The sequence below is a fragment of the Microbispora sp. CL1-1 genome (genome assembly GCF_012034195.1).
Classification (GTDB): domain Bacteria; phylum Actinomycetota; class Actinomycetes; order Streptosporangiales; family Streptosporangiaceae; genus Microbispora.
The window spans coordinates 1-45,108 of the sequence record NZ_JAATEK010000056.1; the positions used below are offsets into that span (position 1 = coordinate 1).

Sequence of the window (45,108 nt, forward strand, 5' to 3'; positions counted from 1 at the left end):
GCGCGGCGTTCGCGCCAGCGCCGTTCGTGCCAGCGGCGTCCGCACCGGCGGCAGCCGCACGATCGGCAACCCCACAGGCGGCACGCGCGTCAGATCCCGCGCTGTCGGCGGTCCAACGCGCGGCGTTCGCGCCAGCGCCGATCGTGCCAGCGGCATTCGCGCCCGCGGCGTCGGGGCCTGGGACGTCCACGCCGTCCGTGGTCTCGGTGCTGGGCGCGTCGGCGCGCTGCCGGGGCCCGAAGTTGATGATCGGGAAGGGCTCGCGGGCGGACGAGCCGTCGGACGACCACAGCGGCGAATTGGCGATCAGACGGTCCCACCACTCACCGTCGCCAGGGCCATTCGAATGACGATGGTGCTCAGGATCGATGTCGAACAGATCCATCACACCTCCTCACTCGATTCGAAATCCTGTTTGAATTATCTCTTACTCTCCTCACTCTTAGCAACCGGACGACCCGGTTCAGTTGGGGCCACAGACTTGCGGCGCAGCGGGCGTGGGAGAGCCCGGATGCGATGAGGACGGGGTAGAGCAGCCGGGATCGGCGGGGTCGCGCTGAGCACGCTCACCGCACCGCCGCACACTTACCGCAGCGGCCCGCACTCCCGCCCCGCGCTCACTGCGGCGCCTCGTAATCGCCACACCGCCCGCATTCCCGCCCCGCACCGACCGCACCGCCGCGTCGCCGCACTGTCCCGCGCCGACTACGACGCCGCGAGCTGAGCCCTGCGCACTCTCCGGAGCGCCCTGCTGCGGCATGACGAGCGGCGGCGCGCGTACGCGGAGCTTTGTGAACGCCACCGCGCTGCGGGAGAGAGAACGGCTACAGCGGTCGGCTATAGCCGGTCTTGGCGGGGCAGCACCACCTCGCGGGCCAGGAGGAGCAGGGCCGCCGCGAGCGGGATGCCGAGCAGGGCCCCGACGATGCCGAGGAGCGCCCCGCCGAGCAAAGCCCCGACGATGGTCGCCACGGGCGGCACGTCGACGGACGACTTGAACACCTTCGGGGAGATCCAGTAGTTCTCGACCTGCTGGTAGACGACGAAGAAGACCACGCAGGCGATGCCGACCTGTACGGAGGAGAGGAAGCCCACCCCGGAGGCCACGACCGCGCCGATGACCGCGCCGACCAGCGGGATCAGGTCGGTGACCGCGACGAAGATGGCCAGGGCGAGCGCGTACGGCACGTTCAGCATGGCCAGGAACAGGTAGGTCACCACACCGGCGATCAGCGAGATGATCAGGTTGCCCGCGACGTAGCCGCCGATCTGGTTGATGATCTCGTCCCCGAGCAGGCGGACCCGAGTGCGGCGTGAGCGGGGCACGAACCGGTAGGCCGTCTCCTTCATGGAGTTGAGCGACCCGAGGAAGTAGAGCGTGAGCACGAGCACGGTGAAGGCGCTGAACAGCGCGCTGATCACGACGCTCGCCACGCCGAGGAGGCCGCCGAACATCTGGGTGGCCAGCCCGCCGCCCGCGACGTACTGCTGGATCTTGTCGAGGATCTGGTAGCGCTCGTCCACCGAGCGGATGAGCGGGTGGTTCTGGAGCTGCTGCACGTAGTCGGGCAGGTGCCGGGCGAACCCGGTGGTCTGTTCGGTGAGGGGCGGCACGACCGCGAGCCCGAAGACCACGAAGAACGCGATGACCGACCCGAACACGATCGTGATCGCGAGGCGGCGGGACAGGTTGCTTCGCTGGAGCGCCTCGACCGCGGGATTGAGTCCGATGGCCAGGAACAGCGAGACCACGATCAGCACGATCGCCGAGCCCGCGCCGGCGATCGCCTGCACCAGGAGCCATGCGGTGAGCACGCCGAGCGCGCCGGTCAGGCCGAACATGAACGGGTTGCTGCGCAGCGGACGTCCCGGGAGGCCGAACGGCCGGTCGGACGCCACGGCACCGGCGGCACCGGCGGCACCGGCGGCGCCGGCGGCGCCGGCGACATCGGCGGCATCGGCGGCACGGCCGACAACATCAGCACGGTCGGCGAAATCAGCACCGTCGGCACGATCGGCATGATCGGTGCGGTCGACGCCGGTCGGCTCCGGCGCCGGATCGGGCGTCATTTCCCCCTGGCCGGGGAGCGAGGGGAACACACTGGAGATGCCGCTTCCTGGGGACAGACCGCTGTCGGACACGCCTCTCCTGCTGCCCTATGAAGGTCACTTGACACGGATTTATCCGGACAAGTCCCGCAGATGGCGCTCGATCGCTCCGTTGACCTCGGCGCCCAGCAGCACGATCAGCGAAATACGGCCAGAGCGTGAGTACGGCCGCGACCGCGCCGTACGTCCAGCCGAAGCGGCCAAAGCGGCCGAAGCGGCCGAAGCGGCCGAAGCCGGTCACGAAGATCGACAGACCGGCCGAGACCAGCACCAGGGCGGGCATGGCGAGCCCCAGGCCCCAGGCGACCGACCGCCACTGCGACTCGCGACGACTGCCGGGGACATGCCGCTAGAGCAGCGCCGGCCCCACCCCGATGAACAGGACGAGCGCCGCCCAGCGCGCCACAGAGACGGCGGCCCTGGCCACCCGGCCGCGGCCGAGGTGTTCCAGCACGACCGGGAACGCGGCGACGAGCGCGAGCAACACCGGCACTCCGGCGATCGCCGCGAGCGTGTAGAGCAGCGCCGGCAGGCGGGTGCCGATCGGGCCGTGGCTCTCCCTGCCTCCGAGCACCGCGTTCAGGCACCGCATGAGCGCCTGGACGGCCCTCGACGATGCCCACAGCAGGGCGACCAGCAGGTGGGCGACGGCCGCACCCGCCCGGCGATCGTCTTCCAGTGTTCCGCCGGCACTCTCATGACGCGAGGCGCCGATGCGACGCCCGGGCGGCCCACAGCAGCGCGGCGCCCGCGAAGTAGACGGCGAACCACACGGCGAAGCGGGCGGGGAGCATCGGCGCGGGCAGGCCCTGCGAGCCGGTGAGCGCCACACCGAGCAGGCCCGCGACGACCAGACCGGCTCCCGCCAGGGTCGCGGCCGACGTCGAGGCCCCCGCCCTCCCGGCGCTCGACGCCGGCAAAGCACCCCCGCGCCTCTCAACCGCGTGCCGTTCGAACCGGGCGAACACGGCGACGAGCACCGCGAGGGTCGCCGTCAGGAAAGCGATCCAGGGCACGCGCAGCAGCAGCCAGGCGGCCGATCCGGGAGGCGGCTGCGGCAGCAGGCCGGTGACATAGAGCGCGAGCACGGCGATCACGACGGCCGTCATGTGCCAGAGGAACACCGTCATGATCACGGAGTTGGCCGCGACGACGGCCGCCCACGGGCGCGTACGGCGCAGCAGGCGACCACCATGCTCGTGCAGGAGCAGTGCGACCCCCGTCTGCGCGACCGCGAGGGCGAGCAGCGCGAGCGTCGGCGGCGAGGTGTTCTGCAGGCGGGCGCCGGGGTCGGTCACCATGCTGACCGCGTACGGCCCCGGGACGGTGAGCAGCACCAGCGCCGCCAGGCCGCCCACGATCATGGGTACGGCCACGCGGGGCCGGGCGGACAGGGCTCCCTCCCGCCAGGCGATGCCGAGCTGGTAGACCGCCGCCCAGGCCAGCAGATAGTTGGCCGCGCCGAACACGCCGGGACCGCCGAGCAACCGGGCCGCGTCGCCGAACGCCACCGCCACCGCGAGAACCACGGGCACCGCGAGGCCCGCCCTGCGGTGCAGCGCGAGCAGGATCGGGGTGAGCAGGACGACCGTGACGTACGCGATGAGGAACCACAACGGCAGGCAGGCGAGCCAGACCGCCATGCCCACGGTGGCGGGGTCGGCGCCGAGGAGGAGCGCGAGCAGGGCCGCGCCGCCCAGCGTGAGCAGGAACGCCGTCGTCGGGCGGATCAGCCGGTCGGTGCGGGACAGGAACCATCCGATCGCGTCGCCGCCCCGCCGCCGGCAGGAGTCGAGCGAGGCGGCTCCCGCGAAGCCACCCACCAGGAAGAACACCGGCATGACCTGGAACAGCCAGGTGAGCGGCCTGGCCCAGGGGACGTACGCGAGGACCGTGTCGCCGCCGATGCGGTCGCGGTAGGTCACCACCACGGCAAGCCAGTGCCCGAGCACCACCAGCGCGATGGCGACGGCGCGCAGCAGGTCGATGTGACGGTCGCGGCCGGGCGGCGTGCGCTCCGCCGCACGTCGCAGGGGCGCGGACATCTAGTCGCTCTGGTGCTGCGGCTCGCTGATCTCCTTGACCACCGGCGTGAGCAGGTCGGCGCCGAGCTGGTGCATCTGGAGGAGCAGGTCGTCGACCGTCACCATGCCGACCACGCTCCCCTCGGCGGCCACCGGCAGCCTGCGGAAGGAGTGGCGGCGGAACACGTCGAAGGCCACCTCGACCTCGTCGTCCGCCTCCGCCATGACCACCTGCTCCGACATCACCTCGCCCACCGGCGTGTCCCCGCCCCTGTCCTGGGCGAGCACGCGTACGGCGAGGTCGCGGTCGGTCACCACGCCGGCGATGCCGGGCCCCTCCGACACCACGACGCAGCCGACGCCCGAGTAGTCCATGTGCCGCGCGACGTCCCGCACCGGCGTGATCGGCGGGACGACGACCACCGGCGTGGACATGACATCTTTGATCTTCATGCCGGCTCTCCCCTTCATACGGAAGTCCGCCCCGCTTAGTGACCTAATGCCCTATTTATCCCTCCAAGTCCGAATAAACGTGTAGGTGGAGGTGAACCATATGATCACGCTGAGCATCATCAAGGCAGACACAGGCGGGTTCGTCGGCCATTCCGCCGTCCATCCCCGGCTGATGGCCGAAGCACGGCGGGAGATCGAGCGGGCGAAGTCGTCCGGGCTCCTCATCGACGGCCACGCGGAAAGCTGCGGCGACGACATCTCGCTCATCCTGACCCACACGTACGGCCAGGAGGCGGGGCTGATCCACTCCTTCGCCTGGGACACCTTCCAGGCGACGACCCACCTCGCCAAGGAGCTCGGCCTGTACGGCGCCGGCCAGGACCTGCTGTCGGACGCCTTCTCCGGCAACCTGCGCGGCATGGGCCCGGGCTACGCGGAGCTGGAGTTCGAGGAGCGGCCGTCGGAACCGGTGCTGTGCTTCCTGGCGGACAAGACCGAGCCGGGCGCGTGGAACCTCCCGCTGTACAAGATGTTCGCCGACCCGTCCAACACCCCCGGGCTGGTGATCGACGAGAAGATGCACGCCGGGTTCGCGTTCGAGGTGTACGACCTGCGCGAGGACCGGCGCATCGTCTTCGACTGCCCGGCGGACCTGTACGACATGCTGATGTACATCGGCGCCCCGGCGCGCTACGTGATCCACAGCGTCCGTTCGAAGACGCTCGGCATGACCGCTGCGGCGACCAGCACCCAGCGGCTGTCCCTGATCGCCGGCAAGTACGTCGGCAAGGACGATCCCGTGATGATCGTGCGCTGCCAGTCGGGCCTGCCGGCCGTGGGCGAGGCGCTGGAGCCGTTCGCCTTCGCCCACTCGGTGGCGGGGTGCATGCGCGGCTCGCACCACGCGCCGCTGATGCCGGTGGCCACCGGGCAGGCGCACCCGTCGCGGTTCGACGGCCCGCCGCGGGTGGTCGCGCTCGGGTTCCAGATCAAGGACGGCAGGCTGATCGGCCCGCGTGACATGTTCGCCGACCCGGCGTTCGACGGAGCCCGGCGGCAGGCGAACGAGATCATGGACTACCTGCGCCGCCATGGGCCGTTCGAGCCGCACCGGCTGCCGCTGGAGGACCTGGAGTACACGACGATGACCTCTCTCACCAGGCGCCTGGCCCACCGCTGGACGCCGATCACGACCGAGGTCGCGACCCCGGTCGGATCCCGGCAGTGAAAAGGCCGGCGCCATGAAAGCCTCGGTCGGCGACCGTCTCATCGTCGAGAGCATCCACCGGGGGAAGGCGGGCCGCATCGGGATCGTGGTGGCGCTCTACCACACCGACGGCTCGCCCCCCCTACCTGGTGAGATGGCTCGACGAGGAGCGGGAGACGCCGTGCTTCTACCCGGGACCGGACGCCCGGATCGAGCACCACGCGGAGCGGACGCCGGAAAGCCCTTAATCCTCCTCCGCGGCCCGCCGCAGGCACTCGACGACGTCCTCGTCGCTCGCCTGGGTGAAGTCCTCGTACCACGCGCCGATCGCGTAGAAGTGCTCCGGCGTCTCCAGGCAGACGACCTCGTCGGCGTCCCCGCGCATGCTCGCGATCGTCTCGGGGGCGCCCACCGGCACCGCGAGCACCACCCGGGAGGCCCCGTGCGCGCGGGCCACCTGACAGGCGGCGCGGGCCGTCCCGCCGGTCGCGATCCCGTCGTCCACCACGATCACCGTACGGCCTGCCAGGTCCACCGGCTTGCGGTCGCCCCGGAAGCGGCGGGCGCGCCGCTCCAGCTCGGCCCGTTCGCGCCGCTCCACCTCGGCCATCTCGTCGCGGGTGATGTTGGCGAGCCGTACGACGTCGGGGTTCAGCACCCGCACCCCGCCCTCGCCGATCGCGCCGAAGCCCAGCTCCGGCTGGTAGGGCACGCCCAGCTTGCGTACGACGATCACGTCCAGCGGGGCGCCGAGGGCCTTGGCGACCTCGTACGCCACGATCACGCCTCCCCTGGGCAGGCCGACGACGACCGCGTCCTCCATCCCGGGAAGTTTCCGTAACCGCTCACCCAGGCGCCGCCCGGCGTCATGACGATCGACGAACACGACATTCCCCCTGATTGTCGCCGCTGTCTTTCACCGTCGGCCACCTCCGCCGCTCGCGGTAGGGCCGAAGGACCCGGGGAAGACTTGAGGCATGTCCCAACCCGGAGAGATCGACGAGCTCAAAGCCAGACTCGACGCGACCGAACGGCAGGTGAGCACGCTCGCCGAGGCCGTACGGGTGCTCGCGGGCGGCCTGGAGGGCGGGCCGCTCGAGGATCCCGCGCAGTCCAGGCCCGAGCACGCCGCCCGGCTCGCCCACGAACTCCTGCTCGCGGCAGGACTGATCCGGCCCGAGGAGAGGGAAGGCCCATAGACTGTCGCCGTGACCTCGACCGACCGGGCCCTCGACGGAAACATTCCGCCTCAGAGGCTGACCGTGGCCGAGATCGCCCATCTGGCGGGAGTGTCCGCACCGACCGTGTCGCGGGTGCTCAACGGGCATGCGGGAGTCGCCCTGGCCACCCGGCAACGGGTGGAGGCGGTGTTACGGGAGCACGGATACCGGCGCCGTGACAGCGAGCCCGCGGCGATCATCGAGCTCGTCTTCCACGCCCTGGAGAGCCTGTGGGCGCTGGAGATCATCCAGGGCGTCGAGCAGGTCGCCAGGGAGCACGAGCTGGCCGTGGTGCTGACCGAGATGCAGGGCCGGCTCACCCCGGGCAGGGCGTGGACCGAACAGGTGCTGGCCCGCCGCCCCACCGGCGTCGTGGCGGTCTTCTCCGAGCTCACGGTGCAGCAGCAGTCGCAGCTCGCCACCCGCTCGATCCCTCTCGTCGTGCTCGACCCGACCGGCGAGCCGCTGCACGAGACCCCGTCGGTCGGCGCGACCAACTGGACCGGCGGGATGGCCGCGACCCGCCACCTGCTCGACCTCGGCCACCGCCGCATCGCGATGCTGAGCGGGCCGACGCAGTGGCCGTGCTGCCGGGCGCGGCTCGACGGCTACCGCGCCGCGATGGACGCGGCGGGCGTGCCCGTGGACCCCGCCCTCGTGCGGACCAGCACTCTTTATGTGGAGGGCGGCCTGCGCGACGGGACCGAGCTGCTGCGCCTGCCCGATCCCCCGACCGCCGTCTTCTGCTCCAACGACCTGCAGGCGCTCGGCATGTACGAGGCCGCCAGGCGGGCGGGGGTGCGCATCCCCGACGATCTGAGCGTGGTCGGGTTCGACGACCTGTCGTTCACCCAGTGGGCCGGGCCGCCCATGACGACCGTACGGCAGCCGCTCGTGCAGATGGGGGCGGCCGCCGCGCGGATGGTCCTGGCCCTCTCGGAGGGCGAGCGGCTCGAACAGCACCGGGTCGAGCTCGCCACCACCCTCGTCGTGCGGGACAGCACCGCACCACCGCGCCCAGGCGTGTAAGGCCGATGCGGGTAAGGCGATGGGCGGCCGACGCCGCACTCGGCGTGATCTTCGCCGTGGTGCTGGCCTTCTGGGCCGTCCGGATCGCCGACAGCTGGGGCGGCGGCTACTGGCGGTTCGACTGCGCCGCCGGTGCCGTGGTGTGCGCGATCGCCCTGGCCCGCCGGTTCGACCCGGCCCGGACGGCCGTGGCCGGTCTGGCCGTCGCCGCGACCGCCGTCCTGGCCGCGAGGTTCGCCGATCTGCCCAGTGAACCAGGTCCCGCGATGGCCCTCGGCCTGGCGGTGCTGGTCGGCACGGCGGTCAAAACGCTGCCGGTCCGTACGGCCTGTGCCGTGGCGGGCGGCGGGCTGGCCGTGGCCGCCGGGAGCCTGGTGACGGCGCACACGCTCGCCGCCGGGGTGCCCTCGGTCACCCTGATGAACGTCCTGGCCTGGGCCGCCGCCGTCGTGGCCGGGCTGTGCCCGCGGCTGCTCGACGCCCGCAGGCGGGCCGTGGCCGAGGGGGTGCGCCGGGCGGAACGGCTGCGGCTCGCCCGTGAGCTGCACGATGTCGTCGCCCATCACGTCACCGGCATCGTGCTGCAGGCCCAGGCCGCCCGGCTGGTCTCGCGGAAGAGCCCGGAGAAGGCGGGCGATGCGCTGGCCGACATCGAGGCCGCCGGGTCCGACGCGCTGGCCGCGATGCGCCGCGTCGTCGGCCTGCTGCGCGATCCGGACGAGCCGGCGGAAACGACCATGCCCGGCCGGCCGGGCGAGCTGGGCGAGCTGGTCGAGCGCTTCGAGGCGGGCGGCCGCACGGTGCGGCTGCGGCTGCCGGACGAGGAGGAGACGGCGGCGTGGCCGCCCGAGGTGGCCGCCACGGTCTATCGGGTCGTGCAGGAGTCGCTGACCAACATCTCCCGCCACGCCCCGCAGGCCCGCTCGGTCACGGTCGAGGTGGAACGCGACCGCGAGACGCTCACCGTCGAGGTCGCCGACGACTCGCCGCAGTGCCCCTCGCGGCACCACCAGCGCGGCGGATATGGCCTCAGCGGATATGGCCTCATCGGTATGCGTGAACGGGTCGAGGCGCTCGGCGGCACGCTGCGCGCCGGGCCGCGTCCCGGGTCCGGGTGGTCGGTGCTCGCCACGCTGCCCGTGCCCGTGTCCCCGCCCCGGCCCCGGCCTGCACGGGAGCGGGCCCGCTGATGACGATCAGGGTGCTGGTGGCCGACGACCAGGCGATGGTCCGCGGCGGCCTGCGGCTGATCCTGGAGGACCAGCCCGACATCGAGGTGGTGGCCGAGGCGGCCGACGGCGCGGAGGCCGTGGAGGCGGCCCGGCGGCTGCGGCCCGACGTCTGCCTGGTGGACGTGCGGATGCCCAAGCTCGACGGCATCGAGGTGACCCGGGCGCTGGCCGGGCCGGGCGTGCCCGACCCGCTGCGGGTGGTCGTGGTCACCACGTTCGACCTGGACGAGTACGTCTACGGCGCGTTGCGGGCGGGCGCGACCGGCTTCGTGCTGAAGGACTGCGGCCCCACCCTGCTCGTGGAGGCCGTGCGGGCCGCCCACCAGGGGGACGCGCTGGTCTCCCCTTCGGTCACCCTGCGGCTGCTGCGCCACCTGACGGCCCGGATGCCTGCCCCCGGCGGGGCGGACCACCCGCTCTCCAACCGGGAGCTCGAGGTCGTCAGGGCCGTGGCCCGGGGCCGTACGAACCAGGAGATCGCGGCCGAGCTGTTCATCTCACTGAGCACGGTCAAGGGCCATGTGGCCGGCATCCAGGCCAAGCTCGGCCTGCGCAACCGGGTCGAGATCGCGGCCTGGGCCTGGGAGAACCGCATCGCAGGCTCCTAATCCTCCGGTTTTGTCGCGTTTTGTCCCGTTTTGCCGGGGCAGAAGGGAGGCAGCCGAACACAAGGAGGGTGGCAGCATGGCCGTCAGCGGCATCATCTCCGCCATAATCATCGGACTCATCATCGGCGCTCTCGGCCGGCTGGTCGTGCCCGGGCGCCAGGCCATTCCCATCTGGATGACCATGATCATCGGTATCATCGCCGCTCTCATCGGCTCGGCGATCGCCAGGGGCCTGGGAGTCGCCAACACTCCCGGGATCGACTGGATCGAACTGATCATCCAGGTGGCCCTCGCCGCCGTCGGCGTCATGGCCGCCGTGGCGCTGTACCGCCGCAAAAGCGTCGGGTAGTTAGTCGGATAGTCAGCAGTCGATGGCCCCGGCATGGCCGGGGCCATCGACATGCCCGTACTGTCGTGGTCTTTGCGAAATCACCGACATCTGTTGATTCCCCCCGTCAGGGCGCGGCGTACGGTCGGTAACCAGGGGCTTCCCAGAGGGAAGACGCGAGACGGGGGAAGTGGTCCGCGATGGACCAGGCGGTCCTTGCACGTGTTCCGGAGGTGTTCGCCCGCCGCGTGGGGCCGGTGCTCGGCCTCGCCGACGAGGCCGACGTGGTGGCCAGGGCCTGCCACGCGATGGCGACGCGCTTCCACGGCGGCGGCAGGCTCATCGTCTTCGGCAACGGTGAGGCCGCCACCGACGCCCAGCACATCTCGGTGGAGTTCGTCCACCCGGTGATCGTGGGCAAGCGGGCGCTACCGTCGTTCTCCCTCACCAGCGACGTGGCGACGATCACGGGGGTGGCCGCGACGGCGGGCCTGGAAGAGGTCTTCGCGCACCAGCTCCGCCGTCTCGCCGCGCCGCGGGACATCGCACTCGGCATCTCCTGCGACGGCCGCTGCGCGAACGTGCTCAGGGGCCTGGAGACGGCGCATCGGCTCGGCCTGCTCACGCTGGCGCTGACCGGCGGCGACGACGGCGGCCCGATCGGGCGCAGCCCGGCCGTCGACCACGTCCTGATCGCGCGCTCCGCCGACCCCCGCGTGGTCAAGGAAGTGCACGTCACCACCTATCACGTCCTCTGGGAGCTGGTGCACGTCTTCTTCGAGCAGCCCGGCGTGCTGGATCCACGGGTCGTCGCATGAGCCGTCGCGTGAGTCGTCGCATGAGCTGCCATGACGAGACGTGCGTCACCTGCTCGGACGCGGCGGTCGCGGTGACCGTCGTACGGCTCCTGGAGCGCGACCTCGCCCTGGTCGACACCGGCCCCGGCAGGGAGCACCGCCGGGAGGTGGTCAGCGTCGCCCTGGTGGAGGCCGCGCCCGGCGACACCGTCCTGGTGCACGCCAAGGAGGCCATCGCAGTCGTGAGCGAGACGTGAGGGGGACCGGGCCGTGACCGAGGACATGGAGGCGCTCTACCCGTTCCTCTACTCCCAGTCCACCGACCTCGACGCGGTGATGTCATCCGTACGCCAGTCGACGGTGGAGAAGGTCGACGAGATCGTCACCCTGCGCCGTACGGTGCTCGAGCGCGACGGCGACCGGATCGCCGCCTGCGCGGAGGCGATGGCGGAGTCGTTCGCGGCGGGAGGCCGGCTGTTCGCGTTCGGCAACGGAGGCAGCTCGACCGACGCCCAGGACGTCGCCACGCTCTTCATGAACCCGGGCCGCATGAACGGGGGCGACGGGCGCCCGTTGCCGGCGTTCGCCCTCACGGCCGACATCGCGGTCGTGACGGCGCTGGCGAACGACATCGGTTTCGAGGTGGTCTTCGCCCGGCAGCTCGCGGCGTCCGCCTTCGCGGGGGACATCGCGCTCGGCCTGTCGACCAGCGGGAACTCGCGCAACCTCGTCGCCGCGTTCGAGGAGGCCGACCGGCGCGGCATGCTCACGGTCGGGCTGGCCGGCTACAGCGGCGGCCAGATGGCCGAGCTCGGCACCATCGACCACCTGTTCGTGGTGCCCTCGGCCTCGGTCCACCGGATCCAGGAGGCCCAGACGACCGTCTATCACGCGCTCTGGGAGCTCACCCAGCACGCCCTTGGCGAAGGCCGGTGACGACGATGACGGCTGACCAACAGCGAGAGCCCGTCCACATCCTGTGGATAAACGCCGGGCTGAGCTGCGACGGCGACTCGGTCGCGCTCACGGCCGCGACCCAGCCGAGCATCGAGGAGATCGTGCTCGGCGCGCTGCCCGGCCTGCCCAAGGTGGCGGTGCACTGGCCGCTGATCGACTTCGAGTGCGGCCCGACGCAGGGCGCCGACACCTTCATCGAGTGGTACTTCAAGGCCGACCGCGGTGAGCTGGAGCCGTTCGTGCTGGTCATCGAGGGTTCGATCCCCAACGAGTCGATCAAGCGCGAAGGCTACTGGTGCGGGTTCGGCAACAACCCCGACACCGGTCAGCCGATGACGACCAGCGAGTGGCTCGACCGCCTCGCGCCCAAGGCGACCGCCGTGCTCGCCGCCGGCACCTGCGCGACGTACGGCGGCATCCACGCGATGGCGGGCAACCCGACCGGGGCGATGGGCGTGGCCGACTACCTGGGCTGGGACTGGCGGTCGAAGGCCGGGCTGCCCATCGTCAACGTGCCCGGCTGCCCGGTCCACCCCGACAACCTGTCGGAGACGATCCTCTATCTGCTCTATCAGCTCGCCGGGCAGGCGCCGATGATCCCGCTGGACGACAAGCTGCGCCCTGCCTGGCTGTTCGGCCAGACCGTGCACGAGGGCTGCGACCGGGCGGGCTACTACGAGCAGGGCCAGTTCGCCACCGAGTACGGCTCGCCGACGTGCCTGGTGAAGATCGGTTGCTGGGGGCCGGTCGTGAAGTGCAACGTGCCCAAGCGCGGCTGGATCAACGGCGTCGGCGGCTGCCCCAACGTGGGCGGCATCTGCATCGCGTGCACGATGCCGGGCTTCCCCGACAAGTTCATGCCGTTCATGGACGAACCACCCGGTGCCCGCGTCTCGTCGACCGCGAGCACGGCGTACGGCACGGTGATCCGGACGCTGCGCGGCATCACGTTCAGGACGGTCGACAAAGAGCCGAAGTGGCGCACGAAGAGCCGCGAGCTGCTCACCGGTTACCAGGCCCCCTGGAGTGGATCATGACCCAGGAACGCGAACTGGTCGAGATGGCCTGGGACCCGATCACCCGGATCGTCGGGAGCCTCGGCATCTACGCGAAGGTCGACTTCGCCAACCGCGAGGTCGCCGAGTGTTACAGCACCTCGTCGGTGTTCCGCGGCTACAGCATCTTCATGAAGGGCAAGGACCCGCGCGACGCCCACTTCATCACCAGCCGCATCTGCGGGATCTGCGGCGACAACCACGCGACCTGCTCGGTGTACGCCCAGAACATGGCGTACGGCGTGTGCCCGCCGCCCATCGGCGAGTGGATCATCAATCTCGGCGAGGCGGCCGAGTACATGTTCGACCACAACATCTTCCAGGAGAACCTGGTCGGGGTCGACTACTGCGAGAAGATGGTCCGCGAGACCAACCCCGGCGTGCTGGCGCGGGCCGAACGCACCGAGGCCCCGCACGCGGCCGACCACGGCTATCGCACGATCGCCGACATCATGCGCTCGCTGAACCCGCTCGAGGGCGAGTTCTACCGCGAGGCGCTGGCGATGAGCCGCACCACCCGCGAGATGTTCTGCCTGATGGAGGGCAGGCACGTGCATCCCTCCACGCTCTACCCCGGAGGGGTGGGGACCGCGGCGACCGTGCAGGTCTTCACCGACTACCTCACCCGGCTGATGCGGTACGTCGAGTTCATGAAGCGGGTCGTCCCGATGCACGACGACCTGTTCGACTTCGTCTACGAGGCGATGCCCGGCTACGAGCAGGTGGGCCGGCGGCGCGTGCTGCTCGGCTGCTGGGGCAGCTTCCAGGACCCCGAGCACTGCACCTTCGACTACCGCACCATGAACGCCTGGGGCCGGAAGATGTTCGTCACCCCGGGCATCGTGGTGGACGGGAAGCTCGTCACCAACGACCTGGTGGACATCAACCTCGGCATCCGCATCCTGCTGGGCAGCTCCTACTACGACGACTGGGCCGGCCAGGAGCCGTTCGTCACCGAAGACCCGCTGGGCAACCCGGTGGACATCCGCCACCCGTGGAACCAGCACACGATCCCGCACCCGCAGAAGCGGGACTTCGGCGACAAGTACAGCTGGGTGATGTCGCCGCGCTGGTTCGACGGGCGCGACCTGCTCGCGCTCGACACCGGCGGCGGCCCGCTCGCCCGCCTGTGGGTCACCGCCCTGTCGGGCCTCGTGGACATCGGCTACGTCAGGTCCACCGGCCACAGCGTGGAGATCAACCTGCCGAAGACGGCGACCCGGCCGGAGCGGACGTTCGAGTGGCGCATTCCGCAGTGGAACGGCGAGCCGCTGTCCAACGCGATCGAGCGCAACCGGGCCAGGACGTACTTCCAGGCGTACGCCGCCGCGTGCGCACTGCACTTCGCGGAGCGGGCGCTGGGCGAGGTCCGCCAGGGGCACACCCAGACCTGGTCGCCGTTCACCGTGCCCGACGAGGCGATCTCCTGCGGCTTCACCGAGGCCGTGCGGGGCGTGCTGTCGCACCACATGGTGATCAGGGACGGGAAGATCGCCAACTATCACCCGTACCCGCCGACGCCGTGGAACGCCAGCGTGCGCGACTCGTACGGCACGCCGGGGCCGTACGAGGACGCGGTGCAGAACACGCCGATCTTCGAGGAGAACCCGCCGGAGAGCTTCAAGGGCATCGACATCATGCGCACCGTCCGCAGCTTCGACCCGTGCCTGCCCTGCGGCGTCCACATGTATCTCGGCCGGGGAAAGCAGTTGCGCGTGGTGCACAGCCCGCACGCGTTCCCGGGGACGCCATGACCCACAAGGCCATGACGTACGACGTCGCCGCCACCGGGGAGCGCATCGAGCTGTTGCTCGGCGCGCTGACGGACGGCGGGGCCCGCACCACCGCCGAGGAGCTCGTGCGGGAGATCGTCGGCCTGTACGGCGCGGGCCTCGAACGGGTCATGGCGATCGTCACCGAGACCGGGGCGGCCGGCACGCTGCGCGCGCTGGTGGACGACCCGCTGGTCTCGGGCCTGCTCGTGCTGCACGACCTGCACCCGCTCACCACCGCCGAGCGGGTGCGGGCCGCACTCGACGGCCACCCGCATGGTCGCGGGGCCGAGCTGCTGGGCGTGGAGGACGGCGTCGTACGGCTGCGCCTGGAGGGGGCCTGCGGCTGCCCCTCGTCACGGGCGGCCGTCACCGAGTCGATCGAGCGCGCCATCGCCCGGGTGGCCCCCGAGGTGACGCGGGTCGACGTGGAGAGCGCCGAGGCCAGGCCGCTGCTGCAGATCGGCAGGCGCCCGTCATGAGCACCGGCCTGCGCCGCTTCCGCTCCTCCCGGGCCGAGACGGCCCGAGCCAAGGCGGTGGAGCGGTGCGAGATGTGCGCCGAACCCCTGGAGGCCGGGCACGGGCACGTCGTCGACCTGGAGACCCGGGCCTTGGTGTGCGCCTGCCGGGGCTGCCGCCTGCTGTTCGTCCGCCGGGGGCGCTATCGCGCCGTGCCCGATCGCTTCCGCTACGCGCCGTCCTTCCGGGTCTCCCCCGCCGACTGGGACGAGCTGGGCATCCCGGTGCGTACGGCGTTCTTCTTCCGCAACTCCTCACTCGGCCGGACCGTGGCCTTCTATCCCAGCCCTGCCGGGGCGACCGAATCGCTGCTCCCACTCGCCACCTGGGAACGGGTGCTCGCGGCCAACCCGGAGCTGGCGGACGCCGAGCCCGACGTCGAGGCCCTGCTGGTGGACCGGGCCCCCGACGGCTCGTTCTCCTGCCATCTCGTGCCGATCGACGCCTGCTATCGGCTCGTCGGCCTCGTGAGGCTGCACTGGAAGGGCTTCGACGGCGGGCGGGAGGCGTGGGAGGCCATCGACGGCTTCTTCGCCGCCCTGCGCCGGCGGGCCCGTGTTCTGAAGGAGGTTTGACCTTGCACGACGGTCTCCGCTTCGACTGCCTGGACGCCCGGCCCGAGCCGTACGCGGCCTCGCCCACGCTCGTCTTCCGCCTGCGCGTCACCGACCCCGCCCCCGAGGGCGTCCACGCCATCGCGCTGCGCTGCCAGATCAGGATCGAGCCGCACCGCAGGCCGTACGGGCCGAGGGAGGCGGCGCTGCTTGCGGACCTGTTCGGCGCGCCGTCCCGGTGGGGTGACACGTTGCGGCCGGTGCAGTTCGCCATGGCGCAGGCGATGGTGCCCGCCTTCACCACGAGCACCGAGATCGACCTGCCCGTGCCGTGCGGATATGACCTGGAGGTGGCCGCGGGCCGATATTTCGCCTCGCTGGACGACGGCGAGATCCCGCTGCTGCTGCTGTTCAGCGGCACCGTGCTGGCCCGCTCGGGCGGCGGGGTGAGCATGCGGCAGATCCCCTGGGACTGCGAGACCCGCCACCGCCTGCCGGTCGCGGTGTGGCGCGAGACGATCGACACCGCCTTCCCCGGCTCGGGGTGGCTGCGGCTGCGCCGCGACACCGTACGCGAACTTCTCCGCTTCAAGTCCGAACGGGTCCTCGCCACGGTGGACGAAGCGGTCGATGCCCTCCTGAAGGAAGCGCGCATGAAGGAGGGAGCACGGTGACCGTGCCGATGGAGGCGGCCCGCCGCGTCGCGGACGCCGTGCTGTACGAGGGCTACCTGCTCTATCCCTATCGCGCCTCGGCCGCCAAGAACCGCATGCGCTGGCAGTTCGGCGTGCTCGTGCCGCCGAACTACCCCGGCGAGCCGTCGGGCAGCGCGACCGAGTGCCTTCTCGAGGCCCCCGGAGACGCCCGGATCGACGTGCGGCTGCGGTTCCTGCACGTCAGGAGCAGGACGGTCGAGCGGGAGGAGGACGACGGCTACTGGCCCGTCCCGAAGCTGACCGTCGGCGGACGCGACTACCTCAGCTTCGACGAGGCCACCGAGCGGGAGGCCCGCACCACGGTGTCCCTGGCCCGCGTGACGGCCAGGCCCTGCACGATCGAGGTCCAGGTGCTGGCCGACCGCGTCATCGAGAACATCGCGGGCCCCGGCGGCGAGCGGACCGGCCGGATCGTCTGCGAGCACCAGCCGCTCGACGCGGAGCTGCGGATCTCCGCCGAGCGGCTGCCCGGGCCGTACGGGCTGGTGCGGCTGCGGGTGGAGGTGGAGAACACCTCCCACTGGGAGCGGGCGGACGCGCCGCGCGAGGAGGCCCTGCGCCGCTCGCTGGTCGCCGCCCACCTGCTGATCGGGGTGAGCGGAGGGGCGTTCGTCTCGCTGCTCGACCCGCCGATGTGGGCCGAGGCGGCGGCGCGGCAGTGCCGCAACGAGAACACCTGGCCGGTGCTGGTGGGCGAGGCCGGCCGCCGCGACGTCGTGCTGTCCTCGCCGATCATCCTGTACGACCACCCGGCCATCGCGCCGGAGAGCCCGGGCGACCTGTTCGACTCGACGGAGATCGACGAGCTGCTCACGCTGCGCACGCTGACCCTGACCGAGGAGGAGAAGCGGGAGGCGCGGGTCACCGACCCGCGTGCCGCCGAGATCCTCGAACGGGCCGCCGACCTGCCGCCGGAGCTGCTCGAACGGCTCCACGGCGCCATCCGTCACCTGGAGGTCCCCGCGCGGACGACGCCCGACGACGAGTCCGTGACCGTGGGCGGGGTGCGGATCGCCAGGGGCAGCCGGGTGCGGCTGCGGCCGGGCCACCGCCGCGCCGACGCGCAGGACATGTTCCTGGCCGGGCGGACCGCCCTGGTCGAGGCGGTGTTCCTCGATGTGGACGGCGTGCGCCACCTGGCCGTCACGCTGGAGGACGATCCCGGCTCCGACCTGCAGCGCGAGCAGCGGCGGTTCTTCTATTTCGCGCCGGACGAGGTGGAACCCCTATGAAGACCGGCATGAGAACACTGGTGGCCGGCGTGGGGAACGTCTTCCTCGGCGACGACGGCTTCGGCGTGGCGGTCGCCCGCCGCCTCACCGCCGCCGGGGTGCCCGACGGGGTGCGGGTCGGCGACTTCGGCATCCGCGGCATCCACCTCGCCTACGAGCTGACCTCGGGATACGACCTCACGATCCTCGTCGACGCGGTGCCGTCGGGGCTGGCCCCCGGCACGCTCAGCGTCGTGGCGCCGGCCTGCCCGGACGCGGAGCGGGCCTTCGTGGACGCGCACGCGATGACGCCCGAGGCGGTGCTCACCCTGGCCTCCGGGCTCGATCTCCCGTGGGGCGGCAGGGTCCTGCTCGTCGGCTGCGAGCCTGCCGACGTGACGCCGGGGATGGACCTGAGCCCGCCGGTCGCGGCGGCCGTCCCCGAGGCCGCCGACCTCGTGCTCGCACTCATCACGCACGAGTTCGCGAAGGAGGCGGGGAGATGAAGGGGTTGGGGAAATGCTGAAACGCCTGGTCCTCATGCTGGTGGCAGCCCTGGTGGCCGCGCTGGTCGTCCAGTCGCTGCCCGACATCCGGCGCTATCTGCGGATCAGAAGGATGTGACCCTGATGCACGAGTTCGGGATCGCCGAGGCCGTGCTCGAGGCCGTGGAGCGCCGGGCCAAGGGCAGGCGGGTGCGCCGGGCCCGGGTGCGGGCGGGCGCGCTGCTGCGCATCGCCCCGCAGGCCCTCGACCAGGCGTTCTGCCTGGCCTCCGCGGGCACGGTCGCCGAGGGTGCGGCGCTCGACCTGGTCGTCGAGCCCGTACGGCTCATCTGCCGGGGCTGCGGGCACTCCGCCCTGTGCGCCGACCCGCTCACGATCTGCGGCCTGTGCGGCGGGATCGACATCGACAGCGAGGGCGGGGACAGCCTCGTCCTCGAATCCGTCCAGCTCGACCCCGGCGCCACTGCGGAGGTGTCCTATGTGCCTGGGCATTCCGGGCGAGATCGTGGAGATCCCGCCCGGTCAGACTGACCTCGCCAGGGTCGACGTGAGCGGGGTGCGGCGGGTCGTCAACATCGGCCTGCTGGACGGTCAGCCGCTGCGGCCAGGCGACTGGGTCCTGATCCACGTCGGCTTCGCGCTGTCGAAGATCGACGAGGCCGAGGCCAGGGCCGCGCTGGAGTTCCTGGAGGGCATCGGCCAGGCGTACGAGGACGAGCTGGCGGCGCTGCGTGACTCGTCCATAGAGAGGTGAAGGACCCATGCGCTTCGTCGACGAGTATCGCGACGCGGACAAGGCGCGGGCGCTGTCCGCCAGGATCGCGAGCCTGTGCGAGCCGGGCCGCACCTACAAGTTCATGGAGGTGTGCGGCGGCCACACCCACACCATCTACAAGCACGGGCTGGAGGACTACCTGCCCGAGACGATCACGCTGGTGCACGGCCCCGGATGCCCGGTCTGCGTGATCCCGATGGGCCGCGTGGACGACGCGATCCACATCGCCGAGCAGCCCGACGTGATCATGACGTCGTTCGGGGACATGATGCGGGTGCCGGGCGGGCGGGGATCGTTCTTCGACTCCACGGCCCAGGGCGCCGACATCCGCATGGTCTACTCGCCGCTGGACGCGCTGAAGATCGCCCGCCGCGAGCCGGACCGCCGGGTGGTCTTCATGGCCATCGGGTTCGAGACCACCACGCCGTCGACCGCCATGACCGTGCTGCGGGCCGCGGCCGAGGACGTGCGGAACTTCTCGGTCTTCTGCAACCACGTGACGATCATTCCCGCGATCAAGGCGATCCTGGACTCGCCCGACCTGCGTCTCGACGGCTTCATCGGCCCCGGCCACGTCTCCACGATCATCGGCTGCCGGCCGTACGAGTTCATCGCCCGCGACTACGGCAGGCCGCTGGTCGTGGCGGGGTTCGAGCCGCTGGACATCCTCCAGTCGGTCTACATGCTGCTGCTCCAGCTCGCCGAGGGCCGGTCGGAGGTGGAGAACCAGTACGCCCGGGTCGTGCCGTGGGCGGGCAACGTCAAAGCCCTGCGGGCCATCACCGAGGTGATGGAGCTGCGGCCCTACTTCGAGTGGCGGGGCCTCGGCTTCATCTCGCACTCGGCGCTGCGCATGCGGGAGAAGTACGCGGCGTACGACGCGGAGCGGCTGTTCGACATCCCCGGCAACCGGGTGGCCGACCCCAAGGCGTGCCAGTGCGGCGAGGTGCTCAAGGGCGTGCTCAAACCGTGGGAGTGCAAGGTGTTCGGCACGGCCTGCACGCCGGAGACGCCGATCGGCACCTGCATGGTGTCATCCGAGGGCGCCTGCGCGGCCTACTACAACTTCGGCCGCTTCTCCCGGCAGCGGGTGAGGGAGGCCACGAGGTGACCGAGACCCGGGCGACCCGCGAGGAACAGGTCCTCGAACGCATCGACCGCGCCCGGCAGCGGAAGGCCCGCGTGCGCGAGGAGCACATCACGATGGCCCACGGCGCGGGCGGCAAGGCGACCCAGACGCTGATCGAGGCGGTGTTCCTCGACGCGTTCCGCAACCCGCTGCTCGAACCGCTGGAGGACGGCGCGGTCTTCGCCGCGGGCGGCGCGCGGCTCGCGTTCACGACCGACTCCTACGTGGTCTCCCCGCTGTTCTTCCCCGGCGGCGACATCGGCGACCTCGCCGTCAACGGCACCGTGAACGACCTTGCGGTGTGCGGGGCCCGGCCGCTGTACCTGTCGGCCGGTTTCGTCCTGGAGGAGGGCTTCCCGGTCGAGGACCTGCGGCGGATCAGCGCGTCGATGGCGCGGGCCGCCGCGGCGGCGGAGGTGTCGATCGTGACCGGGGACACCAAGGTGGTGCAGCGCGGCAAGGCCGACGGCTGCTACGTCACCACGGCCGGGGTCGGACTGCTGGAGCGGGATGCGCCTCTCGGTGTCGCGCACGCCCGGCCCGGCGACGCCGTCCTCGTGTCCGGCCCGATCGGCGAGCACGGCGTCACGATCATGCTGGCCCGGGGCGAGCTGGACATCGAGGCCGACGTGACGTCGGACACCGCCCCGCTCAACGGCCTGGTCACCGCCCTCCTGGCCGCCGTGGGCGGAAAGGTGCGGTGCCTGCGGGACGCGACCCGGGGCGGCGTGGCGACGATTTTGAACGAGATCGCCCGCGCCTCCGGCGTCGCCGTCGTGGTCGAGGAGGACGCGGTGCCCGTACGGCCCGCCGTACGCGGGGCCTGCGAGCTGCTGGGCATCGACCCGCTCTACGTGGCCTGCGAGGGCCGGATGGTCGTGGTCGTAGCCGGGGACGGAGACGGGGACGGGGACGGGGACGCGGAGGGGGGCGTTGCCGACGCCGCGCTCGCCGCGCTGCGGAGCCATCCGCTCGGCGAGGGCGCCGCGATCGTCGGCCGCGTCCAGGACGACCCCCCGGGTCTGGTGCTGCTCAAGACCGCCTTCGGCGGCACCCGGATCGTCGACGTTCTGGTCGGCGACCCACTGCCCCGCATTTGTTAGACGGGCACGTTTGTCAGACGAGCACGTTGCCGCCGTCCACGGTCAGGACGGTTCCGGTGGCGAACGGCTCCGTCATCAGGAACAGATAGGCGCGGGCGATGTCCTCGACCTCGCCGACCCGCCCCGCCGGGATCGAGGCGCCGATGCCGGCGTACATCCGCTCGCGCTCCTCCTCTCCCATCGCCGACCACAGCGGCGACCGCACGAAGCCGGGCGACACGACGTTCACCCTGACGGGCGCGAGCTCGACGGCCAGCGCCTTCGTCAGCGCCTCCATGGCGCCGCAGATGCTCGCCGCGACCGCCCAGCCCGGGCCCGGCCGGTCCTTGGCGATGCCGGTCGTGAGGGTGATCGAGCCGTCCTTGCGCAGGTACGGCAGGGCGGCGCGGACCGCCCCCAGCGCGCCGAAGTAACGCAGCCCGAAGAAGTCGCGTGCCGCGTCGAGGTCGAGCGTGTCCACCGGCATCATCGTCAGCGGCTCACCGGCCGTGTAGACGAGGTGGGAGAACTCGCCCAGGTCCTCGAAGAGCCGGCCCACGGCCCGCGCGTCGGTGAGGTCGGCGACCCGGCCCTCGCAGCCGTCCGGCAGCAGGCTCAGCGCCCGCTCGACGCTGGAAGGCCTGCTGGAGGCGACCGTGACCACGGCGCCCTGTCGCGCGGCCGACTCCGCGGTGGCCAGTCCGATGCCCGATGTGCCGCCGAGCACGACGACGCGCTGCCCCTGCAGATCCATGACTCGTCCTTGTGGTTAGGGGATCTCGACCCCTTCAGGATGGGCCCGCCCCGGCGCCGCCGTCCAAGACCCTCTGCCTCGCCTGTAATACCCTGAGGGCATCAGAGCCGAGAGGATGCGCTGGTGGACGTCGATCTACGAAAGCTGCGATATTTCGTCGCGGTGGCCGAGCGGCTGCACTTCGGACGGGCGGCCGAGGCGTTGCACATCGCGCAGCCCGTGCTGTCGCGCCAGATCCGGGCGCTGGAGAGCGAGCTGAAGGTGCAGCTCTTCGTGCGCGACAGGCGGGCCACCGAGCTCACCCGCGCGGGCGAGCAACTGCTCGCCGACGCCCGCCCGCTGCTGGCCTCGGCCGAGGCGCTGCGCCGGCGGGTCGGCCGCGCCGCACGCGGCGCCGACACCTTCACCGTGGGGTTCATGCCCGGGCTGATCGTCACTCCGGCGGTCCGGGCGCTGCGCGAACGCCACCCCGGCCTGACGGTGGAGGTCGTCCGTACGACCTGGGACGACCAGGCCGACGCCATCCGCGACGGGCGGGTGGACATCGGCTATGTGCGCCTGCCGATCGACCAGCGCGGGCTGCGCGTGCGGCCGCTGATGGACGAGCCGCGCGTCGCCGTGCTGCCCTCCGGTCACCGTCTGGCGGGCAAGGACGCGATCGGCATCGCCGACCTCGCCGACGAGCACCTCCTCCAGCACCCCGACGCCGTGCCCGAGTGGCGCGACGTCGCGACCGAGCTGCGGGGCTCGGCTCCGCGTCGCCCCGCGCCGGTCTTCCACGCCGTGGAGGAGAAGCTCGAACACGTCGCCGCGGGCCACGGCATCATCGTCCTGCCGCTGTCGGTGGTGACCTTCTACACCCGGCCCGACGTCACCTACGTGCCGGTCGCCGACATCCCGCCCAACCAGGTGTGCCTGGCCTGGGACAGCTCCCGCCGCACCCCGCTGATCGGCGAGTTCGCCGCCATCGCGGCGGCGACGGCGGCCTGACCGAGGCTGACGCCGCCGTCGTTCGGGGGGACGCGGTGGTGGGTGAGCACCGTGAAGCCGCGCTCCTCCAGCAGGGTCACGGCCCGGCCGAGCAGCAGCAGGTTCTGGAACACCCCGCCGGACAGCGCGACCGTGGACAGGCCGCAGGCCGTCCTGATCAGCGCGCAGCCGTCGGCGACGACGCGGGCCACGGCGTTGTGGAACCGCGCGGCGACGACGTCGCGGGGCACGCCCGCCCGCAGATCGTCGGCGACCGCGCGGACCAGCTCCGCGCCCGGCACGGTGAACCCCGCTCCCGTCTCGACGAGGCGGCAGGGGTAGGCGTCGTCCACCCCGGGATCGGCGAGCTGCTCGAACTCGACCGCGGCCTGGCCCTCGTAGGTGATCGCGTCGCGGACCCCCGCGACCGCCGCCACCGCGTCGAACAGGCGGCCCATGCTGGAGGTGAGAGGCGAGTTGACGCCCCGGCGGGCCAGCGCGACGACGGCCGCCCACTGCCCGGCGTTGCGCCGTACGACGTCCAGGTCTTCGGGGACGTCGCCGTCGTAGGCGAGGTCGAGATAGACGGCGGCCATGCGCCAGGGCTGCCGGATCGCGGTCACGCCCCCGGGCATCGGCACCGGCGCGAGGTGGCCCGCCCGTTCGAAGCCGGTCAGGTCGGCGACGAGGAACTCGCCGCCCCACAGCGTGCCGTCCGCGCCGTAGCCGAGGCCGTCGAAGGCCACTCCCGCGACCGGGCCCGCGACCGTGCAATCGACGCCGTTGTCGGCCAGGCAGGACGCGATGTGGGCGTGGTGGTGCTGCACGCCGACGAGGTCCGCGTCCTGGTCGAGCGCCCACTTGGTGGACAGATAGTCGGGGTGCAGGTCGTGCGCGACGATCTCGGGCGTGATGTCGAACAGCCGCCGGAAATGCTCGACTCCCTCGGTGAACGACCGCAGGGTCTCGTAGTTCTCCAGGTCGCCGATGTGGTGGGAGACGAACGCACGGTCACCCTTGACCAGGCAGAACGTGTGCTTCAGCTCGGCGCCGCAGGCGAGCACGGGCCGGGCCGCCGCGACGGCGAGCGGCAGCGGGTGGGGCACGTATCCCCGCGACCGCCTGATCGGCAGGTCACGGCCCCGGAAGACCCGTACGACCGAGTCGTCCGTACGGATGTGGATGGGGCGGTCGTGGGTCAGGAAGGCGTCGGCGATGCCGCCGAGCCGTTCCAGGGCGTCGTCGTCCCGGTAGGCGATCGGCTCGTCGGACACGTTTCCGCTGGTCAGCACGATCGGCTCACCAACCCCCCGGAGCAGCAGGTGGTGCAGCGGGGTGTACGGCAGCAGCACCCCCAGCCACCGGTTGCCGGGTGCCACGGACGGCGCCACGAGTAAGTCATCGAGCCGCCGCAGCAGCACGACGGGGCGGGCGGGGCCGGTCAGCAGGCGCTCTTCGGCCGGGTCCACCACGCACAGCCGCCGCGCCGCGGCCAGGTCGCCGGTCATCACCGCGAACGGCTTGTCCTCGCGGTGCTTGCGCGACCGCAGCGCGGCCACGGCGGGTTCGTCCGCCGCGAGCGCCGCCAGGTGATAGCCGCCGAGTCCCTTGACCGCCAGCACGCCGCCCTCCCGCAGCAGCCGTACTGCCCGCGCGAGCGGATCACCGGGTCCCTCGGGACCCACGAACCGCAGCAGGGGGCCGCAGGCGGGGCAGCACACGGGCTGGGCGTGGAAGCGCCGGTCGCCGGGGTCGTGATATTCGCGGGCGCAGTCCGCGCACATCCGGAAGCCCGCCATCGTGGTGGTGGCCCGGTCGTAGGGCACGTCGCGGACGATGGTGAAGCGCGGGCCGCAGCCGGTGCAGTTGGTGAAGGCGTAGCCGCACCTGCGGTCGGCCGGGTCGCTCAGGTCGCGCACGCAGGCGTCGCAGGTCGCCACGTCCGGCGAGACGAGCGCGTGCCGGTCCCCACCGGCCGCGCTCGGCGCGATCACGAATGTGCCGCGGCCGGTGACGGGCGCCGGGGCCGTGCTGATCCGCTCGATGACCGCCAGCGGCGGCGGGTCGCCGGTCAGCGCGGCCAGGAACTCCTCGACCGGCGCGCTGCCGCCCTCGACCTCGATGAAGACCCCGCGTTCGTCGTTGCCGACCACCCCGGCGAGGCCGAGCCGCGTGGCGAGGCCGTACACGAAGGGCCGGAAGCCGACCCCCTGCACGATCCCCTCGATCCGGACGGCGACGGCACGCCTGCTCACCCGCCCATTGTCTCAGCCCGGATATCAGGCGGGCAGGTCGAGCACGTCGTCGAGAGCGACGACCTCGATCAGGTGGCGCAGATAGGGGGTGAGGGCGACGATCCGGAAGGCCGTCCCGCGCTCCTGCGCGCCGGTGTAGGCGTCCATCACCACCGCCATGCCCGACGAGTCGATGAACTTCAGCCCCGCCAGGTCGAGTTCGAGCACGCCGACGCCCTCCGCGAGCGCCTTGGCCACCTCCGCGGACGCCTCGTCCGTCGTGGTGAAGTCGAGCTCGCCGGTCATCACCAGGCGCGCCGTGCCGGGCTCGGGAGTGAGCGACTCGACCCGGAACGCGGGCGTGTCCTGCATCAGACCCTCGTCTCTGCTCGTTGATCGGCACATGCCGCGGCGACGCCCTCGTCCAGCACCAGGCGGGTGTCGGGGCAGTCCGTCAGCACATCATGGAGAGCACGCAGCCCGCGCACGACGGACTCCGCGGGCACGTTCCTGGCCGCCAGGACCTGGCAGGTCCAGGTGACGAAGCCGGTGAACAGCGCGGGGTCGTGGACGTACATCGCGGCGATCAGATAGTCGGCGATGTGACCGAGATCCTCGCCGGTGTCGTCCCCGAGCCTGTCCATGACGCGGGACAGCAGTTCGGCGCGGTGCCGGGCCAGATAGGCGTACTCCTCGCCGCCGAGACGGGCCGCGGCGGCGCCGTCGTGGGCGGCGGGAAACGACGGCAGCCCGGCGGCGAGCCGGTCGGCCGCGGCGTCGGCGCTGGGCGCCCAGGCGTCCGCGCCGAGCAGGCGGGCGTAGCGGCCGTCGGCGCCGAACCCCGCCCCACCGGCCAGCACGGGAACGCCCACGGCCTGGCAGGCCGAGATGGTGGCGTGCGCGCGGGGCAGCCGGGTGGCCAGCGTGCAGCCGAGCGCGACCACGTCGGGCCCGGTCTGGTGCAGGTGGGTGATCAGGTGCGGGCCGGGCACGCTGGCCCCCAGGAAGTCGACCCGCCATCCCCGCAGACGCAGCACCTCCGCCATGATGCGGGCGGGCAGCGCGTGATATTCGCCGTCGGCGCAGGCCACGGCCACCCGGCCGCGGGTCGCCGCGGGGCGTACGCGCCCGCTGACGGCGGCCACAACGCGCTCGCTGACCGCGGTCGCGCCGTGCTCGCGCGCGACCGTCCACTCGTTCGACGCCCACAGCTCGCCCACCCGGCGCTGGCCGGCGGCGACGACCCGCAGCAGCGCGTCCTCGGCGGGCACGCCCTCGTCGATCAGGCCCAGGACCAGGTCGACCGCGCCGTACTCGTCGGCCCGGCCGATCAGGTCCAGGTAGTGCTCCGTCGCCGCCGCCAGGTCCGTCGTCACCATGTCGTCATCCCTGCCGTCACCCCTGTCTCCCCGCGCGTACGGCGAGCAGGGCGCGGTCGTCCTGCAAGCCGGTGGCAGGAGCGCCGCCCAGCCATTCCGTGCTGAGTTGTTCCAGCCGTTCCACCAGGGCCTCGACCGGCATTCCCGCGCAGGTGGCGAGCGCCGCCTTCAGCCGTTCCTCACCGAACATTTCCCGGCCGCTCGGGCCGCCGAACGCCTCGGTGATGCCGTCGCTGTACAGCAGGCACACCTCGCCGGGTGCGAGATCGAGTGTGACGGGCCACAGGCTGATCTGCTTCAACGCGCCGAGGATGGACCCCCGCGCGGCGACCTCCTCCACCGTGCCGTCCCGGCGCAGGACCAGCGGTGGCGGGTGCCCGGCCACAGCCAGGTCCACCAGCACGTGATCGCCGGGTGCGGCCCGCAGCGCGGCCAGGATCATCGTCACGTACGAGTGCGGCGACGGGGAGGCGAGCAGCGACCGGTTCAGCAGTTCGAGCAGCCGGTCGGTGCGGCTTTCCAGCAGCAGCAGCGTGCGCAGGCTGTGGCGGACCTGACCGGCCAGGACCGCCGCGCGGGCGCCCTTGCCGCAGACGTCGCCCAGGATGACCAGCGGCGGCCGCTCCACGATCCCGTCGCCGGTAGCCGCGTCGGGCAGGTAGACGTCGTAGAAGTCGCCGCCGATGGCGCCGGCCTGCTGCGAGGCCCGCAGCCGGCCCGCCACCCGCATGCCCTCGATCTCCGGCAGGTCCGGCGGCAGCAGATCACCGGTCAGGATGGCGTTGATCGTGCTCTGCTCCCGGAACAGGGAGGCCGCGGAGATCGCGGCACCGGCCCGGATCGCGAGGTCGCGCGCCATCCTCTGGTCGTCGTCGCAGAACGGCGGCCGCCCAGCACGGCGGGCGAGCACGATCGCCCCGGCGGGCACGCCGTTGCCGGGCAGCGGGAGCACCAGCAGGTGGCCCAGGGGCCCGAACCCCTCCGGCAGCAGCCACTCCGGCGCGCCGCCCGGATCCTGCAGCCCTGTGTCTCTTGGGACATGCAGCCCTGTGCCACCGTGCCGCAGGCCCGCGAGCGCGTCGGTCAGGCCGGGCACCTCCGCCGCCTCGGCGGCCGGCAGAGTGCCCTCCTCCGCGCCGGGCCGGCCGGAGACGGCGCGCACCCACTCCATCCGGCGGCGGGCGGTGGACGGCAGCAGCACGACCGCCATGTCGCACAGGAAGTCGGCGGCCAGCTCCGTCGCGGCCCTGGCGCACCGGTGCGGGTTGAGCGAGGCGGACAGGCGGCGGCCGGCCTCCAGCAGGAACTCGGTCCGCGGCGCCGCGTCCAGATCGGAGAGATACCAGGCGAGGCGGCCGTCGCCGACCGCTTCGGCGCGAATCCGGATCGCCCGGCCGCCGTGGATCATGGTCCGGCCTTCGGGGGCGGACGGGACGGGCCCGAGCGGCGCGGGCGCGGGCAGGCCCGGCTCGACTCCGGGCATCAGGCGGACCGCCGCCGCGTTGACCAGCGTCACGACGCCGTCAGCGTCGCACAGCACGACGCCCTCGGCGCTGCCGTCGAGCAGCGCCGTCAGGAGGTCGGGAGCCGGCCTGACCGCCCCATGTGGCGGGCCTGCCGAACCGGTGGCGCCTTTCACCTGTGCGTTCCCGTCATGGTGGCCCCCGATTCCTGTCAGTTACTCCAGGGTACCTTTGCCCCTCCTCTGCCCGGATGCGCCGATGTGGAAGGTGCCCGCGCTCACTCGGAGGGGTCGTCCTGTAGCAGGACGAGGGCGGCGGCGCCGAACAGCCCGGCGTCGCGTCCCAGGGAGGTCGGGTCCACCCGCAGGCGTCGCAGGAAGCCGAGCCCGGCGTTCCTCTCGATCGCCCGCCTGAGCGGGCCGAACAGAATCGGCCCCGCGGCGGCCACGCCCCCTCCGATGACGACGTGGTCGAGGTCGAACAGGGCGGACGCCGTGAGCACGGCGGTGGCCAGCGCGTCGGCCGCGCGCCGGAAGGCGGTCACGGCGGTGGGGTGCCCGGTCCGGGCGTCGGCGGCCAGCGCCCTGGCATCCGCACCGGTCCAGCCGTTCGCGGTGGCCCAGCGGACCATGCCGGGCCCGCTCGCGATGGTCTCGACGCAGCCGACGCCGCCGCAGGGGCACGGCTCGCCGCCGGGATCGACGGTGATGTGGCCGATGTGCCCGGCGTTGCCGGTCGGGCCGACGTACGGCACGCCGTCGAGGACGAGGCCGCCGCCGACGCCGGTGGAGACCACCATGCCGAGCATGGCCCGGCTCCGCGCCGCGCCGTCGCCGCCCAGGCCGCGCCACCACTCCCCGAGTGCCATGCACTGGGCGTCTCCGGCGAGCCGTACGGGCCGGCCGGGCAGCACCTCGCGGAGCGTGTCGACCAGCGGGAACTCGCGCCAGGCCGGGATGTTCACCGGGCTGACCGTGCCCTTGCGGGGGTCGAGCGGCCCGGCCGAGCCCACTCCGATGCCGTCGAGCCGGGCGGGCGGCACGCGCTCGGTGATCCGGCCCACGACCTCGGACAGCGTACGGTCGGCCGACCCGGGGCCGCCCAGCGGCACCTCGGCGCGGGCCAGCATCTCGCCGTCGGGCGCGACGGCCGCGGCGGCGAACTTCGTGCCGCCGATGTCCACCGCGAGGACGGTCATCGCCGCATCCCCAGCCCCTCCATCGCCATACTTAACCGGATAAGGTGCGGCCAAGGTATTGGGTGGGCCACCACCACGTCAACGGCTGATCACCTGTGTGATCCCTACGGTACTCCCGCGAGTCTCCGCCTCCGCGAGAAGGCCCGGCCAGCGCGGGTGACCGGCCCGTCGCGGGGTACGCCGCGAGTGATCGGCCGAACCGGTTAAGCACGAAAGGTTCACCACAAGATGGGGGTATCCGTAATTCCGATGGGTTAGGTAGGGTTAGCGGGTGCATTTCGACTACACCATGGCGATCGGCTCGTTCCTGGTCGCCGTCGTCGTCGGCCTGACCGGTATGGGCGGCGGGGCCCTGATGACGCCCATGCTCGTGACGTTCTTCGGCGTGCCGCCCCTCGCCGCCGTCTCCAGCGACCTCGTCGCCGCCGCCGTCATGAAACCGGTGGGCAGTCTCGTGCACCTGCGCCGGGGGACGGTCAACCTGCGGCTCGTCGCCTGGCTGTGCGCGGGCTCGGTCCCCGCGGCGTTCTGCGGGGTGCTCATCGCCCGCGCGCTGGGCCGGGGCGAGGCCGTGCAGGAGGTGATCGAGAAGGGTCTCGGCATCGCCCTGCTCATCGCGGCCGGGGGCCTGGCCGTACGCGGTTATCTCGCGATGCGCGACCGCGCCGAGGGCCGCACCCCGGAGACCGGCCGCCGCACCGCCGCTCCCGGCGAACCGGCCGCGACCGAGATGCCCTCCGTCGCCGTACGGCCGCTGCCGACCGCACTGGTGGGAGCCGTCGGCGGGCTCGTGGTCGGGATCACCTCGGTCGGCTCCGGCTCCCTGATCATCGTGGCCCTGCTGGCGCTCTATCCCGCCCTGAAGGCCAACCAGCTCGTCGGCACCGACCTTGTGCAGGCCGTGCCGCTCGTCATGTCGGCCGCGCTCGGGCACCTGCTGTTCGGCGAGTTCACGCTGTCGATCACGGTCGCGCTGCTGGTGGGGTCAATCCCCGGCGTCTACCTCGGCTCGCGGATCTCCTCACGCGCCCCCGGCGGGCTGATCCGCCGCGTCCTGGCGTTCGTGCTGCTCGCCTCGGCGCTGAAGATGTTCGGCGCCGGCAACACCCAGACCATCTGGGCGCTGGTCGCCGTGCTGCTGCTCGCCCCGGCGTTCTGGATGGTCCTGCGGGTGCGGTGCGGCCTGCCCGCGCTCCCCTGGAGGCGGGAGGCCCAGACCTCGTCTCACGTCTGAAGATCACGCAGGGCGGGCAGGAGCTCCTTCTCCGACCACTCGAAGAACTCCCGCTGGCGCTCCCGTCCGATCTGCACGAGCGCGATGTGGGTGAAACCGGCCTCGGCGTACTTCCGTACGGCCTCGACCACGGCCCCGGGATCCGCGCCGCAGGGCACCTTCTCCGCCACGTCCTCCGGCCGCACGGTCTCGGTGGCGGCGGCGAAGTTGACCGGCGCGGGCAGCTCCGACATGACCTTCCAGCCGGCCACCGACCAGCGCCACAGGCGGTGCGCGCGTTCGACCGCGGCGTCCCTGTCGGGGTCGTAGCAGACGGCGAGCTGGCCGTAGACGGGCTTGCCCTCGCCGCCGGACGCCGCGAACCTCTCCACCAGCGACCCGTCCGGGTCCGTCGCCACGAGGCCGTCGCCGAGCTCGGCCGCGATGTCCACCGACTGGTCGCCGGACGCGGCGACCGCGACGGGCACCGGCCGTTCCGGCAGATCGAACAGGCGGGCCGAGTCGATGTCGAAATACTCGCCGCGATAGTTGCGGTAGCCGCCCTGGAAGAGCTCCTTGATGACCTCGATGGCCTCGCGGAACATCTCGTGCCTGGTGTTGACCGGCGGCCAGCCGTGCCCGATCACGTGCTCGTTCAGGTTCTCGCCCGCGCCCACGCCGAGGGTGAAGCGGCCGTCGCTGAGCACCCCCATCGTGGCGGCCTTCTGCGCCACCACCGCCGGGTGATACCGCATGATCGGGCACGTCACGTACGTCATCAGCGGCAGCCGCTCGGTGGCCTGCGCCACCGCGCCCAGCACCGACCAGGCGTACGGAGAGTGGCCCATCTCCTCCAGCCACGGGAAGTAGTGGTCGGAGACGACCGCGTAGCCGAAGCCCGCCCGCTCGGCGGCGACCGCGTCCTCCACCAGCTCCTTGGCGGGCGACTGCTCGGACATGAGGGTGAATCCGATCTCTGCCATACGACGACCCCTACCCATGTCCGTACGGCCGATGACTCGAACAGCGAGGCGCCCGGCCGAGCCCGTTCAGAGCGCCCGGTGGTACTGGACCGGCCAGCGCCCACGCGCGCCGAGCTCGCCCGCCGCGTCGTTCGGCCAGTAGGGGTTGCGCAGCAGCTCACGCCCGAGCATCACCGCGTCGGCCTGCCCGGAGGCCACGATCTCCTCCGCGTGGCGCGGCTCGGTGATGAGCCCGACGGCCGAGGCGGCGATGTCGGTCTCCGCCTTCACCCGGGCCGCGAACGGCACCTGATAACCCGGTTCCAGGGGGATGCGGGCACCCGGCACGTTGCCGCCCGTCGAGACGTCGAGTAGATCCACCCCGTGGGCGAGCAGTTCCTTGGCCAGCCGTACGGTGTCGCCGGCCGTCCAGCCCTCGCGGGGGTCCTCGGGGTTCTCGCTCAGCCAGTCGGTGGCCGAGATCCGGAAGAACACCGGCAGCTCGTCCGGCCACACGGCGCGCACCGCGTCGGCCACCTCGAGCGCGAGGCGAGCCCGGTTCTCGAAAGTGCCGCCGTACGCGTCGGTGCGCCGGTTGCTGAACGGCGACAGGAACTCGTGGATCAGGTAGCCGTGGGCGCCGTGGATCTCCACCACCGTGAAGCCCGCCGCGAGCGCGCGGCGGGCGGCCGCGGCGAAGGCGTCCACCAGCCGCCGGATCTCCGCCTCGCTCAGCTCCTCCGGCACCGGATAGCCCTCGTCGAAGGGGATGGGGCTGGGCGCGACCGGCCGCCACCCGTGGTCATCGGGGCCGACCGGCCCGCCGCCCCGCCACGGGAGGCCGGTGGACGCCTTGCGCCCGGCGTGGGCGAGCTGGATGCCGGGCACCGCGCCCTGCTCGGTGACGAACCGGGTGATGCGGCCGAACGCCTCCTGCTGGCGCTCGTTCCACAGCCCGAGATCGGCGGGGCTGATCCGGCCCTCCGGGGAGACGGCCGTGGCCTCGACGATGATCAAACCGGCCCCGCCCGCCGCCCGGGAGCCGAGGTGGGCGAGATGCCAGTCGGTGGGGACGCCCTGCCCGGGCCCCTCCATCGCCGCGCTGTACTGGCACATCGGCGGCATCCAGACGCGGTTGGGAATGGTCAGGTCCCGCAGTTTCAGGGGCTCGAACAACGCGCTCACGCCGCTCTCCTCTCGTCACGGTCCTCATCACGGCGACCTTTGTACGATAATCTTCGTAGTACGAGAGATGTCAAACTACGACGAACGTCGTACAAGGAGGGCCGCGATGACGCCCCAGCCCCGGACGCTCGACCACCCGGATCCCTCCGAGATCCGGCTGGAGGCCGTCCTGCACGCGCTGTCCGATCCCGTACGCCTCCAGGTGGTGCGCTTCCTCGCCGGCAACGGCGAATCCTCCTGCTCGGCGATCGACCTCGCGGTCAGCAAGTCGACGACCACCCACCACTTCCGCGTGCTCCGCGAGGCGGGCGTGATCAGGCAGGTCTACCGGGGGACCGCGAAGATGAGCTCGCTGCGCCGGGAGGATCTCGACGCCCTCTTCCCCGGCCTGCTCGACACCGTCGTCCGCGCGTACGACGCCCAGGCCGCCAGGGCGACGTAACCGTCCAAACCAACTTGACCAGTTACGCACTTTGCCGTACCTTTGTGACTGGCTAAGAAATCTAAGACAGTTACAACGGCGAGCTGGACGGTAATGATGTTCTACGACTACTCCCTGGCCACCGAGCGCCTCACGGAGTTGCACCGCGAGGCCGACGACGCCCGCGTCGCCAACCGCCTGGTCGCGGCCCGGCGCTGGTCACGCCTCGCGTCCTGGGCACAGCGTCACGCCCACAGGGCGAGCCGCGACCTCGGCTGACGGCCGTCACCGCATCGGCCGGGAGAGGAAAGGCCGATGCGTACGACACGCGACATCCGCACGGCGGTGGTGAAGCCGATCAGCGCCGACCTCATGGAGGACGCCGGCACCGGCCTCGACTACGGCGCCCGGCCCGACCGCCTGCCGGGCCTGATCACCCCCATCGACCGCTTCTTCGTCCGCAACCACGCCCCGACCCCCCGCGTCGACCCGAAGACCTGGACGCTGCGCGTGGAGGGCGGCGGCGTGCGCCGGACCATCGACTACACCTACGACGACCTGTGGCGCCGGTTCCCGCTCGTGTCCGTCGTCCGCACCCTGGAGTGCGCGGGCAACCGGCGCGCCCTGTTCGGCGCCGAGCACGGCCACCGGTTCGAGGGCGTGCAGTGGCACCGCGGCGCCATCGGCACGGCCGAGTGGACCGGGATTCCGCTGCGCGACCTGCTCGAACCCGCCGGCCTCACGGACGCCGCCGTCGAGGTGATGCCGGAAGGGCTCGACGAGGCGCGCGGACGCCGCCCGATGCCCCTCGCCAAGGCCCTCGCCCCCGACACCCTGCTCGCGCTCGCCCTGAACGGCGAGATCCTGCCGCCCGACCACGGCTTTCCGGCCCGCGTGGTGGTCTCCGGCTGGCTCGGCGCGGCGAGCATCAAGTGGGTGGGCCGGATCGAGGTGTCCGACCGGCCGCTGAGCGTGCCGTGGAACACCGACGACTACGTGATCGTCGGCCCCGGACGTCCGGCCGTGCCGATCACCTCCACGCCGGTAGCGAGCCTGGTCGAGCTGCCCTGGCCCGCGCGGCTGCACCCAGGACCGCAGACGATCCGCGGCCGGGCGTACGCCGGGGAGGACCGGGTGACCGCCGTCGACTACCGGATCGACGACGGCCCCTGGCGGCCCGCCGTCCTCGACGGGCCCGGCCTCGCGGGCGTCTGGACCCGCTGGCGGTTCACCTGGGACCCCGCCCCCGGCGCCCATGTCGTACGGGTGCGGGCCACCGACGAGCACGGCCGCACCCAGCCCGAGGTCACCCCCATGAACGACCTCGGCTACTGCCACACCTCGGTGCTCCCCCACCCCGTCCTGGTCGCCTAGGGAACGAGGACGACCTTGCCCGTGGTGGCGCGGGTCTCCAGCGCGGCGTGCGCGGCGGCGGCGTCCTTGAGCGGGAAGCTCTGCACCAGCGGGACCAGCTCACCCGACCCCGCGGCGGCCAGCGCCCGCTCCTCCAGACCCCGCAGGCCGCCCGGCCGCTTCAGCACCCGCGGGCCGATCCCCACCGCCGCGGTGATGCCGCGCTGGTAGAGGTCCTCCGTGGTCAGCGCGGTCGGGCCGCCCTCGGCGTCCGACCAGCCGAACAGCACGATCCTGCCGCCGACGCCGAGCAGCTCCAGCGTCGCCCGTCCGATGGTCCCGCCGACGCCGTCGAGCGCCAGCGTGACCTCCCGGTCGCCGAGGAGCGCCCGCACCTCGTCGGGCCAGCCGGGAGCGGTGTAGTCCACGGCGTGGTGCGCGCCCAGCTCCCGCACCCGGCTCACCTTGGCCGGGCCGCCGGCGAGCCCCACGACCGTGGCGCCGGCCCGCACCCCCGCCTGCACCAGTAGGTTGCCGATGCCCCCGGCGGCCGCCGTCACCACCATGACGTCGTCCGCCCGGATCTCCGCGACGTCGAGGATGCCCATCGTGGTCCGGCCGGTGCCGATCATCGCCACCGCCTCGCCGTACCCCAGGCCGTCCGGGATCTCGTGGATCGCCGCGGCGTCCCGTACGGCCAGCTCGGCGTATCCGCCGGGCACCATGCCGAGGTGGGTCACGACCCGCCTGCCGATCAGGCCCGGATCGACCTCTGGGCCGACGGCGTCGACGACCCCGGCGACCTCACGGCCGGGAATCGTGGGCAAATCAGGGACGGGGATCGGGCCGCCTCCGTACTTCCCGGCCCGCAACACGGTGTCGACGAGGTGCACCCCCGCCGCCCGTACGGCCACGCGCACCTGGCCGGGCCCGGGCTCGGGATCCTCGGCCTCCTCGTAGACGAGATTCTCGGCGGGGCCGAAAGCGTGCAATCTGATCGCGTACATGCGTCCGTTATAGGTTTCCCGGCCGCGTCTCCACATCGGGCGCTGGTCCTAGGTCTCCCGGCGTGAGCCGATCGGCGAGCTCGCTGTCACGCTCTTCCCGACCGCCGAGCTGCCGCTGCCCGTGGCGTGTCTCGCTTTCGCGCACGGAAATCCGGCGAAAAAGTGGAGTCACAGAGTTATGGCGTTCTTCGTTGGGTTTTCCCTCGGAGACCCTTATGCTCGCACCAAGTCCTCTTTACTACCATGAGTGAGGAGACATTGCGTGGCTGATGACGCGCCGCCACCCGGTATCGATGCGGGCGTCCCCAATCCCGCACGCATGTACAACTATTTCCTCGGCGGAAAGGACAACTTCGCGGCAGATCGGGAAGCCGCGGAGCGGATCATGAAGGTCGCGCCCGAGGCCCCCGCGCTGGCCCGCCGCAACCGCGCGTTCCTGCGCCGGGCCGTACGCCATCTGGTTGCCGAGGCAGGGATCCGGCAGTTCGTGGACATCGGCACCGGGCTGCCGACCGAGGGCAGCGTCCACGAGGTGGCGCACGAGATGGACCCCGGCGTCCGGGTGGCGTACGTGGACAACGACCCGGTGGTGCTCGCGCACTCCCAGGCGCTGTTGTCGGGCACCACCGCCACCACCGTCACCGTGCACGGGGACCTGCGGCGTCCCGAGGAGATCCTCGCCGACCCGGAGCTGCGGTCGCTGATCGACGTCTCGGAGCCGGTCGCCATCCTGCTCGTGGCCGTGGTGCACTTCCTGACCGACGACGACAAACCGGCCGAGCTCGTCGCCCGCCTGCGGGAGTGCGTCGCCCCGGGAAGCCACCTCGTGCTGTCGCACGTCACGGACGAGGAACGGGCGGGCGACGCCCGCGAGGGGGCGGCCGTCTACCGGCAGGCCAGCAGTGGTGTCACGCTGCGGAGCCGCGAGCAGATCCACGAGCTGTTCGGCGGCTTCCGGCTCATCGAGCCGGGCCTCGTGCCGCTGGACGAGTGGCGGCCCGACGACGAGAACCTGCTCGCCCGCCAGGCCGGCCGCCACCTGCCCACGTGGTTCCTCTGCGGGGTCGGCCGCACGCCCTGAAAAGGCCGTGAATATTGTGTTACGTCCTGCGTGTACCTATTTCTTCCTTTAGGGGCAATACGCCAGGCTATGCGACATGCTCAAACGCACCAGGTTGTTCGGGCAGAAGACCCGCGTCACCTTCGCCCTGCCCATTGACGAGCCCTCCGGGACGGTCAGCGTCGTGGGCGACTTCAACGACTGGCTGCCCGGCCGCCACGAACTGCTGCCGCGCAGGAACGGCACCCGCACCGTGTCGGTGATCCTCCCGCCCGGCGCGCACCGGTTCCGCTACCTCGCCACGGGCGGCGTGTGGTTCGACGACGACAGCGCCGATCAGGTGGACGAGCAGGGCAGCGTGCTGCACCTCTGACTCTCACGCCGGGTTGGCGGCCACGGCCCGTCTGGCCCGGTCGCGTACGGCGGTGCCGAGGAAGACCACCCCGAACACCAGGCCCACGAACAGGGCGATGGAGGCCCCGGTCGCGACGTTCCACCGTGTGGAGACCCACACACCCGCCAGGGCGCACGCGATCCCGATCCCGGCGGCGAGCGGGAACAGCGGCGCGAGCCTGTCGGTGATCAGGCGGGCGGTCGCGGCCGGGCCCACGATCAGCGCCACGGCGAGGATCGTCCCCAGCGCGGGCACGGTGGCGACGACGGTCACCTCCACGACGGCGAGCAGCGCGAAGTCGAGCAGCACGAGGGGCAGCCCGAGCGCCGCCGCCCCCACCGGGTCGAACGCCGCGAGCAGCAGTTCCTTGCCCACCAGGACGAGCACGAGCAGCACGCCCGCGGCGACGGCGGTGGTCGCCACCAGGTCGCCCGCGCCGACGGCGAGGACGTCGCCCACCGTGTAGGCCGCCAGGTCCTTGGTGAAGCCGTCCTGCGACGACACCAGCACCACGCCGAGCGCGAAGCCGCCCGACAGCGCGATGCCGGTGGCCGTGGTGAAGTCCTGCCCGCGGCCCCGGCCGAACGCCAGGACGGCGGCGACCACCAGCAGCCCGAACAGCCCGCCGCCGAGGTAGAGGTTCACCCCGAGCAGGGCGGCGACGACGATGCCGGGGAACGTCGCGTGCGTGAGTGCCATCGTGAAGAACGGCAGCCGCCGCGCGATCACGAAGACGCCGACCACCCCGCCCAGCGCGCCGACCAGGACGGCCTCTGCGAGGGCCCGGTGGACGGTGGAGTCGAGCCAGCTCACGCCGCCTCCAGGACCGACCTGCGACGGGCCCGGCTCAGGCCCGCCTTCCTGCGGACGTACGCCACGGCGTGGGCCAGGCCGTACATCGCCACCAGCACGAGCACCACGGTCGCGCCGGAGGCGAGCCTGATGCCATACCCGACCGACGCCTCGTAGCTCACGACCAGCCCCAGCCACCCGGCGCCCGCGCCGACGAGACAGGCCAGCGGCACGATGACCGCGAGCCGGTCCGACAGGCTGCGCGCCGCCGCGGCCGGCACGATGAGCAACGCGATCACGAGGATCGTGCCGACCGCCTTCACGGCGGCCACGACCACCAGCGCGACCGCGACATTCAGCACCAGGTCGAGCAGTCCGACGCGTACGCCGGCCGCCTGGGCGCCCTCGGGGTCGAAGGCCCGCAGCAGCAGCGGCCGCCGCAGCACCGCCAGCAACGCCACGACCACGACCGTCACGACGGCGGTCTGCGCGAGCTGCGCCTCGCTGACCGTCAGCACCCGCCCGAACAGGAACGCGGTGAGGTCGGAGGTGAAGCCGGTCTGCCGCGACACGATCACGACGCCGACCGCGAACAGCGTGGTCAGCAGCATGGCGAGGGCGGCGTCCTCGCTCACCCTGCGGCGCCGGGTGAGCAGCGTGAGCAGGACGGCCGTGACGACCCCGGCGGCCAGCGCGCCCCAGAAGATGCCGCCGTCACCGGCCATGAGGTGGCCGATGACGACGCCGGGGAAGACGGTGTGCGTCAGGGTGTCGCTGACGAACGCGAGCCGGCGCAGCAGCACCAGCACGCCGACCGTGCCCGCGAGCAGGCCGAGGACGACCAGTTCGATCAGCGCCCGCGCCATGAAGGGCAGCTGGAACGGCTCGAAGAACATCATGTCTGGGTCACGATCACGCGGTCGCCGCGCAGTTCGAGCGCGTGCCCGCCGTACGTCGCGCGCAGCCGCTCGGGCGTCAGCACGTCGCCGGTCGGGCCGAAGCCGAACTGGTGCCGGTTGAGCAGGCACACCTCGTCACAGGCGAGGTGGGCGATGGCGAGGTCGTGGGTGCTGACGACGACCGAGGCGCCCTGCGCCTTGAGCGAGCCGATCGCCTCCAGCAACGCGTGCTGGCTGACCGCGTCGACGCCGTTGAACGGCTCGTCGAGCAGCAGCATCCGCGGCTTGGCGGCGATGGCCCTGGCCAGCAGCACCCGCTGGCGCTGCCCGCCCGACAGCGTGCCGAACCGGTCGCGGGCCCGCCCGGCCAGCCCGACCCGCTCCAGGGCGTCGGCCACCTCGGCCCGGTCGTCGGCGGAGGGGCGGCGCAGCCAGCCGATCCGCCGATATCGGCCCATCATCACCACCTGCTCGACCGACACCGGGAAGTCCGGGTCGAGCGTGTCGGCCTGCGGCACGTAGGCGACGTCGCGGCGGGCCTGCGCCGGGGGCCTGCCCAGCACCTCGATCCTGCCGCGTACGACCGGCACCAGGCCGAGCAGCGCCTTGATGAACGTGGACTTGCCGGCGCCGTTCGGGCCGATCAGCGCCACGGCCTCGCCCTCGTGGACGACGCCGTTCAGTTCTTCCAGCACCGGGACGTCGCCGTAGGCCACGCTCGCCCGGTCGAGCACCAGGGTCGGCGCGCGCTCACTCATGCGGCGGTCCCCCTCAACGCGTTGACGATGGTGTCGGTATTGTGCTCCTCCATCTGCAGGTAGGTCGCACCGGCCGACCCTTCGGGGCCCAGCGAGTCGCCGTACAGGGCGTCCTCCCCGGCCACGACCGTCACCCCGGCCTCGCGCCCGATCGCCTCGGCCGTCTTGGGCGGCAGCGACGCCTCCGAGAAGACGGCGGCCACCCCGGTCTCCCTGATCTTGGCGACGAGGTCGGACACCTGCTTGGCGGACAGCTCCGCCGAGGTGTCGAAGCTCGGAATGATCGAGCCGACGAAGGTCAGCTTGTAACGGTCGAGGTAGTAGCCGAAGGCGTCATGGTTGGTCACCAGCTTGCGCCGGTCGGGCGGGATGGAGTCGATCTTCCTGGCGATCTCGCCGTCGAGCGCGTCCAGCTTCGCGTCGTACGCCGCCTGGTTGGCCTGGTAGACCGCGGCGTCACCCGGATCGGCGGCGGCGAACCCCTTCTCGATCGTGGCGACCATCGTCTTGGCGTTGAGGGGGTCGTGCCAGATGTGCGGGTCGCCGTCGCGGATCTGCACGCCCTGGGAGGCGTCGACCACGGGCCCGTCGAAACCGGCGGCCGAGATCGTCTCGTCGAGCCATTTCTCCAGGCCCACGCCGTTCTTGACCAGCACGTCGGCCTCGGCGATGGCCCGCATGTCCGCCGGGGACGGCTCGTAGTCGTGGGGATCGACGTTCGGCCTGAGCAGTTGGTGGACGCTCACCCGGTCGCCGCCGACGTTGCGGGCGAAGTCGGCCACCTGCGTGGTGGTCGCGACCACTCTCAGCGGCCGGGCCGGATCGGAAGAGGACGCGGACGTGTCCTCGCCGCCGCAGCCGCCCGCGGACAGGGCGAACAGCACGATCAGCGCGGCGGACGACAACCTACGGGCGAGCGGCGAGAGCACGACGAATCCTCAAGTCGGCATATCAAAGTCGGCACGGGAAACATCCCCCCCCAAATGTCCCGCAAATGAAAATCATTGTCAACTTGGGCACTTGGGACCCGCCGCCATAGACACGTACGGCTCCCGCGCCGAGACGCGGGAGCCGTACGAGAGATGGAGAGAGACGGAGGAACCGTCAGACCTGGCCGGCCTTCTCCAGAGCCGTGCAGCAGGTGTCGACGATCAGGCGGGTGACGACGTAGGGGTCGACGTTGGCGTTGGGGCGACGGTCCTCGATGTAGCCCTTCTTCTCCACCTCGACCTGCCACGGGATGCGGACCGAGGCGCCGCGGTCGGAGACGCCGTAGCTGAACTTGTCCCACGGAGCGGTCTCGTGGTGGCCGGTCAGGCGGTCCTCGATGCCGTGGCCGTAGTTCTTGACGTGCTCCATGGCGTTGTCGGCCAGGGCCTCGCAGGCCGTGATGATCGGCTCGTAGCCCTCACGCATGGCCTTCGTGGAGAAGTTGGTGTGCGCGCCCGCGCCGTTCCAGTCGCCCTTCACCGGCTTCGGGTCGAGCGTGGCGGCGACGTCGAACTCCTCGGCGGTCCGATAGAGCAGCCAGCGGGCGACCCACATGTGGTCGCCGACCTCCAGCGGGCCCCCCGGGCCCACCTGGAACTCCCACTGGCCGGGCATGACCTCGGCGTTGATGCCGGAGATCTTCAGGCCGGCGGCCAGGCAGCGGTCGAGGTGCAGCTCGACGATCTCGCGGCCGAACACCTCGTCGGCGCCGACACCGCAGTAGTAGCCGCCCTGCGGAGCGGGGAAGCCGCCCAGCGGGAAGCCGAGCGGGCGGCCCTCCTTGAAGAAGGTGTACTCCTGCTCGATGCCGAACCACGAGTCCTGCTCGGCGAAGCGCTCGGCCACCTCGACCAGCGCGGCGCGGGTGTTCGTCGCGTGCGGGGTCAGGTCGGTGTGCAGGACCTCGCACAGGACCAGCACGTTGTCACCGCCGCGGATCGGGTCGGGGCAGGTGAAGACCGGCTTGAGCACCAGGTCGGAGGAGTGACCGGTGGCCTGGTTGGTGCTGGACCCGTCGAAGCCCCACACCGGCGGCTCGGCGCCGTCGGCAAGAACCTTGGTCTTGGACCGGAGCTTCGCGGTCGGCTCCGTGCCGTCGATCCAGATGTACTCGGCCTTGTAGGTCACGTCGATCCCTTTCGAACGAGGCGGCCTGGCGTTCGTCCGCCACGCTCGACAGTGCCGTTTTGGCATTTCGTAACCTTTGCCCGTTTGTAACCAGAGTGTTAACGCGCATTCTTTGCCTTGACAGTGCGATGAGTAGCTGTTGTGCCCCTGACACATGAACGCCGCTCTCTTGGGCAGTCGGATGGGCGTCAACCAATCGCAACCGCACCGGGAGTGAGCGCAGATGGTCTTATTGGGCCTGCTTCTGGTCCTGATCGCGGCGGCGGCCGTGATCGAGGTGTCGGTGAACGACACCGCGAACACCCTGCCGATCACGGTCCTGGACCGCACGTTCAACCTCAGCCCGTTCGAGCTGTTCATCGCCGGCGTCGTGACCGCCGCCGTGTTCGTCGTCGGCCTGCTGCTCATCACCGGCGGCATGCGCCGCGCCGCCGTGAAGCGCCGCCGGCAGCGTGAGGCGCGCCTGGCGGAGCGGGACCGCGTGTCCCGCCTGGAGGCCGAGAAGCGCGACCTGGAGCGCCGCCTGGAGACGTCCCCCAAGACCGACCGGGATGGCGACGGCGTCGACGACCGGGCCGAGCGCGCCGAGCGTCCCACCGCGCCGCACGACCGCGTGTCGGTGCCCGCTCAGCAGTCGTCCCGCGACCAGCTGGTGGCCGGCGGGCGTCACGCGACCGACGACCACCGCGCCTGATCTGTCCATACCGGGGCACGCTGGGGCATGACGGGGTGGCACTCGCCCGTCCGGTCACGACCGGACGGGCTCGGGGGTCCGCCCGGGAGCCGACTCCGGAAGCCGCGCCCTGGGCACGTCCCGCCCCTGCGCGCGGGCCAGCTCCGCGAAGGTGATCGCGTTGCGTACGGCGGCGCCGCCGGGGTCGTTGTTGAAGTAGACGTAGGCGTCCGTCACGTCCCCCAGGCGGTCCACCCAGTGGCTCAGCGCGCGCCGGCCATAGTTCGGCCAGGGCTCCGCCGCTCCCTCGTGGAAGCGCAGGTAGACCCAGCCGGCCGTACGCCACAGAGGACCGGCGGGCCGGCCGAGCCGGTCCGCCCAGCACAACGCGGCCCCATACTCGGTCAGCAGCGAGCGGATCTCGTCGGTCCACCACGAGGCGTGCCGCGGCTCGACGGCGACCCGTACGGCACGCGGAAACCGCGCCAGGCAGGCCCGCAGCCGCCCGGCGTCCACCTGCAGGGTCGGCGGCAGTTGCAGCAGGATGGGGCCCAGCTTCGGGCCGAGGCCCTCGGCCACGCCCATCAGCCGCTCGACCGGCTCCTCAGGGTCCTTCAGCCGTTTGATGTGCGTCAGGAAGCGGCTGGCCTTGACCGCCATGACGAAGTCGGGCGGCGTACGCTCCCGCCACGACTCGAACGTCTCCCGCTTCGGCAGCCGATAGAAGGCGTTGTTGTTCTCGACCGTGGCGAAGATCTCGCCGTACCTCTCCAGCCACAGCCGCTGGGGCACACCGCCGTAGACGAGGTCGCGCCAGTCGGCGTACTGCCACCCCGAGGTTCCCACCAGCACGGGCATGTCCGTCCCCTACCCACCGGACCGCATAGATCGCAGTTATCGGGGCACGCGACGTCAAGAACGAGCAAAAGAGGGGAGCATCGAATGATCCAGGACAAGACGATCGCGTTCCTCGTCGCCCCGGAGGGGGTCGAGCAGGTCGAGCTCACCGAGCCGTGGAAGGCCGTCCAGCAGGCGGGCGGCACGCCGAGGCTGGTCTCGGTGGAACGCGGGGAGATCCAGGCGTTCCATCACCTCGACAAGGCCGACACCTTCCCCGTGGACACCGTGGCAGGGGAGGTCTCCGCCGCCGACTTCGACGGCCTGGTCCTCCCGGGAGGGGTCGCCAACCCCGACTTCCTGCGTCTTCGGCCCGAAGCCGTACGGTTCGTCAAGGAGTTCTTCGAGGCGGGCAAGCCGGTAGCGGCGATCTGCCACGCGCCGTGGATCCTCGTGGAGGCCGACGTGGTGCGCGGGCGCACGCTGACCTCGTGGCCCAGCCTCCGGACCGACCTGCGCAACGCGGGGGCGACCTGGGTGGACCAGGAGGTCGTGGTCTGCACGGCCGGTCCCAACACGCTGGTGACCAGCCGTAAGCCGGACGATCTGAAGGCCTTCTGCCAGGCCGCCGTGGACGCGTTCGGCGCCTGAGTTCGGCACCTGAGTTCGGCGTCTGAGGCAGGGCTTTCCCGGGCGGATCAGGCTCTGTCATGCTTTCCGGGTGCGATCCCGCGGACTTACGGCATGACCGAGGTTTTCACGCTCGGAGAGGCATTGGGCGTCGTCTCCGGCGACCGGCTCCGGCATGACATGACCATCCGTCTCGACGTGGAGGGGCCCGAGCTGACCACGGCGGTCGGCCTTGCCCGGCTCGGCCACACGGTGAGCTGGCTGGGCCGGGTCAGCTCCGACGAACTCGGCATGCGCACGCTGACCGTGCTGCGCGGCGAGGGCGTCGACGTCTCCCACGTACGGGTGGACGAGACGGCGGCGACCGGGCTGATCCTGCGCCAGCGGCGCATCGGCCGTTCGTCGCATGCCGTCCACTACCGCGAGGGCTCGGCCGGGTCACACCTGTCGACCGGCGACGTGCCCGGTGAGGCCGTCCAGTCGGCACGGATTCTGCACGTCACCGGCGTCACCCTCGGGCTGAGCGGCCTCGCGTGGAGCGCCGTCCACCACGCCGTCAAAATCGCCAAGGACGCCGGCGTGCTCGTCTCCGTGGACGTCAACCACCGCGCGAACCTGTGGGAGAGCGTGGAGGACGCCCGGCAGGGGCTCACCGAGCTCGCCGCCTCGGCCGACGTGCTCTTCGCCACCCAGGACGAGCTCATGCTCGTGGAGCCCGCCCTCGCGTCCAGGCCCGAGCTGGTCGTGACCCGGGGCGCCAAGGGTGCCAGCGCCACCGTCGAGGGCCTGCGCTACGACACCCAGGCCGCCCCCGTGACCTCCGTCGACCCCTCCGAGGTCGGCGGCGCGTTCGTCGCCGGCTACCTCAGCGCGATCCTGGACGGCCTGCACCCGGCGGACCGCCTCAAGCGCGGCATCTCGGTGGCCGCCTTCGCGGTCGCCAGCCACAGCTCCTGGCAGGGCCTCCCCACCCGCGGCGAACTCCCCCCGTGACCAGGGCGGTCCCCTCAATCTGTGATCCCAGGAGATTCCTAGTTGATCTTGAACTAGCCCCGAAGACGCGAAAGAATTAATACAAGCTTTCGAATCTCTTGTTGGGGGGTGCCATGGATCTGTTCGACATCGATCCCGAGCACTCCCGTCATTCGAACACGCCTGACGACGGCTGGTGGGACCGTCTGATCGCCAATTCGCCGCTGTGGTCGTCCGACGGCTCATCCGCCCGCGAGCCCTTCCCGATCATCAACTTCGGGCCCCGGCAGCCCGCCAACGCGCCCAGCACCGAGACCACGAGCGGCCCAGGGGCGGACGTCTCGGGCACCGATCCCGACAACGCGGGTAGCGATGGTGCGGATCCCAGGCGTAGGGACGCCGCCGGTGCGAATGCCGCTGGCATGGACGGCGCTGGCGCGGATGCCGCGCGTTGGACCGCCGACAGTGCGGGATCTGACGCGGGTGCCGCCCGTGGAGCTGCCGACGGTGCGAATGCCGCTGGCACATACGGCGCTGGCGCGAACGCCGCGT

51 protein-coding genes and 3 pseudogenes are annotated in these 45,108 nt (G+C 71.8%); 33 read left to right on the forward strand and 21 right to left on the reverse strand.

Features of this window, described 5'->3' with window-relative positions:
* From HCK04_RS36695 to HCK04_RS36715, 5 genes and pseudogenes are all read right to left on the reverse strand, one after another.
* Positions 1-385, reverse strand: a pseudogene (locus tag HCK04_RS36695) (hypothetical protein); the annotation flags it as partial.
* 452 nt (positions 386-837) lie between these two features.
* Entirely contained in the window at positions 838-2,142 is a 1,305-nt protein-coding gene (locus HCK04_RS36700; RefSeq protein WP_260617534.1) for an AI-2E family transporter, read from the reverse strand.
* Positions 2,143-2,458: 316 nt separating this feature from the next.
* Positions 2,459-2,824, reverse strand: a complete 366-nt coding sequence (locus HCK04_RS36705) for a YhjD/YihY/BrkB family envelope integrity protein (RefSeq protein ID WP_328710925.1) — start codon at positions 2,822-2,824, stop codon at positions 2,459-2,461.
* Positions 2,805-4,154 (reverse strand): acyltransferase, encoded by a 1,350-nt coding sequence (locus tag HCK04_RS36710; RefSeq protein ID WP_142651941.1) that lies wholly within the window; start codon positions 4,152-4,154, stop codon positions 2,805-2,807. The genes HCK04_RS36705 and HCK04_RS36710 overlap by 20 nt, the downstream gene beginning before the upstream one ends.
* Positions 4,155-4,586: a CBS domain-containing protein gene (locus tag HCK04_RS36715; RefSeq protein WP_142651942.1), complete on the reverse strand. Its 432-nt coding sequence runs from the start codon at positions 4,584-4,586 to the stop codon at positions 4,155-4,157.
* Between the two features lie 100 nt (positions 4,587-4,686).
* On the opposite strand from HCK04_RS36715, the gene fbp reads away from it, so the two are divergent.
* From fbp to HCK04_RS43945, 3 genes and pseudogenes are all read left to right on the forward strand, one after another.
* Positions 4,687-5,814, forward strand: coding sequence for a fructose-1,6-bisphosphate aldolase/phosphatase (gene fbp, locus HCK04_RS36720; RefSeq protein ID WP_142651943.1), 1,128 nt, complete (start codon positions 4,687-4,689; stop codon positions 5,812-5,814).
* Between the two features lie 13 nt (positions 5,815-5,827).
* A pseudogene (locus tag HCK04_RS43940) lies at positions 5,828-5,875 on the forward strand (hypothetical protein); the annotation flags it as partial.
* A 67-nt stretch (positions 5,876-5,942) separates the two neighbouring features.
* The gene (locus HCK04_RS43945) at positions 5,943-6,041 is read left to right on the forward strand and encodes a hypothetical protein (RefSeq protein ID WP_260617535.1); all 99 of its coding nucleotides are present in this window, start codon (positions 5,943-5,945) and stop codon (positions 6,039-6,041) included.
* Here HCK04_RS43945 and HCK04_RS36730 read toward each other — a convergent pair.
* Positions 6,038-6,616 carry a phosphoribosyltransferase family protein gene (locus tag HCK04_RS36730; protein WP_142651944.1) on the reverse strand — a complete coding sequence of 193 codons (579 nt, stop codon included), beginning with the start codon at positions 6,614-6,616 and terminating at the stop codon, positions 6,038-6,040. The two genes, HCK04_RS43945 and HCK04_RS36730, sit on opposite strands and share 4 nt — an antisense overlap.
* A gap of 154 nt (positions 6,617-6,770) precedes the next feature.
* Between HCK04_RS36730 and HCK04_RS36735 the strand changes: the two genes are divergently transcribed.
* From HCK04_RS36735 to hypE, 19 genes are all read left to right on the forward strand, one after another.
* The gene (locus HCK04_RS36735) at positions 6,771-6,992 is read left to right on the forward strand and encodes a hypothetical protein (protein WP_142651945.1); all 222 of its coding nucleotides are present in this window, start codon (positions 6,771-6,773) and stop codon (positions 6,990-6,992) included.
* Positions 6,993-7,001: 9 nt separating this feature from the next.
* Positions 7,002-8,042: a LacI family DNA-binding transcriptional regulator gene (locus HCK04_RS36740; RefSeq protein ID WP_142651946.1), complete on the forward strand. Its 1,041-nt coding sequence runs from the start codon at positions 7,002-7,004 to the stop codon at positions 8,040-8,042.
* Positions 8,043-8,047: 5 nt separating this feature from the next.
* Positions 8,048-9,232, forward strand: coding sequence for a histidine kinase (locus HCK04_RS36745; RefSeq protein WP_142651947.1), 1,185 nt, complete (start codon positions 8,048-8,050; stop codon positions 9,230-9,232).
* Positions 9,232-9,882, forward strand: a complete 651-nt coding sequence (locus tag HCK04_RS36750; protein WP_142651948.1) for a response regulator transcription factor — start codon at positions 9,232-9,234, stop codon at positions 9,880-9,882. The genes HCK04_RS36745 and HCK04_RS36750 overlap by 1 nt, the downstream gene beginning before the upstream one ends.
* Positions 9,883-9,958: 76 nt before the next feature.
* Complete coding sequence (locus HCK04_RS36755) at positions 9,959-10,231, forward strand: GlsB/YeaQ/YmgE family stress response membrane protein (RefSeq protein ID WP_142651949.1); 273 nt, start codon at positions 9,959-9,961, stop codon at positions 10,229-10,231.
* Positions 10,232-10,410: 179 nt separating this feature from the next.
* Positions 10,411-11,028 carry an SIS domain-containing protein gene (locus tag HCK04_RS36760; RefSeq protein WP_142651950.1) on the forward strand — a complete coding sequence of 206 codons (618 nt, stop codon included), beginning with the start codon at positions 10,411-10,413 and terminating at the stop codon, positions 11,026-11,028.
* Between the two features lie 20 nt (positions 11,029-11,048).
* The gene (locus tag HCK04_RS36765) at positions 11,049-11,264 is read left to right on the forward strand and encodes a HypC/HybG/HupF family hydrogenase formation chaperone (RefSeq protein WP_205831165.1); all 216 of its coding nucleotides are present in this window, start codon (positions 11,049-11,051) and stop codon (positions 11,262-11,264) included.
* 13 nt (positions 11,265-11,277) lie between these two features.
* A complete protein-coding gene (locus tag HCK04_RS36770; protein WP_260617536.1) occupies positions 11,278-11,943 on the forward strand; it encodes an SIS domain-containing protein in 666 nt (221 codons plus the stop codon).
* Between the two features lie 5 nt (positions 11,944-11,948).
* Positions 11,949-13,001, forward strand: coding sequence for a hydrogenase expression protein HypE (locus HCK04_RS36775; RefSeq protein WP_142651952.1), 1,053 nt, complete (start codon positions 11,949-11,951; stop codon positions 12,999-13,001).
* Positions 12,998-14,773 (forward strand): nickel-dependent hydrogenase large subunit, encoded by a 1,776-nt coding sequence (locus HCK04_RS36780; RefSeq protein WP_142651953.1) that lies wholly within the window; start codon positions 12,998-13,000, stop codon positions 14,771-14,773. Before HCK04_RS36775 ends, HCK04_RS36780 begins: the two co-directional genes overlap by 4 nt.
* Complete coding sequence (locus tag HCK04_RS36785; protein ID WP_142651954.1) at positions 14,770-15,273, forward strand: NifU family protein; 504 nt, start codon at positions 14,770-14,772, stop codon at positions 15,271-15,273. The genes HCK04_RS36780 and HCK04_RS36785 overlap by 4 nt, the downstream gene beginning before the upstream one ends.
* Entirely contained in the window at positions 15,270-15,887 is a 618-nt protein-coding gene (locus HCK04_RS36790) for a DUF5947 family protein (RefSeq protein ID WP_142651955.1), read from the forward strand. Before HCK04_RS36785 ends, HCK04_RS36790 begins: the two co-directional genes overlap by 4 nt.
* Positions 15,888-15,889: 2 nt before the next feature.
* Positions 15,890-16,540 carry a DUF6084 family protein gene (locus tag HCK04_RS36795; protein WP_142651956.1) on the forward strand — a complete coding sequence of 217 codons (651 nt, stop codon included), beginning with the start codon at positions 15,890-15,892 and terminating at the stop codon, positions 16,538-16,540.
* Entirely contained in the window at positions 16,537-17,814 is a 1,278-nt protein-coding gene (locus HCK04_RS36800) for a hypothetical protein (RefSeq protein ID WP_221890024.1), read from the forward strand. Before HCK04_RS36795 ends, HCK04_RS36800 begins: the two co-directional genes overlap by 4 nt.
* Before the next feature lie 8 nt (positions 17,815-17,822).
* A complete protein-coding gene (locus HCK04_RS36805; protein WP_142651957.1) occupies positions 17,823-18,299 on the forward strand; it encodes a hydrogenase maturation protease in 477 nt (158 codons plus the stop codon).
* Between the two features lie 123 nt (positions 18,300-18,422).
* Positions 18,423-18,830: a hydrogenase maturation nickel metallochaperone HypA gene (locus HCK04_RS36810; RefSeq protein ID WP_142651958.1), complete on the forward strand. Its 408-nt coding sequence runs from the start codon at positions 18,423-18,425 to the stop codon at positions 18,828-18,830.
* The gene (locus HCK04_RS36815) at positions 18,805-19,053 is read left to right on the forward strand and encodes a HypC/HybG/HupF family hydrogenase formation chaperone (RefSeq protein ID WP_312845790.1); all 249 of its coding nucleotides are present in this window, start codon (positions 18,805-18,807) and stop codon (positions 19,051-19,053) included. The genes HCK04_RS36810 and HCK04_RS36815 overlap by 26 nt, the downstream gene beginning before the upstream one ends.
* A 7-nt stretch (positions 19,054-19,060) precedes the next feature.
* The gene (hypD, locus tag HCK04_RS36820; protein WP_142651960.1) at positions 19,061-20,185 is read left to right on the forward strand and encodes a hydrogenase formation protein HypD; all 1,125 of its coding nucleotides are present in this window, start codon (positions 19,061-19,063) and stop codon (positions 20,183-20,185) included.
* Positions 20,182-21,306, forward strand: coding sequence for a hydrogenase expression/formation protein HypE (gene hypE, locus HCK04_RS36825; RefSeq protein ID WP_312845791.1), 1,125 nt, complete (start codon positions 20,182-20,184; stop codon positions 21,304-21,306). The genes hypD and hypE overlap by 4 nt, the downstream gene beginning before the upstream one ends.
* Before the next feature lie 13 nt (positions 21,307-21,319).
* Here the strand turns inward: hypE and HCK04_RS36830 are convergent, their stop codons facing one another.
* Positions 21,320-22,039 carry an SDR family oxidoreductase gene (locus HCK04_RS36830; protein ID WP_142651961.1) on the reverse strand — a complete coding sequence of 240 codons (720 nt, stop codon included), beginning with the start codon at positions 22,037-22,039 and terminating at the stop codon, positions 21,320-21,322.
* Between the two features lie 123 nt (positions 22,040-22,162).
* Between HCK04_RS36830 and HCK04_RS36835 the strand changes: the two genes are divergently transcribed.
* Positions 22,163-23,029: a LysR family transcriptional regulator gene (locus tag HCK04_RS36835; protein ID WP_142651962.1), complete on the forward strand. Its 867-nt coding sequence runs from the start codon at positions 22,163-22,165 to the stop codon at positions 23,027-23,029.
* Here the strand turns inward: HCK04_RS36835 and hypF are convergent.
* The 5 genes from hypF to HCK04_RS36860 all read right to left on the reverse strand — a co-directional run bounded on the left by hypF (position 22,915) and on the right by HCK04_RS36860 (position 29,282).
* Positions 22,915-25,263 carry a carbamoyltransferase HypF gene (gene hypF, locus HCK04_RS36840; RefSeq protein ID WP_142651963.1) on the reverse strand — a complete coding sequence of 783 codons (2,349 nt, stop codon included), beginning with the start codon at positions 25,261-25,263 and terminating at the stop codon, positions 22,915-22,917. The genes HCK04_RS36835 and hypF overlap by 115 nt on opposite strands.
* Positions 25,264-25,287: 24 nt before the next feature.
* Positions 25,288-25,614, reverse strand: a complete 327-nt coding sequence (locus HCK04_RS36845) for an STAS domain-containing protein (protein WP_168066563.1) — start codon at positions 25,612-25,614, stop codon at positions 25,288-25,290.
* Positions 25,614-26,621, reverse strand: a complete 1,008-nt coding sequence (locus HCK04_RS36850; protein WP_142651965.1) for a cobalamin-dependent protein — start codon at positions 26,619-26,621, stop codon at positions 25,614-25,616. Before HCK04_RS36850 ends, HCK04_RS36845 begins: the two co-directional genes overlap by 1 nt.
* A gap of 16 nt (positions 26,622-26,637) precedes the next feature.
* The gene (locus tag HCK04_RS44495; RefSeq protein WP_142651966.1) at positions 26,638-28,260 is read right to left on the reverse strand and encodes a SpoIIE family protein phosphatase; all 1,623 of its coding nucleotides are present in this window, start codon (positions 28,258-28,260) and stop codon (positions 26,638-26,640) included.
* Positions 28,261-28,361: 101 nt separating this feature from the next.
* On the reverse strand, positions 28,362-29,282 hold the full coding sequence (locus HCK04_RS36860) for an ROK family protein (RefSeq protein WP_142651967.1): 921 nt from the start codon (positions 29,280-29,282) through the stop codon (positions 28,362-28,364).
* Positions 29,283-29,553: 271 nt separating this feature from the next.
* Here HCK04_RS36860 and HCK04_RS36865 point away from each other — a divergent pair, with 271 nt between their 5' ends.
* Positions 29,554-30,516: a sulfite exporter TauE/SafE family protein gene (locus HCK04_RS36865; protein ID WP_260617538.1), complete on the forward strand. Its 963-nt coding sequence runs from the start codon at positions 29,554-29,556 to the stop codon at positions 30,514-30,516.
* On the opposite strand, the gene HCK04_RS36870 is transcribed toward HCK04_RS36865, so the two are convergent.
* Positions 30,507-31,478 carry an LLM class F420-dependent oxidoreductase gene (locus tag HCK04_RS36870; protein WP_142651968.1) on the reverse strand — a complete coding sequence of 324 codons (972 nt, stop codon included), beginning with the start codon at positions 31,476-31,478 and terminating at the stop codon, positions 30,507-30,509. The two genes, HCK04_RS36865 and HCK04_RS36870, sit on opposite strands and share 10 nt — an antisense overlap.
* A gap of 66 nt (positions 31,479-31,544) precedes the next feature.
* Positions 31,545-32,642 carry an NADH:flavin oxidoreductase/NADH oxidase gene (locus tag HCK04_RS36875; protein ID WP_142651969.1) on the reverse strand — a complete coding sequence of 366 codons (1,098 nt, stop codon included), beginning with the start codon at positions 32,640-32,642 and terminating at the stop codon, positions 31,545-31,547.
* Positions 32,643-32,748: 106 nt separating this feature from the next.
* On the opposite strand from HCK04_RS36875, the gene HCK04_RS36880 reads away from it, so the two are divergent.
* The 3 genes from HCK04_RS36880 to HCK04_RS36890 all read left to right on the forward strand — a co-directional run bounded on the left by HCK04_RS36880 (position 32,749) and on the right by HCK04_RS36890 (position 34,437).
* Positions 32,749-33,084: a helix-turn-helix transcriptional regulator gene (locus HCK04_RS36880; protein WP_142651970.1), complete on the forward strand. Its 336-nt coding sequence runs from the start codon at positions 32,749-32,751 to the stop codon at positions 33,082-33,084.
* A gap of 93 nt (positions 33,085-33,177) precedes the next feature.
* A complete protein-coding gene (locus HCK04_RS36885) occupies positions 33,178-33,342 on the forward strand; it encodes a hypothetical protein (protein WP_168066566.1) in 165 nt (54 codons plus the stop codon).
* Positions 33,343-33,378: 36 nt separating this feature from the next.
* Complete coding sequence (locus tag HCK04_RS36890) at positions 33,379-34,437, forward strand: sulfite oxidase (protein ID WP_142651971.1); 1,059 nt, start codon at positions 33,379-33,381, stop codon at positions 34,435-34,437.
* On the opposite strand, the gene HCK04_RS36895 is transcribed toward HCK04_RS36890, so the two are convergent.
* A complete protein-coding gene (locus HCK04_RS36895; protein ID WP_142651972.1) occupies positions 34,434-35,423 on the reverse strand; it encodes a zinc-binding dehydrogenase in 990 nt (329 codons plus the stop codon). The two genes, HCK04_RS36890 and HCK04_RS36895, sit on opposite strands and share 4 nt — an antisense overlap.
* Before the next feature lie 262 nt (positions 35,424-35,685).
* On the opposite strand from HCK04_RS36895, the gene HCK04_RS36900 reads away from it, so the two are divergent.
* The gene (locus tag HCK04_RS36900; protein WP_221890025.1) at positions 35,686-36,504 is read left to right on the forward strand and encodes an SAM-dependent methyltransferase; all 819 of its coding nucleotides are present in this window, start codon (positions 35,686-35,688) and stop codon (positions 36,502-36,504) included.
* Positions 36,505-36,580: 76 nt separating this feature from the next.
* A complete protein-coding gene (locus tag HCK04_RS36905; RefSeq protein ID WP_142651973.1) occupies positions 36,581-36,856 on the forward strand; it encodes an isoamylase early set domain-containing protein in 276 nt (91 codons plus the stop codon).
* A gap of 3 nt (positions 36,857-36,859) precedes the next feature.
* Here HCK04_RS36905 and HCK04_RS36910 read toward each other — a convergent pair whose 3' ends face one another.
* The 5 genes from HCK04_RS36910 to glnII form a co-directional block, all read right to left on the reverse strand.
* Positions 36,860-37,690, reverse strand: coding sequence for a metal ABC transporter permease (locus HCK04_RS36910; protein WP_142651974.1), 831 nt, complete (start codon positions 37,688-37,690; stop codon positions 36,860-36,862).
* On the reverse strand, positions 37,687-38,568 hold the full coding sequence (locus tag HCK04_RS36915) for a metal ABC transporter permease (protein WP_142651975.1): 882 nt from the start codon (positions 38,566-38,568) through the stop codon (positions 37,687-37,689). The genes HCK04_RS36910 and HCK04_RS36915 overlap by 4 nt, the downstream gene beginning before the upstream one ends.
* On the reverse strand, positions 38,565-39,326 hold the full coding sequence (locus tag HCK04_RS36920; RefSeq protein ID WP_142651976.1) for a metal ABC transporter ATP-binding protein: 762 nt from the start codon (positions 39,324-39,326) through the stop codon (positions 38,565-38,567). The genes HCK04_RS36915 and HCK04_RS36920 overlap by 4 nt, the downstream gene beginning before the upstream one ends.
* The gene (locus HCK04_RS36925; protein WP_142651977.1) at positions 39,323-40,255 is read right to left on the reverse strand and encodes a metal ABC transporter substrate-binding protein; all 933 of its coding nucleotides are present in this window, start codon (positions 40,253-40,255) and stop codon (positions 39,323-39,325) included. The genes HCK04_RS36920 and HCK04_RS36925 overlap by 4 nt, the downstream gene beginning before the upstream one ends.
* 175 nt (positions 40,256-40,430) lie before the next feature.
* Positions 40,431-41,444 carry a glutamine synthetase gene (gene glnII / locus HCK04_RS36930; protein ID WP_142651978.1) on the reverse strand — a complete coding sequence of 338 codons (1,014 nt, stop codon included), beginning with the start codon at positions 41,442-41,444 and terminating at the stop codon, positions 40,431-40,433.
* 223 nt (positions 41,445-41,667) lie between these two features.
* Here glnII and HCK04_RS36935 point away from each other — a divergent pair, with 223 nt between their 5' ends.
* On the forward strand, positions 41,668-42,138 hold the full coding sequence (locus tag HCK04_RS36935; protein WP_142651979.1) for a hypothetical protein: 471 nt from the start codon (positions 41,668-41,670) through the stop codon (positions 42,136-42,138).
* A gap of 54 nt (positions 42,139-42,192) precedes the next feature.
* Here the strand turns inward: HCK04_RS36935 and HCK04_RS36940 are convergent, their stop codons facing one another.
* Positions 42,193-42,975 (reverse strand): DUF72 domain-containing protein, encoded by a 783-nt coding sequence (locus tag HCK04_RS36940; RefSeq protein ID WP_142651980.1) that lies wholly within the window; start codon positions 42,973-42,975, stop codon positions 42,193-42,195.
* Between the two features lie 84 nt (positions 42,976-43,059).
* Here HCK04_RS36940 and HCK04_RS36945 point away from each other — a divergent pair, with 84 nt between their 5' ends.
* From HCK04_RS36945 to HCK04_RS36955, 3 genes and pseudogenes are all read left to right on the forward strand, one after another.
* Entirely contained in the window at positions 43,060-43,605 is a 546-nt protein-coding gene (locus HCK04_RS36945) for a type 1 glutamine amidotransferase domain-containing protein (protein ID WP_142651981.1), read from the forward strand.
* Positions 43,606-43,698: 93 nt separating this feature from the next.
* Positions 43,699-44,577: a sugar kinase gene (locus HCK04_RS36950; protein WP_142651982.1), complete on the forward strand. Its 879-nt coding sequence runs from the start codon at positions 43,699-43,701 to the stop codon at positions 44,575-44,577.
* Between the two features lie 113 nt (positions 44,578-44,690).
* Positions 44,691-45,108: pseudogene (locus HCK04_RS36955) on the forward strand (hypothetical protein); the annotation flags it as partial.

Bases quoted from the DNA above. Each gene is read 5' to 3' on its own strand.
- HCK04_RS36780 (WP_142651953.1), top strand. From the start codon at position 12,998: ATGACCCAGGAACGCGAACTGGTCGAGATGGCCTGGGACCCGATCACC.
- HCK04_RS36915 (WP_142651975.1), bottom strand. From the start codon at position 38,568: ATGATGTTCTTCGAGCCGTTCCAGCTGCCCTTCATGGCGCGGGCGCTG.
- HCK04_RS36850 (WP_142651965.1), bottom strand. From the start codon at position 26,621: ATGGTGACGACGGACCTGGCGGCGGCGACGGAGCACTACCTGGACCTG.
- HCK04_RS36805 (WP_142651957.1), top strand. From the start codon at position 17,823: ATGAGAACACTGGTGGCCGGCGTGGGGAACGTCTTCCTCGGCGACGAC.
- HCK04_RS36890 (WP_142651971.1), top strand. From the start codon at position 33,379: ATGCGTACGACACGCGACATCCGCACGGCGGTGGTGAAGCCGATCAGC.
- HCK04_RS36830 (WP_142651961.1), bottom strand. From the start codon at position 22,039: ATGGATCTGCAGGGGCAGCGCGTCGTCGTGCTCGGCGGCACATCGGGC.
- HCK04_RS36945 (WP_142651981.1), top strand. From the start codon at position 43,060: ATGATCCAGGACAAGACGATCGCGTTCCTCGTCGCCCCGGAGGGGGTC.
- HCK04_RS36920 (WP_142651976.1), bottom strand. From the start codon at position 39,326: ATGAGTGAGCGCGCGCCGACCCTGGTGCTCGACCGGGCGAGCGTGGCC.
- HCK04_RS36790 (WP_142651955.1), top strand. From the start codon at position 15,270: ATGAGCACCGGCCTGCGCCGCTTCCGCTCCTCCCGGGCCGAGACGGCC.
- HCK04_RS36785 (WP_142651954.1), top strand. From the start codon at position 14,770: ATGACCCACAAGGCCATGACGTACGACGTCGCCGCCACCGGGGAGCGC.
- HCK04_RS36760 (WP_142651950.1), top strand. From the start codon at position 10,411: ATGGACCAGGCGGTCCTTGCACGTGTTCCGGAGGTGTTCGCCCGCCGC.
- HCK04_RS36715 (WP_142651942.1), bottom strand. From the start codon at position 4,586: ATGAAGATCAAAGATGTCATGTCCACGCCGGTGGTCGTCGTCCCGCCG.
- HCK04_RS36810 (WP_142651958.1), top strand. From the start codon at position 18,423: ATGCACGAGTTCGGGATCGCCGAGGCCGTGCTCGAGGCCGTGGAGCGC.
- HCK04_RS36730 (WP_142651944.1), bottom strand. From the start codon at position 6,616: ATGGAGGACGCGGTCGTCGTCGGCCTGCCCAGGGGAGGCGTGATCGTG.
- HCK04_RS36860 (WP_142651967.1), bottom strand. From the start codon at position 29,282: ATGACCGTCCTCGCGGTGGACATCGGCGGCACGAAGTTCGCCGCCGCG.
- HCK04_RS36750 (WP_142651948.1), top strand. From the start codon at position 9,232: ATGACGATCAGGGTGCTGGTGGCCGACGACCAGGCGATGGTCCGCGGC.
- HCK04_RS36755 (WP_142651949.1), top strand. From the start codon at position 9,959: ATGGCCGTCAGCGGCATCATCTCCGCCATAATCATCGGACTCATCATC.
- HCK04_RS36885 (WP_168066566.1), top strand. From the start codon at position 33,178: ATGATGTTCTACGACTACTCCCTGGCCACCGAGCGCCTCACGGAGTTG.
- HCK04_RS36765 (WP_205831165.1), top strand. From the start codon at position 11,049: ATGAGCTGCCATGACGAGACGTGCGTCACCTGCTCGGACGCGGCGGTC.
- HCK04_RS36870 (WP_142651968.1), bottom strand. From the start codon at position 31,478: ATGGCAGAGATCGGATTCACCCTCATGTCCGAGCAGTCGCCCGCCAAG.
- HCK04_RS36895 (WP_142651972.1), bottom strand. From the start codon at position 35,423: ATGTACGCGATCAGATTGCACGCTTTCGGCCCCGCCGAGAATCTCGTC.
- HCK04_RS36775 (WP_142651952.1), top strand. From the start codon at position 11,949: ATGACGGCTGACCAACAGCGAGAGCCCGTCCACATCCTGTGGATAAAC.
- HCK04_RS36735 (WP_142651945.1), top strand. From the start codon at position 6,771: ATGTCCCAACCCGGAGAGATCGACGAGCTCAAAGCCAGACTCGACGCG.
- HCK04_RS36710 (WP_142651941.1), bottom strand. From the start codon at position 4,154: ATGTCCGCGCCCCTGCGACGTGCGGCGGAGCGCACGCCGCCCGGCCGC.
- HCK04_RS36935 (WP_142651979.1), top strand. From the start codon at position 41,668: ATGGTCTTATTGGGCCTGCTTCTGGTCCTGATCGCGGCGGCGGCCGTG.
- HCK04_RS36940 (WP_142651980.1), bottom strand. From the start codon at position 42,975: ATGCCCGTGCTGGTGGGAACCTCGGGGTGGCAGTACGCCGACTGGCGC.
- HCK04_RS36745 (WP_142651947.1), top strand. From the start codon at position 8,048: ATGCGGGTAAGGCGATGGGCGGCCGACGCCGCACTCGGCGTGATCTTC.
- HCK04_RS36880 (WP_142651970.1), top strand. From the start codon at position 32,749: ATGACGCCCCAGCCCCGGACGCTCGACCACCCGGATCCCTCCGAGATC.
- fbp (WP_142651943.1), top strand. From the start codon at position 4,687: ATGATCACGCTGAGCATCATCAAGGCAGACACAGGCGGGTTCGTCGGC.
- hypD (WP_142651960.1), top strand. From the start codon at position 19,061: ATGCGCTTCGTCGACGAGTATCGCGACGCGGACAAGGCGCGGGCGCTG.
- HCK04_RS36950 (WP_142651982.1), top strand. From the start codon at position 43,699: ATGACCGAGGTTTTCACGCTCGGAGAGGCATTGGGCGTCGTCTCCGGC.
- HCK04_RS36905 (WP_142651973.1), top strand. From the start codon at position 36,581: ATGCTCAAACGCACCAGGTTGTTCGGGCAGAAGACCCGCGTCACCTTC.
- HCK04_RS36845 (WP_168066563.1), bottom strand. From the start codon at position 25,614: ATGCAGGACACGCCCGCGTTCCGGGTCGAGTCGCTCACTCCCGAGCCC.